Source organism: Flavobacterium muglaense (assembly GCF_014305155.1).
In the GTDB taxonomy this organism is placed as follows: domain Bacteria; phylum Bacteroidota; class Bacteroidia; order Flavobacteriales; family Flavobacteriaceae; genus Flavobacterium; species Flavobacterium muglaense.
In genome coordinates, this window is sequence record NZ_JACRUK010000007.1 from 1 (window position 1) to 57,671 (window position 57,671).

The 57,671-nt window shown below is 35.0% G+C and carries 53 protein-coding genes and 2 tRNA genes (1 of these 55 running past the window's edge); 31 read left to right on the forward strand and 24 right to left on the reverse strand.

Translation table 11 applies throughout. The annotated features are described in order from the left end of the window. The 3 genes from H8R24_RS04785 to H8R24_RS04795 form a co-directional block, all read right to left on the reverse strand. Nucleotides 1-865 (reverse strand): transposase (locus tag H8R24_RS04785; protein WP_187038199.1); only part of this gene is annotated, 865 nt, incomplete at its 3' end. 106 nt (nt 866-971) lie between these two features. Further along, nucleotides 972-1,766 carry a lytic transglycosylase domain-containing protein gene (locus tag H8R24_RS04790; protein ID WP_187017520.1) on the reverse strand — a complete coding sequence of 265 codons (795 nt, stop codon included), beginning with the start codon at nt 1,764-1,766 and terminating at the stop codon, nt 972-974. 36 nt (nt 1,767-1,802) lie between these two features. Then, complete coding sequence (locus H8R24_RS04795) at nt 1,803-2,477, reverse strand: lipase family protein (protein WP_187017519.1); 675 nt, start codon at nt 2,475-2,477, stop codon at nt 1,803-1,805. Between the two features lie 303 nt (nt 2,478-2,780). On the opposite strand from H8R24_RS04795, the gene H8R24_RS04800 reads away from it, so the two are divergent. Further along, entirely contained in the window at nt 2,781-3,065 is a 285-nt protein-coding gene (locus H8R24_RS04800) for a GNAT family N-acetyltransferase (RefSeq protein WP_187017524.1), read from the forward strand. Between the two features lie 70 nt (nt 3,066-3,135). On the opposite strand, the gene H8R24_RS04805 is transcribed toward H8R24_RS04800, so the two are convergent. From H8R24_RS04805 to H8R24_RS04820, 4 genes are all read right to left on the reverse strand, one after another. Continuing rightward, nucleotides 3,136-4,770: an ABC-F family ATP-binding cassette domain-containing protein gene (locus tag H8R24_RS04805; protein ID WP_187017518.1), complete on the reverse strand. Its 1,635-nt coding sequence runs from the start codon at nt 4,768-4,770 to the stop codon at nt 3,136-3,138. Nucleotides 4,771-4,939: 169 nt separating this feature from the next. Then, complete coding sequence (locus H8R24_RS04810; protein ID WP_187017517.1) at nt 4,940-6,403, reverse strand: alanine/glycine:cation symporter family protein; 1,464 nt, start codon at nt 6,401-6,403, stop codon at nt 4,940-4,942. Between the two features lie 271 nt (nt 6,404-6,674). Beyond that, nucleotides 6,675-7,850, reverse strand: a complete 1,176-nt coding sequence (locus H8R24_RS04815) for a GlmU family protein (protein WP_187017516.1) — start codon at nt 7,848-7,850, stop codon at nt 6,675-6,677. Nucleotides 7,851-7,998: 148 nt separating this feature from the next. Next, the gene (locus H8R24_RS04820) at nt 7,999-8,250 is read right to left on the reverse strand and encodes a type B 50S ribosomal protein L31 (protein WP_187017515.1); all 252 of its coding nucleotides are present in this window, start codon (nt 8,248-8,250) and stop codon (nt 7,999-8,001) included. A gap of 241 nt (nt 8,251-8,491) precedes the next feature. On the opposite strand from H8R24_RS04820, the gene H8R24_RS04825 reads away from it, so the two are divergent. The 5 genes from H8R24_RS04825 (at nt 8,492) to H8R24_RS04845 (ending at nt 14,500) form a co-directional block, all read left to right on the forward strand. Next, complete coding sequence (locus tag H8R24_RS04825) at nt 8,492-9,025, forward strand: DUF4199 domain-containing protein (protein ID WP_187017514.1); 534 nt, start codon at nt 8,492-8,494, stop codon at nt 9,023-9,025. An 8-nt stretch (nt 9,026-9,033) separates the two neighbouring features. Then, nucleotides 9,034-9,993: a glycosyltransferase family 2 protein gene (locus H8R24_RS04830; protein ID WP_187017513.1), complete on the forward strand. Its 960-nt coding sequence runs from the start codon at nt 9,034-9,036 to the stop codon at nt 9,991-9,993. A gap of 130 nt (nt 9,994-10,123) precedes the next feature. Further along, nucleotides 10,124-11,851, forward strand: a complete 1,728-nt coding sequence (locus H8R24_RS04835) for a phospho-sugar mutase (RefSeq protein ID WP_187017512.1) — start codon at nt 10,124-10,126, stop codon at nt 11,849-11,851. A 74-nt stretch (nt 11,852-11,925) separates the two neighbouring features. Then, nucleotides 11,926-13,752 carry an ABC transporter ATP-binding protein gene (locus H8R24_RS04840; protein ID WP_187017511.1) on the forward strand — a complete coding sequence of 609 codons (1,827 nt, stop codon included), beginning with the start codon at nt 11,926-11,928 and terminating at the stop codon, nt 13,750-13,752. Between the two features lie 46 nt (nt 13,753-13,798). Then, nucleotides 13,799-14,500 carry a hypothetical protein gene (locus H8R24_RS04845; RefSeq protein ID WP_187017510.1) on the forward strand — a complete coding sequence of 234 codons (702 nt, stop codon included), beginning with the start codon at nt 13,799-13,801 and terminating at the stop codon, nt 14,498-14,500. Nucleotides 14,501-14,592: 92 nt separating this feature from the next. On the opposite strand, the gene H8R24_RS04850 is transcribed toward H8R24_RS04845, so the two are convergent. The 3 genes from H8R24_RS04850 to H8R24_RS04860 all read right to left on the reverse strand — a co-directional run bounded on the left by H8R24_RS04850 (nt 14,593) and on the right by H8R24_RS04860 (nt 19,614). Continuing rightward, the gene (locus H8R24_RS04850; protein WP_187017509.1) at nt 14,593-15,318 is read right to left on the reverse strand and encodes a CREC-EF hand family protein; all 726 of its coding nucleotides are present in this window, start codon (nt 15,316-15,318) and stop codon (nt 14,593-14,595) included. Between the two features lie 117 nt (nt 15,319-15,435). Continuing rightward, nucleotides 15,436-17,904, reverse strand: a complete 2,469-nt coding sequence (locus H8R24_RS04855) for a TonB-dependent receptor (RefSeq protein ID WP_222617364.1) — start codon at nt 17,902-17,904, stop codon at nt 15,436-15,438. A gap of 12 nt (nt 17,905-17,916) precedes the next feature. Next, the gene (locus tag H8R24_RS04860; protein WP_225876769.1) at nt 17,917-19,614 is read right to left on the reverse strand and encodes a M23 family metallopeptidase; all 1,698 of its coding nucleotides are present in this window, start codon (nt 19,612-19,614) and stop codon (nt 17,917-17,919) included. Nucleotides 19,615-19,791: 177 nt separating this feature from the next. Here H8R24_RS04860 and H8R24_RS04865 point away from each other — a divergent pair, with 177 nt between their 5' ends. The 3 genes from H8R24_RS04865 (at nt 19,792) to rny (ending at nt 22,155) form a co-directional block, all read left to right on the forward strand. Beyond that, on the forward strand, nt 19,792-20,082 hold the full coding sequence (locus tag H8R24_RS04865) for a hypothetical protein (RefSeq protein ID WP_187017507.1): 291 nt from the start codon (nt 19,792-19,794) through the stop codon (nt 20,080-20,082). A 9-nt stretch (nt 20,083-20,091) separates the two neighbouring features. Continuing rightward, nucleotides 20,092-20,385 (forward strand): cell division protein ZapA, encoded by a 294-nt coding sequence (locus tag H8R24_RS04870; protein ID WP_187017506.1) that lies wholly within the window; start codon nt 20,092-20,094, stop codon nt 20,383-20,385. A 207-nt stretch (nt 20,386-20,592) separates the two neighbouring features. Beyond that, entirely contained in the window at nt 20,593-22,155 is a 1,563-nt protein-coding gene (rny, locus tag H8R24_RS04880; RefSeq protein ID WP_187017505.1) for a ribonuclease Y, read from the forward strand. Between the two features lie 110 nt (nt 22,156-22,265). Here rny and xerD read toward each other — a convergent pair whose 3' ends face one another. After that, nucleotides 22,266-23,162, reverse strand: coding sequence for a site-specific tyrosine recombinase XerD (gene xerD, locus H8R24_RS04885; protein ID WP_187017504.1), 897 nt, complete (start codon nt 23,160-23,162; stop codon nt 22,266-22,268). Between the two features lie 75 nt (nt 23,163-23,237). Next, the gene (locus tag H8R24_RS04890; protein WP_187017503.1) at nt 23,238-23,864 is read right to left on the reverse strand and encodes an OmpW family outer membrane protein; all 627 of its coding nucleotides are present in this window, start codon (nt 23,862-23,864) and stop codon (nt 23,238-23,240) included. Between the two features lie 386 nt (nt 23,865-24,250). On the opposite strand from H8R24_RS04890, the gene H8R24_RS04895 reads away from it, so the two are divergent. Together H8R24_RS04895 and aroQ are read left to right on the forward strand one after the other, a co-directional pair. Beyond that, nucleotides 24,251-24,817 carry a porin family protein gene (locus H8R24_RS04895; RefSeq protein ID WP_187017502.1) on the forward strand — a complete coding sequence of 189 codons (567 nt, stop codon included), beginning with the start codon at nt 24,251-24,253 and terminating at the stop codon, nt 24,815-24,817. 75 nt (nt 24,818-24,892) lie between these two features. Beyond that, complete coding sequence (aroQ, locus tag H8R24_RS04900) at nt 24,893-25,306, forward strand: type II 3-dehydroquinate dehydratase (RefSeq protein ID WP_187017501.1); 414 nt, start codon at nt 24,893-24,895, stop codon at nt 25,304-25,306. Nucleotides 25,307-25,313: 7 nt separating this feature from the next. Here aroQ and H8R24_RS04905 read toward each other — a convergent pair whose 3' ends face one another. From H8R24_RS04905 to H8R24_RS04920, 4 genes are all read right to left on the reverse strand, one after another. Then, nucleotides 25,314-26,189, reverse strand: a complete 876-nt coding sequence (locus H8R24_RS04905) for a cation diffusion facilitator family transporter (RefSeq protein WP_187017500.1) — start codon at nt 26,187-26,189, stop codon at nt 25,314-25,316. 94 nt (nt 26,190-26,283) lie between these two features. Further along, complete coding sequence (gene murA / locus H8R24_RS04910; protein WP_187017499.1) at nt 26,284-27,597, reverse strand: UDP-N-acetylglucosamine 1-carboxyvinyltransferase; 1,314 nt, start codon at nt 27,595-27,597, stop codon at nt 26,284-26,286. 84 nt (nt 27,598-27,681) lie between these two features. Continuing rightward, nucleotides 27,682-28,404, reverse strand: coding sequence for a DUF4290 domain-containing protein (locus H8R24_RS04915; protein ID WP_187017498.1), 723 nt, complete (start codon nt 28,402-28,404; stop codon nt 27,682-27,684). 80 nt (nt 28,405-28,484) lie between these two features. Beyond that, nucleotides 28,485-28,769 carry a DUF493 family protein gene (locus H8R24_RS04920; protein ID WP_187017497.1) on the reverse strand — a complete coding sequence of 95 codons (285 nt, stop codon included), beginning with the start codon at nt 28,767-28,769 and terminating at the stop codon, nt 28,485-28,487. Nucleotides 28,770-28,888: 119 nt separating this feature from the next. On the opposite strand from H8R24_RS04920, the gene H8R24_RS04925 reads away from it, so the two are divergent. From H8R24_RS04925 to H8R24_RS04945, 5 genes are all read left to right on the forward strand, one after another. Continuing rightward, the gene (locus H8R24_RS04925) at nt 28,889-29,458 is read left to right on the forward strand and encodes an AAA family ATPase (RefSeq protein WP_222617363.1); all 570 of its coding nucleotides are present in this window, start codon (nt 28,889-28,891) and stop codon (nt 29,456-29,458) included. A 59-nt stretch (nt 29,459-29,517) separates the two neighbouring features. Further along, nucleotides 29,518-31,413, forward strand: a complete 1,896-nt coding sequence (locus tag H8R24_RS04930; protein WP_187017496.1) for a RecQ family ATP-dependent DNA helicase — start codon at nt 29,518-29,520, stop codon at nt 31,411-31,413. Next, nucleotides 31,413-32,360, forward strand: coding sequence for a methionyl-tRNA formyltransferase (fmt, locus tag H8R24_RS04935; protein ID WP_187017495.1), 948 nt, complete (start codon nt 31,413-31,415; stop codon nt 32,358-32,360). The genes H8R24_RS04930 and fmt overlap by 1 nt, the downstream gene beginning before the upstream one ends. Before the next feature lie 178 nt (nt 32,361-32,538). Continuing rightward, nucleotides 32,539-32,811 (forward strand): HU family DNA-binding protein, encoded by a 273-nt coding sequence (locus tag H8R24_RS04940; RefSeq protein WP_026706853.1) that lies wholly within the window; start codon nt 32,539-32,541, stop codon nt 32,809-32,811. A gap of 130 nt (nt 32,812-32,941) precedes the next feature. Continuing rightward, nucleotides 32,942-33,502: a YqgE/AlgH family protein gene (locus H8R24_RS04945; protein ID WP_187017494.1), complete on the forward strand. Its 561-nt coding sequence runs from the start codon at nt 32,942-32,944 to the stop codon at nt 33,500-33,502. On the opposite strand, the gene H8R24_RS04950 is transcribed toward H8R24_RS04945, so the two are convergent. Further along, on the reverse strand, nt 33,499-34,338 hold the full coding sequence (locus H8R24_RS04950; protein WP_187017493.1) for an aminotransferase class IV: 840 nt from the start codon (nt 34,336-34,338) through the stop codon (nt 33,499-33,501). The genes H8R24_RS04945 and H8R24_RS04950 overlap by 4 nt on opposite strands. Nucleotides 34,339-34,392: 54 nt before the next feature. After that, nucleotides 34,393-34,785, reverse strand: coding sequence for an START-like domain-containing protein (locus tag H8R24_RS04955; protein ID WP_187017492.1), 393 nt, complete (start codon nt 34,783-34,785; stop codon nt 34,393-34,395). Nucleotides 34,786-34,939: 154 nt separating this feature from the next. Between H8R24_RS04955 and H8R24_RS04960 the strand changes: the two genes are divergently transcribed. The 3 genes from H8R24_RS04960 to H8R24_RS04970 all read left to right on the forward strand — a co-directional run bounded on the left by H8R24_RS04960 (nt 34,940) and on the right by H8R24_RS04970 (nt 41,430). Next, a tRNA-Met gene (locus H8R24_RS04960) sits at nt 34,940-35,013 on the forward strand. A 983-nt stretch (nt 35,014-35,996) separates the two neighbouring features. Further along, nucleotides 35,997-41,096 carry a LamG-like jellyroll fold domain-containing protein gene (locus H8R24_RS04965; protein WP_187017491.1) on the forward strand — a complete coding sequence of 1,700 codons (5,100 nt, stop codon included), beginning with the start codon at nt 35,997-35,999 and terminating at the stop codon, nt 41,094-41,096. 85 nt (nt 41,097-41,181) lie between these two features. Further along, on the forward strand, nt 41,182-41,430 hold the full coding sequence (locus H8R24_RS04970) for a hypothetical protein (protein WP_187017490.1): 249 nt from the start codon (nt 41,182-41,184) through the stop codon (nt 41,428-41,430). A gap of 76 nt (nt 41,431-41,506) precedes the next feature. Here H8R24_RS04970 and H8R24_RS04975 read toward each other — a convergent pair whose 3' ends face one another. Further along, nucleotides 41,507-41,959, reverse strand: coding sequence for a DUF4442 domain-containing protein (locus tag H8R24_RS04975; RefSeq protein WP_187017489.1), 453 nt, complete (start codon nt 41,957-41,959; stop codon nt 41,507-41,509). Nucleotides 41,960-42,155: 196 nt separating this feature from the next. Between H8R24_RS04975 and H8R24_RS04980 the strand changes: the two genes are divergently transcribed. From H8R24_RS04980 to H8R24_RS05000, 5 genes are all read left to right on the forward strand, one after another. Further along, complete coding sequence (locus H8R24_RS04980) at nt 42,156-42,611, forward strand: DUF4870 domain-containing protein (RefSeq protein WP_187017488.1); 456 nt, start codon at nt 42,156-42,158, stop codon at nt 42,609-42,611. 151 nt (nt 42,612-42,762) lie between these two features. Beyond that, nucleotides 42,763-43,092, forward strand: coding sequence for a PadR family transcriptional regulator (locus H8R24_RS04985; protein ID WP_007136354.1), 330 nt, complete (start codon nt 42,763-42,765; stop codon nt 43,090-43,092). 5 nt (nt 43,093-43,097) lie between these two features. After that, nucleotides 43,098-44,876 carry a PspC domain-containing protein gene (locus H8R24_RS04990; protein ID WP_187017487.1) on the forward strand — a complete coding sequence of 593 codons (1,779 nt, stop codon included), beginning with the start codon at nt 43,098-43,100 and terminating at the stop codon, nt 44,874-44,876. 2 nt (nt 44,877-44,878) lie between these two features. Beyond that, nucleotides 44,879-45,619, forward strand: a complete 741-nt coding sequence (locus tag H8R24_RS04995) for a head GIN domain-containing protein (RefSeq protein WP_187017486.1) — start codon at nt 44,879-44,881, stop codon at nt 45,617-45,619. Nucleotides 45,620-45,706: 87 nt separating this feature from the next. Then, nucleotides 45,707-46,540 carry a GIN domain-containing protein gene (locus H8R24_RS05000; protein ID WP_187017485.1) on the forward strand — a complete coding sequence of 278 codons (834 nt, stop codon included), beginning with the start codon at nt 45,707-45,709 and terminating at the stop codon, nt 46,538-46,540. Between the two features lie 89 nt (nt 46,541-46,629). Here H8R24_RS05000 and trxB read toward each other — a convergent pair whose 3' ends face one another. Continuing rightward, nucleotides 46,630-47,577 (reverse strand): thioredoxin-disulfide reductase, encoded by a 948-nt coding sequence (trxB, locus tag H8R24_RS05005; RefSeq protein ID WP_187017484.1) that lies wholly within the window; start codon nt 47,575-47,577, stop codon nt 46,630-46,632. 158 nt (nt 47,578-47,735) lie between these two features. On the opposite strand from trxB, the gene H8R24_RS05010 reads away from it, so the two are divergent. The 7 genes from H8R24_RS05010 to H8R24_RS05040 all read left to right on the forward strand — a co-directional run bounded on the left by H8R24_RS05010 (nt 47,736) and on the right by H8R24_RS05040 (nt 53,509). Further along, nucleotides 47,736-47,810, forward strand: a tRNA-Pro gene (locus H8R24_RS05010). A 364-nt stretch (nt 47,811-48,174) separates the two neighbouring features. After that, nucleotides 48,175-48,942, forward strand: coding sequence for a ParA family protein (locus H8R24_RS05015; RefSeq protein ID WP_187017483.1), 768 nt, complete (start codon nt 48,175-48,177; stop codon nt 48,940-48,942). 4 nt (nt 48,943-48,946) lie between these two features. Beyond that, entirely contained in the window at nt 48,947-49,846 is a 900-nt protein-coding gene (locus H8R24_RS05020; protein ID WP_187017482.1) for a ParB/RepB/Spo0J family partition protein, read from the forward strand. Then, a complete protein-coding gene (locus H8R24_RS05025) occupies nt 49,846-50,406 on the forward strand; it encodes a DUF5683 domain-containing protein (RefSeq protein ID WP_187017481.1) in 561 nt (186 codons plus the stop codon). The genes H8R24_RS05020 and H8R24_RS05025 overlap by 1 nt, the downstream gene beginning before the upstream one ends. Nucleotides 50,407-50,467: 61 nt before the next feature. Next, nucleotides 50,468-51,169, forward strand: coding sequence for a 4-hydroxy-tetrahydrodipicolinate reductase (gene dapB / locus H8R24_RS05030; RefSeq protein ID WP_187017480.1), 702 nt, complete (start codon nt 50,468-50,470; stop codon nt 51,167-51,169). A gap of 66 nt (nt 51,170-51,235) precedes the next feature. Next, nucleotides 51,236-52,810 (forward strand): signal peptidase I, encoded by a 1,575-nt coding sequence (gene lepB, locus H8R24_RS05035; RefSeq protein ID WP_187017479.1) that lies wholly within the window; start codon nt 51,236-51,238, stop codon nt 52,808-52,810. Nucleotides 52,811-52,882: 72 nt separating this feature from the next. Continuing rightward, nucleotides 52,883-53,509, forward strand: coding sequence for a WbqC family protein (locus H8R24_RS05040; protein WP_187017478.1), 627 nt, complete (start codon nt 52,883-52,885; stop codon nt 53,507-53,509). A 9-nt stretch (nt 53,510-53,518) separates the two neighbouring features. On the opposite strand, the gene H8R24_RS05045 is transcribed toward H8R24_RS05040, so the two are convergent. The 4 genes from H8R24_RS05045 to mutL form a co-directional block, all read right to left on the reverse strand. Beyond that, the gene (locus H8R24_RS05045; protein WP_187017477.1) at nt 53,519-54,562 is read right to left on the reverse strand and encodes an endonuclease/exonuclease/phosphatase family protein; all 1,044 of its coding nucleotides are present in this window, start codon (nt 54,560-54,562) and stop codon (nt 53,519-53,521) included. Nucleotides 54,563-54,644: 82 nt separating this feature from the next. Beyond that, on the reverse strand, nt 54,645-55,517 hold the full coding sequence (locus H8R24_RS05050) for a rhomboid family intramembrane serine protease (protein ID WP_187017476.1): 873 nt from the start codon (nt 55,515-55,517) through the stop codon (nt 54,645-54,647). A gap of 34 nt (nt 55,518-55,551) precedes the next feature. Further along, on the reverse strand, nt 55,552-56,301 hold the full coding sequence (locus H8R24_RS05055; protein ID WP_187017475.1) for a rhomboid family intramembrane serine protease: 750 nt from the start codon (nt 56,299-56,301) through the stop codon (nt 55,552-55,554). Then, nucleotides 56,298-57,671: the 3' portion of a DNA mismatch repair endonuclease MutL gene (gene mutL / locus H8R24_RS05060; protein WP_187017474.1), read on the reverse strand. Its footprint extends 477 nt past the window's final position; 1,374 of the gene's 1,851 nt are visible here — the last part of the coding sequence; the start codon falls outside the window, past its right edge; it ends in the stop codon at nt 56,298-56,300. Before mutL ends, H8R24_RS05055 begins: the two co-directional genes overlap by 4 nt.

Below are 57,671 nucleotides of genomic sequence, written 5' to 3' on the forward strand. Positions count from 1 at the left end.
CCAATTGCTGTCTGTGCAATTCTTTTATGACCAACAGATATTTGTATTCCTTCTTGTCAAAACAACATAGTGACAACTGATTGTCTTCCAGTATTTTATCAATGCTTTTGATGTTTCTTTTTAAATAATTGAGCTGTTGTTTGATGCCGTTTTGTATTTGTTTAAAACTATTCTTCTTGCTTTTGGATAAATTCAACCATTTTTTTCTTGCCTCTCTGCGGTAAGTTCTTGGTTTGGGCAGCCTTAGTGACAAACATAGTCTATCAATCAACTTTTCTGATTTTTCACGACTATCGTTTAATAAACTCAAATCGGTAGGAAATTTGATATGGGCATCTGCAATGGTTGCATCCATCTGCAACTTTCCTTTGTTTGTCGGTTCGTGACTGGAGTCATTGTGCGAAAAATTATCTTCGTCGGTATTTTTTCGTTCCTCTTTGGTCTTGTCTTTTTCGTTTAAATTCAACGCTTGGGCTATTATTACTTGGTTCATTTTGTCAAAATCTCCATTGCATAAACGCTTTCTGATATGTACAAAGAGACTCGGATCAAATACTGCTTCTGAACTGAAATGGTCAAAACCAAGAAAAAACTGCATATATGGATTTTCCTTGATTGCATCTATGGTGCCTCTATCATCTTTAGCCTCTATATGCTTGATTATCAAAGCACCGATTATGATTCGGGCATCAATACCTTTGGCACCCATTGTTGAACTGAAATTCTGACTATAAACCTCTGCAAGTCTGTCCCAATCAAGGAGTTTTGCCATTTTTACCCATCTATTATTAGGGTCTAATTTGCTCTGGAATTCGGTTTTAAAATCAAAAATTTCCAACTGGTTTTGTGCCGTATAATTGAACATAACTGCAAGCTTTTTTCTTTAAAAATAAAGAATTCTTTGCATTTAAACAAGAAAAAGTAGCTCTAAATACCTCTGTTTTATTGGATTTGCAATTTTTCAGCAAGCCCTAATTAATCCCTTGCGCTTTCGCAAAAGCAACTAAGTCCGTAACTGTACTATCTACTTCGACTTTCTTTGAAGGCAACAACTGATACAAATCGGCGGTAGGTAATTCAAAACCAAATTTCTTCGGGTTCTTCATAATTTCCTTCAATGCAAGGATCCTAAACACATAGCGCGACGTTTCCTCGGTGAGCAATAAATCATAGTAATTACTTTCGCTTTGAATATCCATCTGCTTATTCACACCACCCATTCCCCCGTTATAAGAAGCAGCCGCAAGTGTCCAAGAACCAAACTTGCCTTTGGCACTTAAAAAATAACTACAAGCTCCTTCGGTGGCCTTTATTAAATCATATCGTTCATCTACTCCATCGGTCACTTCCATGCCGCGTTCCTTTGCCGTTTCGGGCATAAATTGCCAAACACCACGAGCACCAGCTGGTGAAACCACATTCACCAAGCCGCTTTCAATCACAGCAAGGTACTTAAAATCATCTGGAATCCCGTTTCTTTTCAAGATGGGTTCTATAATAGGAAAAACACGATTGGCCCGTTTTATAGCTAGAATAGTAGACGAATGCAAATTAATATTTACTATTAACTCTCGATCCAATCTTTCTTTCACATCTGCTATTTGCAAAGGTACTTCCTCGTTCGCAAAGTTCGCAACAACCGGAAAATAACTCACCGATTCCGTTGTTTCTACTTTATCTTTTATTTCATCTGTAGTCGCAAAAATAAAAAAACCACTCACAACTACTAAACCAACTACAATCCCAATTTTACTATATCCTTTCATCTTCCCTTTTTCCTTAACTTCTTTGAGCGTGCAAAATTAACCTTTAAAATCAAAGGAATCCATAATTATAGCAGGCAAATTTTTATTAAGCCATTTGTATTTATTCAAAATCATAACATGAGTACCGCCCTGCACCACCGTGCAACCTTTAATATATTTGATTGGAAAAACGTCATCGGCATCGCCATGAATATGAATTACCTTTTCATCAGCTATGGTTCTATCCCATAGTATAACTTTCTCAACAGCCCATTGTAAATAACCAATATCGCGTACCGATAAGAACTTCTCATACAATTTTAGCCTTTGATTGATTTTTTCACCAAAAGAAAACTTAGCGAGATTCTCTAAATTCAAAATCAAATTCATCGGAATCAACTTGTAAGCCTTAGTTGTTTTGGCCACCTTCATTCGTCTAGGAAGTTCCAAATTGCTTTTGACACTAGATATAATTATAACTTTTCTAGGCTCTAAAAAACGAGCCATCTCCTGTACTAAAATACCCCCAAATGAAACACCTACTAAAACAGGACTTTCGTGCGTAACTTTGGTTGCCATGCGCTTAGCATAATTAGCCAAAGATTCGTTTTCCAACGGAAGCTCCCACTCTAGTAAAACCATTTCGAAATCTTCCTCAGGCAAGGCGATACGCTCAAAGATAAGAGGACTTGCCGCTAAACCGGGCATAAAATACACAGGGATCTTACTCATAATTATGAATCATTATTTCACAGCATTCAACATTAGCACTGAATTGGGTATAAAATTAATTTTTTTATTCTACTTAAAATAGTTCCTGTAGTTTAATTAGTAATAAATTATGAGCCTCAACTAGTACTAAAACAACTAAGCAGTTCCCTTTAAAAATGATTTGATATTGAAAATCAAATCGATACCTTTGTAAGGAGCAGCATTGACAATTATAAAAAACCATATCAATTAGCAGTCAAAACTGTTTTTTAGATGTTTTTTAATATAAAAATGCCCTCCCAAAAAACACCACACCAAGACATCATGGAAATCAAAGACAACACTTTTGCCAGACAATTTGAAACCACTACCAAAGAAGGTTTAGTTTCAGTAGAATATTCCTTTCAAGAAAGAAAAATTTTCTTAACTAAGATAAATACACCCGAAGAATATGAAAACGAAGCATTTATTTCCCTCTTTTTAAGCGAAATCATGGCGATCGCGATAGAGCAAAAACTAAAAGTCGTACCAATACTACCCAAAATAGTGGTTTTCTTTAAAAAAAACCCAGAATACAAAGAATTACTTCCGCCCGGAATTAGACTTTAATCATCATTCAAAAAGCCCCCAACAAGCAATTGCAAGTTGAGGGCTTTTTTATATTGATGAAATAGCGGTCTTATTTTTCTATCTCTCTCATGCTTTCCATTTTCTTGTTAGCCAAGAAACCAGTAATATCTTCAAAATGCTCTACGACACGTTTGTTTCCAAATTCAAAAACCTTAGTAGCTAAACCATCTAGGAAATCTCTATCATGAGAAACCAAGATCAAAGTCCCTTCAAAATCACGAAGTGCTTCTTTAATAATATCTTTCGTTTTCATATCCAAGTGATTGGAAGGCTCATCCAGAATCAATAAATTTACTGGCTCTAGCAATAATTTAATCATTGCTAAACGTGTTTTCTCTCCACCTGAAAGCACTTTCACTTTTTTGGTCACATCATCTCCGTGAAACATAAAAGCCCCTAAAATATCTTTAATTTTTGTACGAACATCACCAACAGCAATATCATCAATCGTTTCAAAAATAGTAGCATTTTCATTTAAAAGCGCCGCTTGATTTTGTGCAAAATAACCAATTTGAGAATTGTGACCAATCTCCAAACTTCCGCTATCAATTCCTATCTCCTTCATGATGGCTTTAATCATCGTCGACTTCCCCTCACCATTCTTCCCTACAAACGCAACCTTTTGACCTCTTTCGATCACAATATTAGCATCCTTGAAAACCACATGATCCCCGTATGATTTACATAAATCCTTTACAATCACCGGATATTGCCCTGAACGAACCGCTGCAGGAAACTTTAATTTCAAGGCTGATGTATCTACTTCATCAACTTGAACAATAACTAATTTCTCCAACATCTTAACACGAGATTGCACGGCATCTGTTTTAGAAAAAGTTCCTTTAAAACGATCAATAAAAGTTCTATTATCAGCAATCATACGTTGTTGTTCATCGTATGCTTTTTGTTGGTGCATGCGACGGTCTTTTCTCAGTTCTAAGTAATGAGAATATTTGGCTTTATAATCATAAATACGCCCCATTGTTACTTCAATAGTACGGTTTGTGATATTATCTACAAATGCTCTATCGTGCGAAATTACCACAACAGCTTTCGCCGAATTAATCAAGAAATCCTCTAACCACTGAATACTTTCAATATCCATATGATTGGTAGGCTCATCTAGCAAAATTAAATCTGGCTTTTGCAAAAGAATTTTGGCCAGCTCAATTCGCATTCTCCAACCTCCAGAAAACTCTGAAGTTTGTCGTGTAAAATCTTCTCTTTCGAAACCTAAACCAGTTAAGATTTTTTCAACCTCCGCTTCATAATTCACCTCTTCGATCGCATAAAATTTCTCGCTCAAGTCCGAAACTCTTTCGATTAATTTCATGTAAGCATCACTTTCATAATCAGTACGAATGGTTAACTGCTCATTGATTTCGTCAATCTCCGCTTTCATACCAAAAATTTCACCAAACGCTTTTGAAGTTTCCTCCATAACAGTAGCACCGTCAGTAGTCAATAAATGCTGTGGCAAATAAGCAACAACAGCCTCTTTTGGTGCCGAAATATTCCCAGTAGATGGTTTACTTTGACCTGCAATTATTTTAAGAAGCGTAGATTTACCCGCTCCATTTTTACCCATAAGGGCAATTTTATCATTCTCATTTATAGCAAAAGAAACATCGCTAAAAAGCGTAGTACCACCAAACTGTACTGAAATATCGTTAACTGTAATCATTGTAATATAGATTTCTAGATTCGGTTGCTCAAAAAAACTGAAAACCGAGTTATTTTTTAAAAGTGCAAAGATAGTTTAAATAACTAATTGGTTTATTATAAAATGAAAGCTTCTAGAAACAGAATTATTCCCTGCCGCTAGAAGCTTTATACCAATACAACTTAAGTTGTTATTCCTTATTTTCTTTGTTTATGGTATTCCAAATATGGGCATTTTTAACCCCAATATCTTCTGGATTAAACATCGGATCTTTTCCTTCTTTCTTTTGTCTTTCGTAATCTTTCAGTGCTAGAAGTGCTGGTTTTTGCAAAAGCAAAATAGCAATAATATTGAACCAAGCCATTAATCCTACACCCAAATCACCAATATCCCAAGCCAGTTTTGCTTGATTGATAGACCCATACATGATCACTAACATCATTACAATTTTTAGAATATGATTGTAAATAGGTGAACTTAAGTTTCTGGTTAGATAAGAAATATTCGTTTCGGCAATATAATAGTAAGCCAATATAGTTGTAAAGGCAAAGAAAAATAACGCTACAGCTACAAAGTACGAACCAAAACCAGGAAAAACACTATCCATGGCGCTTTGCGTAAAACCAGGACCTACAGATACATTTGAAGCTCCATTATATAAAAATTCTGATGCATTTCCAGTTCCGAAAGCTGGATTTTGCACATTGTACTTCCCGGTAATTAACAACATAAACCCTGTTGCAGAACACACTAATAAAGTATCAATATAAACCGAAAATGATTGTACTAATCCTTGCTTGGTAGGATGCGTCACATTTGCGGCAGCAGCAATATGAGGCGCAGTTCCTTGACCCGCTTCATTTGAATAAATTCCTCTTTTAACTCCCCATTGAATAGCTAAACCAAAAACAGCTCCAAAACCAGCCTCCATATTAAAAGCACTTTTAAAAACTAATGAAATCACCCCTGGAAGCTGATCAAAGTCGATTGCAATGATTACTAAAACGATCAAGATATACCCGATAGCCATGATAGGCACCACAAACTCGGTGAACTTTGCAATTCTTTTTACCCCACCAAAAACGATAGCACCAAAAATAACAGCCACCAATATTCCCGAAACCCAAGTATCTAATTGAAAAGCATTTTGTATCCCATCAGCAACTGAGTTTGCTTGCACTCCAGGCAATAACAATCCTGCTGAAATAACCGAAACTACGGCAAATAGAATTCCGAACCATTTGACCCCTAAACCTCTTTCTATATAAAAAGCAGGACCTCCACGGAACTGCCCTAGGTGTTTCTCTTTGTAAATTTGTGCTAATGTTGCCTCGACAAATGCGGTACTTGCCCCAAAAAAGGCCACCATCCACATCCAGAACAAAGCTCCTGGACCACCAAATGCAATTGCAGTAGCTACTCCGGCAATATTACCTGTACCTACTCTACCTGCTAAAGACATTGACAAAGCTTGAAAAGAAGACACTCCCGATTCAGAACTTTTACCATCAAATAATAAACGAAACATTTCTTTAATATGTCGCACTTGTAAAAAACGAGTTCGAATCGAAAAATAAAGTCCCGTACCCAAACACAAAACAATTAAAGCATTACTCCACACAATATCATTTAACAAGCCAATAATCTCTTCCATATATTTATTTTAAATTAATAATTATCAAAAAATCAGCAAAAACAGTTCTTTACTTCATTTTTTTATAAAATTATAACATATCAAAACAAAAAGCTAACTAAAAGCCATAAAAAACAACCAAACACCTTTTAAAACCTAAAAAATCAACAGTATACAAAATACCTCTAATTTACAGATAGACCATTATTTTAACAGCTTTTCCAACATAAAAAAAAGGCCTTATCTATTCAGACAAGGCCCATTCTTATATATTTATCTATTTTCTAACAGATTATTCTTTTCGCCATTTCTTAGTGACTTCAAAAACATGCTCCAGTATAGCCGCTTCTGTTTCATCAAATTCTACATTGCGCCTACTCATTACTAAACGAGCCGTTTCAAACGCTTTTTTAGTAATATAAGTCGTAAAACCTGAAGCACCACCCCAAGAAAAACTTGGAACAAAATTGCGAGGAAAACCGCTACCAAAAATATTAGCACTTACACCAATAACAGTTCCTGTATTAAACATGGTGTTGATACCGCATTTACTATGATCTCCCATAATCAAACCGCAAAACTGCAAACCTGTTTTAGCAAAACCTTCGGTTTCATAACTCCACAACTTTACCTCTTCATAATTATTTTTCAGATTCGAATTATTACTATCTGCTCCAATATTGCACCATTCTCCTAAAACCGAATTACCTAAAAACCCATCATGGCCTTTGTTTGAATTACTAAACAGAACCGAATTATTGATTTCTCCTCCTACTTTTGAGTTGGGCCCTACAGTTGTAGCTCCATAAATTTTAGCAGCCATCTTAACGGCAGCACCTTCACACAAAGCAAAAGGCCCACGAATTACGGAACCTTCCATGATTTCGGCATTTTTACCTATATAAATAGGCCCAGTAGACGCGTTAAGAGTTACAAACTCTAACTTTGCACCTTCTTCAATAAACACATTCTCGGGTGCAATTACGTTTACACTTTTCGGAATTGGTTGTGATTTTCTATCTTCCGTTAAGAATTCGAAATCTTCACGAATTGAGGCATCATTCTTAGAGAAAATATCCCAAGTATTCATCACCGTCAAACAATCCCCTTCATATTCCAGCACTTCATACGAATCAAAATCTACTTCTTCTTGATTTTCTAAGGTATAAAAAGCAATAACATCTTCCCCTTTAAAAATAGCCTGATTAGGTTCCATATTATAAATCATCTCAACCAAAACTGGATTCGGAATAAAAGACGCATTGATCATTACATTCTCCTCCAATTCTACCATAGGATATTTTTGAGACAAATATTCTTCGGTTAATGTAGTAGTGGTAGATCCCAAATGCATTTCCCATTTTTGACGAATGGTCATAATCCCGATCAGGATATCAGCAACAGGACGTGTAAAAGTTAATGGTAATAATGCATTACGAGCAGGCCCGTCAAAAAGTATGTAGTTCATTGTATAAAGTTTCAAAGTTACAAAGAGCCAAAGTTACAAAGTTTTTATTTGTTTCGTCAACAAGTTTACTCCTTATCCACTCCATTTAAAGCAATAAAAAAAGCCTTCCGATATGGAAGGCTTTACTATAATTGAAAACAGGTTAAAATTATTTAACGTGTTTAGCGTATTTAGTTTTGAACTTGTCAATACGTCCTGCAGTATCGATAAGTTTGTTTTTACCTGTGTAAAAAGGGTGAGAAGTTCTAGAGATCTCTAATTTTACAACTGGGTATTCAACACCATCAACTGTAATTGTCTCTTTTGTATCTGCTGTAGATTTAGTGATAAAAACTTCTTCATTCGACATGTCTTTAAACGCAACTAATCTGTAATTCTCTGGGTGTACACCTTTTTTCATCTTGTAATTCTTTTTTATTTGTTTGGCTATAATTCCTTTTGAAGCTTTCTGTTTAACGAGAAAGGTATAAATTCATTATAACTTTTTGTTTTAATCTGTTATTTTGAGTGTGCAAATTTACAATTATTTTTCAATAAACAATTCATTGCTCACTTTTTTTTATCAAATAGTAAAAAATGTTTTATACCTTCGATTATATTGGGAATTACTATATTTGTACATTAATTTAAAACCAACAAAAATGATAAATGAAATTATTAAGAAAAATGGATTAAGTTTTGGTCTAATAACTGGACTAGCTTCAATAGTATTTACAACTGCGTTGTACGTTATTGACTTAAAATTATTTGTATCTGGATGGGTTGCTTTTGCTAGTTTGGCTATTAGGTTAGTAATAGGTATTGTTTTGCTAAGTAAGACCAAAAAAGAACTAAATGGAATCTTTTCATACAAAGAAGCCTTTACAACTTATTTCATCTCTGCCGTAATTGGAGTTTTTATTTCTGTATTTTTCAATATTATTTTGTTCAATTATGTTGATCCAGCTGCCAAAGACACGATTCGTGACTTATCTGCAAAGTTTTTAATTGAAACATTAAGCAAGTTCAACACACCGGCTTCAGCAATAAACGAAGCGGTTAGTAAATTAAAAGAAACAGATCAATTTTCACCACTAGAACTACTTAAGGGATCTATTTTTAGTGTTTTAGGTTACGCCATATTAGGATTAATATTAGCTGCATTTTTTAAAGGCTCAGCTTCATCAAGAGAATAACAAAATAAATGAATTTATCAATACTAATACCACTTCTTAATGAAGAGGAGTCACTTCAAGAATTATATACTTGGATTATAAAAGTGATGCAAGCTAATAATTACAGTTACGAAGTTATCTTTCTTGACGATGGAAGTACGGACAAATCTTGGTCAATAATTGAACAATTTGCTCAAGAAAATCCACATATTAAAGGAGTACGTTTCATGAGAAACTTTGGTAAATCACAGGCCTTACACGCTGGATTTGCAAAGGCTCAAGGTGATGTTATTATCACTATGGATGCTGATTTACAAGATAGCCCAGAAGAAATTCCGGGCTTATATAATATGGTAACCAATGAAAATTATGATTTGGTTTCTGGATGGAAGAAAAAGCGTTACGACTCTGTGGTGGCTAAAAATATTCCGTCAAAATTATTTAACTGGGCCGCTCGAAAAACATCGGGGGTTGCATTGAATGATTTTAATTGTGGCTTGAAGGCTTATAAAAATATAGTTGTAAAAAACGTAGAAGTTTCGGGCGAAATGCACCGTTACATTCCGGTTCTTGCTAAGAATGCTGGTTTTGGAAAAATAGGCGAAAAAGTAGTACAACACCAAGCTAGAAAATACGGCGAAACTAAATTTGGTATGGAGCGTTTTGTCAATGGCTTTCTAGATTTAATTACGATTTGGTTTTTATCTCGTTTTGGCAAAAGACCGATGCACTTGTTTGGCGCCATGGGTTCTTTGATGTTCATGATTGGGTTTGTACTTGCTGGCTATATTGGTTTTTCAAAATTGTACCATATGTACAACAACATGAGGTATAACCTAGTGACTGATAATCCTTGGTTTTTTATTGCGTTGACTACAATGGTTTTAGGAACTCAGTTGTTTTTGGCTGGTTTTCTAGGCGAAATTGTTTTGCGAACGAAGAACAATGAAGAGCGTTATAAAATTGCGAACGAAGTTAATTTAAAATAAGCCCTAGCCCTGATAGCAGTGGAAATCCTTTATGTTTTTTCTTTAAAAACATAAAGATTGCAACGGATAGCAGGAAATAGCTCCTAATAATAAAGGGAGTACTTTAAAACTTAAACTAAAAACATATAAAATGGATATCAAACAAAACATTTTGGATGCTGTAAATGAATGGTTAACACCTACATTTGATAACGCTACACAGGAAGCTATTAAGGCAATGATTGCTTCATCGCCAAAGGAACTTGAGGAAAGTTTTTATAAAAATCTTGAATTTGGAACCGGTGGAATGCGCGGTGTCATGGGCGTGGGAAACAATCGCATCAATAAATACACCCTTGGAAAAAGCACGCAAGGCCTTTCTAATTATTTAAAGACAGCGTTTCCTAACCAACCTTTGAAAGCGGTAATTGCTTATGACTGTCGTCAAAACAGTGATACGCTTGCTAAAACGGTGGCAGATGTATTTTCGGCCAATGGTATTGAAGTATTTTTGTTTTCGGAATTAAGACCTACTCCAGAATTATCATTTGCGGTTAAACATTTGGGTTGCCAATGTGGAATTGTACTTACAGCCTCACATAATCCGCCGGAATACAACGGATACAAAGTGTACTGGCAAGACGGTGGGCAAATTGTTCCGCCGGAAGACACTGGAATCATCAATGTTATTGAAGGGTTAAATTACAGCGAAATTAAGTTTGATGCCAATGAAGATTTAATTCACTATATTGATACAGACGTAGACAAGGCATTTATAAAATCGTCTATTGAAAACGCGAGTTTCAACACACCAACAGCGGCAAAAGAAGCCTTAAATATTGTATTTACTTCTTTGCACGGAACTTCGATCACACTTGTTCCTGATACGCTAGCACAAGCTGGATACACCCATGTGAATATTGTAGAAGAGCAACGCGTACCAAACGGGAATTTCCCCACTGTAAAATCGCCAAATCCTGAGGAGCCAGAAGCACTAGCAATGGCGCTAGCACTGGCAGACAAAACAAATTCGGACATCGTGATAGGTACAGATCCAGATTGTGACCGTCTAGGAGTTGCCGTTAGAAATAACGAAGGGCAAATGACGTTGCTAAACGGAAACCAAACAATGATTTTGATGACTGCTTTCCTATTAGAACAATGGAAAAAAGCGGGTAAAATAAATGGAAAACAATTTGTAGGATCTACGATTGTATCTACACCAATGATGATGGAGCTAGCTACAAATTACGAGGTAGAGTGCAAAGTGGGCTTGACTGGTTTTAAATGGATTGCCAAAATGATCAAAGACTTCCCAGAACTTGATTTTATAGGCGGTGGCGAAGAGAGCTTTGGCTTCATGGTGGGTGATGCTGTTCGTGATAAAGATGCTGTTGCAGCTACTTTATTGATATGCGAAGTTGCCGCTCAAGCAAAAGCCAATGGAAGCACTGTTTACAAAGAATTACTTAAACTTTATGTAGACCACGGTTTTTATAAAGAATATTTAGTATCGTTGACTAAAAAAGGAATGGAAGGAATTCAAGAAATCAACCAAATGATGATTGATTTACGTGAAAATCCATTGAAAGAAATCAACGGACAAAGAGTAATTATGGTAGAAGATTATCAATCATCAAAAGCCAAAAACTTACTTGACAATACCGAAACTACAATGGCGATCCCAAAATCGAATGTATTGATTTACTATACAGAAGACGGGTCAAAAATATGTGCAAGACCCAGTGGAACAGAACCCAAAATTAAATTCTACATCAGTGTAAACACTACGCTAGACGCTGTAGAAGATTTTGATGCTGCAGAAGCAGAATTAGATCAAAAAATAAAAAACATCATTGCTTCAATGCAATTGACATAATAATCACCAATTAAGTTTATAGTCCCAACATCTTCGACCCAGGAAGGTGTTGGGCTTTACTAATAAATACCCTCATGAATAATTTTAAAAGAATATTCTCATTCATAATTCCTTATAAAAAATATGCGTATCTCAACATATTTTTCAATGTTTTATACGCGCTGTTCAGCACACTTTCTTTCATGTCATTGATCCCAATGATGCAAGTATTGTTTGACCAAACTAAAAGAAATTCAATTGAACCAAAATATACGGGAATCTGGGAATTTAAAACATTTGCCGAGGATTATTTAAGCTATTACATCACAACGACGACAGACACTTATGGCGTAGGACACACTTTATCCATCATGGTCGCTGTCATTATTTCAATATTTTTACTAAAAAACCTAAGCGATTATTTAGCATTGTTTTTCATCACATTTCTAAGAAACGGTATCTTAAGAGACATGCGAAATGCTATGTATAAGAAAACAATTGACTTGCCTTTGGCCTTTTTCTCAGAAAAAAGAAAAGGAGACGTAATTGCTAGAATATCTGCCGATGTAAATGAAGTTCAAACTTCGTTTTTATCTATTTTAGAACTTGCTGTAAAAGAACCGTTAACTATTGTATTTACCATAATTGCAATGCTTACCATCAGTGTAAAACTGACTTTATTTGTATTTATTTTCATCCCCGTTTCTGGTTATGTAATTTCCCTTATTGGTAAACAATTAAAAAAACAATCTACTAAAGCGCAAGAAGAACAAGGTATCTTTTTATCTACTATCGAAGAAACTCTTGGCGGCTTAAAGGTGGTAAAAGGATACAATTCCGAAGCTTATTTCAATCGCATATTTACCGAATCAACAGAACGTTTTTTTAAACTATCCAACAACATAGGCAACCGACAAAATCTAGCTTCACCGATGAGTGAATTCATGGGTATTATGATAATTGCTATTTTATTGTGGTACGGAGGAAGTATGGTTTTACTTGAAAAAACTTTAAATGGTGCTGCTTTTATTGCTTACATGGGATTAGCTTACAACATCTTGACACCAGCAAAATCCATTTCGAAAGCATCTTATAGTGTAAAAAGAGGAAATGCTGCAGCAGAACGAGTACTTGAGATTCTAGACCAACAAAACCCAATTGTATCTAAAGAAAATGCAATCCAAAAAGAAACATTTGATTCTAGTATTGCCATTAACAACATCAACTTTAAATACGAAGATGAAATTGTATTAAAAGATTTTTCGTTGCAAATAAAAAAGGGACAAACAGTTGCCCTTGTAGGACAGTCAGGAAGCGGTAAAAGTACTATTGCTAATTTACTAACTCGTTTTTATGATGTACACGATGGAACTATTGCTATTGACAACACTAACATCAAGGACATGAATCTTCAATCCTTACGTGGTTTAATGGGACTCGTTACGCAAGATAGCATCTTATTCAATGACACGATCAAAGCGAATATAGCATTAGGAAAACAAGACGCGACAGATGACGAGATCATCGAAGCGCTTAAAATTGCCAATGCGTATGAGTTTGTCAAAGATTTACCAAAAGGCATATACACAAACATTGGAGACAGTGGAAACAAGCTTTCTGGTGGACAAAAACAACGTTTATCTATTGCGAGAGCGGTATTAAAAAACCCTCCAATTATGATTTTGGATGAAGCAACATCAGCATTAGATACCGAAAGTGAAAAGTTTGTACAAGTAGCATTAGAAAATATGATGCAAAACCGTACATCGATTGTTATTGCACACCGACTTTCGACCATTCAAAAAGCCGATTTAATTGTAGTAATGCAAAAAGGAAAAATTGTAGAGCAAGGAAAACACGAAGCCCTAATTGCCTTGAATGGCATGTATAATAAATTAGTAAGCATGCAGTCATTTGAATAAATAAACTGCATGCTTACAAACAAATAAGTAAATACGCTAGATAAAAATGTACCACACCAACTCAAATATCACTCTTACCGAAGATCTAGATACTGTTGTTTGGAAGTATTTAGACCTATCTAAGTTTTTAGACTTGTTGATGTCTAGAAAACTATTCATGTCGAGATCTGATAAATTTGAAGATCAATACGAAGGCACTTTTAGCGAGCCTACTTTTGAAGAAATAAAAAGACTATCCAAGGATAATCCTGATTTCTTGAAATTCTACAAAACGCATCGTGAAAAAGTAGCGATTAGCAGCTGGCATATTAATGAATACGAATCATTTGCCATGTGGCAAATTTTTACGCAAAACAGCGAAGGACTTGCAATACAATCAACCATTGGAAGACTACAGCAAGCACTTGCTCCTGAAAATAATTACAAACAGTATATAGGCGAGGTAAATTACATTGATTACAAAAAAGAGTACATTCCGTTTGACGATATGTTTTTCCCTTTTCTGTTTAAACGAAAAAGTTTTCAGTATGAGCGTGAAGTACGTATCATTACTGATGTTGCAGATAGTACAATAACCCTCAACGATGGATTAAAGATAAACATAGACATCAACCAATTGATCGAAAAAATCTACATCCACCCGAAGTCTGAAAACTGGTATAAAAACTTAGTGATTCAACTTGTAAAGCAACTCGATTTTAACTTTACCATAGAAAAGTCAGATCTTGAAAGCGATATTTTAATATAATCGCGCTTATTATATAATTGCTATAGAACGGATGCAATTAATCCTCAATCCTTAATCTAAAACAATTGAATTTGTTACGCTATTGCAAATTCCTAAATAGGTTGGTAGGTAGCTACTTTCCACTCACCATTAGCTAGGTTAACATAATTATAGTGCACCACATCATTTTTGTCAAATCGCCCGTTTTTATTGGTATCTTCAACAGTTCTAAAATACAAACGGCTTTTAGACTCAATTAAATTCCAATCGATCAATTCTTGATAATCGGCTGAAATTTTGGTAAACCCTTTTCCGCTAATATCACTTAAATACAACGATTTAATATCACTCGTATCCAATTTTCCATCACGGTTTGTATCCACATCATACATGGTATAGACCATAATTTGTTTTTTGGTTCTGTCAGAAACTGCTTGTAAATAAGTAGCAGTCAAAATCAAAGCAGGTTTATCAGTCAAAGTATGAATCGAATCTGAATCGGTTTTTTGAAATTTCAAATTTTGTAAATAACCTGTGATCTCATTATCTCCATAATTTGAAATTGTAAAACTTAAGTCTATTACACTAGACGAACCATACCTCGAAGACCTAGAACCTCTCTCATATACTCTTAAATCACCCACAGGATGAATCAAATAATCCGTCCCCTCCATTTGTATTGGCAAATCAGCAAGTGACACCTGCGTAGAATCAACTATAGTAGTTTGTTTCCCTTTAGCAGTAGAATCATAAATCACTTTTGGCTTTTCCACCTCCTCTTTACAACTTGTTACAAGTAAAAACGAAATTCCTAGTATTGCTATATGTATTTTTCTCATGATCATGTACTATTAAAATAAAACCAAATGTAATGAATTTTAAAAAAGCTTCTTTTAAATACAACTAAATTATATGACAAAATTGTGTGAAACCTTCATTTCTAAAATTCATTTTTTTTACAATTTAGCACTTAATTTTATATTAAATACCCTTGTAGTCATGTAATTTGGAATTGCATATTCATTTTTAGAATACACATCACGAACCCAAGTATTTGTAATTGCATTTTGATTGTTAAATAAATTAAATATTTCCAAACCTACTGACAGTTCTTTAAAATACCCTAACCAGTTGTTGTATTTTTTAGTCGTATTGGAATCAATAAAAACTTTAGAAAAACCAACATCAACACGGCGGTAGTCTTTCAAACGGTTTTGATATAAGTAAGGATCAGCATAGGATGGAGAACCTCCTGGCAAGCCCGTATTATAAACCAAGTTCAAGTACAACTTAACAGATGGAATATTAGGCATATAATCCTGAAAAAGCATTCCAAATTTAAGCCTTTGATCTGTAGGTCGCGCGATATACCCTTTATCCTGACTGTTTTCTTCGGTTTTTAAATATCCAAAACTCAACCAAGATTCTGTTCCTGCAACAAATTCCCCGTTCAATCTCAAATCTAATCCTTGGGCATAGGCTTTCGCCAAATTAGTCGCCGCGTATCTAATTCTCACATTTTCGATTGTATATGTATTCACATTCGATAAGGACTTATAATACATTTCTGAAACCAACTTAAACGGACGATCCCACATTTTAAAACTATAATCATTCCCGACAACAAAATGAATCGATTTTTGCGCCTGTACATTGGGATGTACCAAACCGTCAGCATCACGAAGTTCCCTATAAAAAGGCGGCTGCTGATACAAACCACCCGAAACTCTAAAAACCATATCCTTTTCCCAAGCCGGTTTTAATGCTAATTGCGCCCTTGGACTAACTGTAAATTGCGAGTTTCCTTTTTCTGTTGCACCATCTACTACCCAACTTTGCATACGAGCACCTGCGTTCATCCATAACTCTGCCTGACCTAGGTAGGTTTTTCGACTCCATTGCCCATAGGCCGAAAAACGATTGATGGTATTAAAATTAGTTGCACGTACATTTTGATAAGGTGTAAGTGGGCCTGAATAGGTTGTATACGGTTCGTCTTTATTGAGTACATTTAAAATAGGCGGATTAATTGCAAATCCCGCCGAATCGATTACTTCCCATTCCACGACCCTATCACGTATGGATTCACGAGTGTATTTCACACCCCATTCCAACTGACTTTTCTTCCAATCGTAAAACCCCTTAATTTCTGTATTAACAATGAGAGCATCGAGATCATTCCTAGCATGATTGAGCTGTGAGCCAATTCCTTCTGAATAAGAAACTGTTCCAAAGGAATCCGAACCCACCGTAGGATCAACTGCATCCAAGCGATACTGAGCAAAAATATCAAAATACTCTTGTTCTAAAGTATGAAAGATCGAACCTATAAACTTAAAAGTCAACTTCTCACTTGCTTTATAAGTCGTTTTGAAGGCTCCAAAATAGGTGTCATAACGATCCTTTTCCTGACCTTCATAATATACATTTAAAACCATGGGGTTGTCACCTGTCCCAAAACGGGTTTGACGTGTCAAAGGTTGATAATCATATTTATTTTGAGAAATATTCCCTAAAAAACTCCAATGCCATTTGGCAGAAGCCTGATAATTAATATTAGTTTGAACATCCGCAAACTGTGGTTTATAGTTTGTTTGAGTATCTTGACTATTTACCAACAAACTATTATTGCGATACCGAACACCCGTAATGGCAGACCATTTTTTATTTGTAGAAACTGCATCCACAGCCAGGCTTCCGCCAAGAAAACTAGCTTCAAATGCCGCAGCAAACTGCGTAGGTTTGCGGTAGGTAATATCTAAAACCGATGAAAGTTTATCGCCAAACTTAGCCTGAAAACCACCTGCTGAAAATTCTACATTTTGAACCAAATCAGTATTTGTAAAACTCAAGCCTTCTTGCTGCCCTGAACGAATCAGGAATGGGCGGTAAATTTCGATTTCGTTGACATACACTAAGTTTTCATCATAATTCCCACCTCGCACGGCATATTGTGTACTCAATTCATTATTAGAATTAACGCCTGGAAGTGATTTTAACACGGATTCAATACCAGCATTTGCACCCGGTATTTTTCGAATCATTTCTGGATCGATTACCGTAATTCCTTGCACTTGTTTTTTATTGTTTGTAGTAACAATAATTTCCCCCATTTGTTCTTGTTGGTCATTCATAACCAAGTTAAACTCTTGGCTTTCGTTCTCTTTCAGATTTACAAAAAGAGTTGCTTTCTTTAAGGAAATATGAGTAAAAACAATCGTTTCCTTTTGATTCGCTGGAATTTTTATTTGATAAAAACCCGTTGCGTTAGACTGCGTTCGCACTCCACTACAAGAAATATTTACGTTACCAACAGCTTTATTATTAGCATCAAGAATAACTCCTCTCACACTTGCAAATTGAGCAAAAGAAGTATTTGATATCCAAAATAGTATAAAAACAAAAAATATTTTTTTGACGCTCAAGATGTGTAGGTATTATTTTTGACTTCTAAAAAAATGAGTTTCAAAGGTAGTTGAATTTCCAACATTATCAGCCACCACAACTTTTAAATCATTAGCCCCTTCATTGACTTGATTATCCTTAAAAGTATAGGTGATTTTTCTTGTTTTATTATCGTATTCAAATAATACCCAAGCCCCATTTAAATACCCATTATAGCTTTTTATACCCGAACCATAATCTGCAATAGCTAGTTGAATTGTTTTTTGACTACTAATCCATTTCCCTTCAATCGAACTCACAATAGCAACTGAAGGAGCCGTAGTGTCCGTTTTTAATAAATACTTCCCTAATGATCTTGTCTTGGTCGAATATAGATTACCCTTTACAGCAGTTGTATTATAACCAGACCTTCCTCTAGAATCAATATCAGCAATATAAACCTTACTCTTGTCAGCATCCGCATATTGATCACTTTCAATAGAAACTGTAAAACTAGAAAATACAGGAACACTATCATCCTGAAGGTATAGAACGCCATCTTTCACATTAAAATTCATTTCAAAATCCTCAAAGAAAGTCCCAGCAGGAAAAAACACAGTCATATTATCTTTCGCAAAAATATTATCCTTGTTTACTTTTACAAAATAATTAGAAACAACAGTTTCCTTATCTACAATAGCGGCTGCTCCATCATAACTAATAGGAACAGATACGATGCTTTTATTCCCAAAAAAATCAGACACTTCAATGCGACAAACCGATGTCAAATTTGGCGCTACCGTAATCACACCATGTGATTGATCTGTTTTTATGATGCTTAAATCATAAGGATTAACCATGAATAGTTTTTGAACTCGTTGCGATGTTTTTTTATACTTTGGATAATCTATCAAAGCATTGATATAGCGCATTTCATCAAAAGAATAGGTGTCAAACTGATATCCAAAATTAGGTTTCCCGTTGAGATAGGATTGCACGCAATACACCCCATTTTTATTAAAAGAGACATTATCATAATCATCTGCAGTAATCCCAAAGCCAATTTTACCACTAGCCACCACTTTATTTGCTAAGTAGCTACCGTCTTTTTGCAAAGACAAATTAAGCAACAAAGGTCTTTTGGATTGATTCGCCACAGATTTACCATCCAGAGGATAAACATATAAAGCTGAAATCAACGGTTTCTTAGTATCCTTAATACCCGAATCAAAGCCAAACAATAAAGGATTTATTATTTTCTCGGTTTTGCTGTCGCGAAATTCAAAATGCAAATGAGGACCTTCAGAAGAACCTGTATTTCCAGATAGTGCAATAGTTTGCCCTTTCTTTACTTGAAGCACATTGGGTTTTAAAAACAATTCAATTTCAAAAGCTTGATCCTTATAGTGCGCTTGATCCACGTAAGCACCTACTTCACCCACCGCTTGCTGCAAATGACAGTAAACAGAGGTATATCCATTAGGATGCGTAATGTAAATAGCTTTTCCGTTTCCAAAAGTTGAAATTTTAATACGAGAAACATAACCTTCTGCCACAGCATGTACCTCTAAGCCTTCGCGCTGTAACGTCTTAAAATCAAAGCCCGCGTGAAAATGGTTGGGTCTCAATTCGCCAAAATTTCCAGACAACTGCATTGGAACATCCAAAGGCTGACCAAAATAGTCTTTTGGATACTCATTTTGCCCCAAAACAACCCCCGAAACTAGTAGAAAACAATATAAAAATCTCATGATATACATTTTTGCTAAGATAAAAAAAGTAATTGCAACTGCTTTATAAAAAAACACAAATCGCAATCAATTGTAGTACAACATATTCATTATTTTAAAATAAAAAAACAAATAAACTATTGTAATAATAAAAACTAATACTAAATTTGTAATATTAAGTAATGAATAGGATATATAATGAGTGTAATTGCAGAAATAATTGATACTCTTGAAAAAAAACTCGATAGACTGATTACAAAAATAAAAAGTGTAGAGAAAGAAAATCAAGAATTACAGGTCGATTTAACAAAAGCTGCACATATTATCCAAACTCAGTCCGCTGAGATTGAAGCGTTAAAATCGCAATATGAAACACTTAAAATTGCCAACTCATTACTGGGCAGTGACGATAATAAGAGAGATACAAAGCTTAAAATAAATTCATTAATTCGCGAAATTGATTATTGCATAGCACAGCTAGCAGACTAAAAATAAGATATGGACGAAAAGCTGAAAATAAAAATATCAATTGCAGACCGAGTGTATCCGTTAACGGTAGACTTGTCTCAAGAAGAAGGATTGAGAAGTGCTTCGAAAAAAATTGATATCATGATGAAGCAATTTGAAGAAAATTATGCCGTACGCGATAAGCAAGATGTTTTGGCCATGTGCGCCTTACAGTTTGCTTCTCAAGTAGAACAAAAACAAATTGATAATGCAATCAATGGTGACGAGACCATTGAAAGAATTAAAAAAATCAATGCGCTTTTAGACCAATATCTCGATAATTAAACGTTCTTTACAACAACTAAGATACTGCCTACATTAGTTCACATTTGGTAAACTCAACACTAACAATTTAGAATGAGCAAATCATCGTTACTATAGCAAGCCAATTCAGTTTGGAAGCTTGAACAACGAGTTAGCTCAAAACTTGTCTTTTCGAGTTTATGCAATCAGCCTAATGTAGGCTTTTTTATATATAAATTTTAAACAAACATGGACATAATAACGATCGTCATTTCAGGAATTATAGGTATTGCATTAGGTTTTGGTATAGCCAAAATAATAGAGAAAAGCAATATTTCAAATCTAATAAAAAACGCTAAAAAAGAAGCTTCGTCTATCTTAAAAGACGCTAATCTAGAAGCCGAAAACATAAAAAAAGATAAAATTCTACAAGCCAAAGAGAAGTTTATCGAATTAAAATCGGAACACGAACAAGTAATTTTGTCTCGTGATAAAAAAGTAGCCGAAGTAGAAAAAAGAATTCGCGACAAAGAATCTCAAATCTCTAACGAACTATCGAAAGCTAAAAAAGTAAATGATGAATTTGAGGCTAAATCAAATGAATTTGCGGCTAAGATTGATGTTTTAGATAAAAGACAATCTGAAGTTGATAAACTACACAAAAGTCAATTACAACAATTAGAAGTAATCTCTGGCTTATCTGCCGAAGATGCTAAAAATCAATTGATCGAAGGACTAAAGGCAGAAGCAAAAACAAACGCAATGTCTCATATTCAAGACACGATTGAAGAGGCTAAATTAACCGCACAACAAGAAGCGAAAAAAATAATCATCAACACGATACAAAGAGTTGGTACAGAAGAAGCAGTAGAAAACTGTGTATCTGTTTTCAACATTGAATCAGATGACGTAAAAGGAAGAATCATTGGTCGTGAAGGTAGAAACATTCGTGCACTAGAAGCTGCAACTGGAGTAGAAATCATTGTTGACGATACACCAGAAGCAATTATCCTTTCTTGTTTTGACCCAGTACGTAGAGAGATTGCTCGTTTAGCCTTACACAAATTAGTAACGGATGGACGTATTCACCCAGCACGTATTGAAGAGGTCGTTGCTAAAACTACCAAACAAATTGACGATGAAATTATCGAAGTAGGTAAACGTACCGTTATTGATTTAGGAATTCACGGTTTACACCCAGAATTAATCAAAGTAGTAGGACGTATGAAATACCGCTCATCTTATGGTCAAAATTTATTACAACACTCTCGCGAAGTATCTAAACTTTGTGGAATCATGGCTGCCGAACTAGGATTGAACGTAAAACTAGCTAAAAGAGCCGGTTTACTTCACGATATAGGTAAAGTACCAGATGCCGAAAGTGACTTACCTCACGCATTATTAGGAATGCAATGGGCAGAGAAGTATGGTGAAAAAGAAGAAGTTTGTAATGCCATTGGAGCGCATCACGACGAAATTGAAATGAAATCTTTATTATCTCCTATCATCCAAGTATGTGATGCAATATCAGGCGCAAGACCAGGTGCAAGACGTCAAGTATTAGACTCTTATATCCAACGTTTAAAAGATCTTGAAGCAGTAGCTTACGGCTTTAACGGAGTGAAAAATGCATACGCGATCCAAGCAGGTAGAGAACTACGTGTTATTGTAGAAAGCGAAAAAGTTTCTGATGATAATGCAGCAAATTTATCTTTTGAAATTTCTCAAAAAATACAAACAGAAATGACTTATCCAGGTCAAGTAAAAGTAACTGTAATTAGAGAAACAAGAGCGGTAAACATCGCTAAGTAATCCTTTTAAACAGAAACCAGGAACACTAAGAAAACAGAGATCAAACAAAAAAATCGCACCTTATACGTGCGATTTTTTTATTTGATCTATTTCATTCACCTTACAAACAACTACTTTCTAGGATGAAAATTATTAATTACTTCGGTTAGGAATGATCGATCGAGATGCAGATAAATTTCTGTTGTTGTAATTGACTCATGCCCCAACATTAATTGAATCGAACGTAAATCGGCACCATTTTCTAATAAGTGTGTGGCAAATGAATGTCGAAAAGTATGCGGACTTATTTTTTTGGTTAGTTCGATTTTCACCGCCAGATCTTTAATAATAGTAAAAATCATCGCGCGCGTCAATTGACTCCCTCTCCTATTAAGGAACAAGATATCATTGTGTCCTTTTTTCACATTCACATGTACTCTAACGGTGTCTTTATAAATTTCGATATACTTACGACACAAATCACCAACAGGCACAAAACGCTGCTTATTTCCCTTGCCGGTAACCTTGATAAAACCTTCTTCAAAAAATAAATCGGAAATCTTTAACGACACCAGTTCAGACACCCGAAGTCCACAACCATATAACGTTTCCAGCATGGCACGATTGCGTTCCCCTTCATTAGTGGCTAGATCAATCGCACCAATTAGAGCATCTATTTCTGTAATTGCTAAGGTATCTGGTAACTTTCTTCCAGTTTTTGGAGATTCTATCAATTCCAGCGGATTGTCATTGCGGTAGTCTTCAAAAATTAAATAACCAAAAAAACTCTTTAAGCCCGAAATAATTCTCGCCTGTGATCGCGCATTGACTTGAGTCGCAATAGCATAAATAAACTGTTGAAGCGTTTCCTCGTTTATTTTTATAGGAGAAACTTCGATACCATTCGTTACCAAATACAAACACAAACGCTCAATATCAAAAGAGTAATTCTCAATTGTATTTTTAGACAGACCGCGTTCTATTTTCAAGTACGACTGATAACTCTTTATATAGGAATCCCAATTCATACTACAAAGTAACGGTATTTAAACTCCAAAAAAAACCTCCCAAAGTGGGAGGTTTCATTAATTATTGTGATTTAATTAGAATATATAACCTACTCCAAAACTTCCTGTAGCAAAAGGATTAGCAACATTTCCATTCAAATCAAAACCAAAACTTGAAGAGCTTTTACCTCCGTCAACTTTTGCAGTACTGTAGCTAAGTATATCTCTTAGTGCAAAATTCAACACAATCTTTTTAGTTACAAAGTAGTTAATTCCAAGACCTAAACCTGCTCCTAATCCAGTAGCCTTAACATCCGCTGGACTTAAACCTTCCTTAGTACTACCGTAATTAACTCCCGCTTCAGCATAAGTTTTAAATCTTTGACCTAAGTCTAAGAAATAGTAACGACCAAACACACCTGCACCGAAAGATGAACTTTTACTCAATGTAGTTCCATTAAATTCAGATTTACTACTTCCAACACTAACCTGAACACCAACTGCAAGATTCTCAGCTACAAAGTAACTAATTTTTGGAGAAAATGAAACCGAATTCATTTTAACTTCAGTATTCTTGTTATTAGTAGAATTAAAACCTAAATTACCTTCTACAAAGATATCACTATCTGAAAAGCTAAAACTTTTATCCGATTTACTCCCATCTTGAGCATTAGCAAATCCAAAAGCAAATACAGCCGCAACTGTTAAAATAATCTTTTTCATTTTTTTTATTTTTTATTTAAAATCTGGCGCAAACTTAGTAAAAAACTTATAAAAATAAATTTAATTTTCCTGAAAAATAAATAAAAAAAGCAGAAATTACCTTATAATTTTAGACGCTAAGGATCTAAACAGCAATTCATTAATAAGGAAAAATCTCACTGTATTTAGTGACATTAAATAATTTTAGCTAATGTGTAAATTAACAAATAAAAACTTACTTTTATAGCAATTCATATCGATTAAAAACCTACTTTTCTCATACTATAAACACACAATAGTTCTCTTAAACACCTTAAAATATTAAAACAAAACATTACAATTACACAATATTATTCGAACTAAAAAGTTTTATATTGCAGCAACAAAAAACAATTAAAATTAACAGTATGAAAAAATCAATTTTAATCACAGCAGCATTAATTGCTATTTCATTTAGTACTCAAGCACAATCGGTTAGACTTGGAATTAAAGGTGGGATCAATTATGCTAATCAAACTGGAACAGATATAACTATAACATCTGGAAACTACAAAACAGCTGAAGCTATCACTAGCTACCATGCTGGACTTGTTGCAGAAGTAAAACTAACTGATAAATTTGCAATTCAACCAGAGCTTTTATACTCTACACAAGGTGCCACTTACAAAAACGCAGTTGAAGAATTTAAAAATGAATTGGGATATGTTTCTATTCCGCTTTTGGCAAAAATATACCTAACTAATAGCATCAGTCTAGAATTGGGACCGCAAGCATCGTTTTTATTGAGTGAGAAAAACAAATTTGACTACAAACAGTCCGAAACATTTGAGTTTTCAGCTGTTGGTGGATTAGGTCTAAACATCACTAAAAACTTATTTGTACAAGCACGATACGGACTAGGATTAACAGAAGCATCCAAAGATGCAAAAACAACCAACTCTGTTGTGCAAGTTTCGGCCGGAATTATGTTTTAAGAAAATATCCAAACTAATTTACCCAAAACCGTTCTATTATTGAACGGTTTTTTTATTTTTACAAAAATATCTTTTATGAAAATCAGCATTATCAACGGACCTAACCTTAACTTATTAGGAAAACGCGAACCAGAAGTGTACGGAAGTTTAACATTTGAAGATTATTTTGCTGATTTACAAAAGAAATTTCCAACCATAGCATTCACCTACTATCAAAGCAATGTAGAAGGAGAACTAATCAATAAAATTCAAGAATTTGGCTTCACCTATGACGGGATCATATTAAACGCTGGAGCCTACACTCATACTTCAATAGGAATAGGAGATGCTATAAAAGCCATCACAACACCAGTTGTAGAGGTACATATTTCCAATACTTTTTCACGCGAAAGTTTTAGACATCAATCCTATATTTCAGGAAACGCCAAAGGAGTAATACTTGGCTTTGGTCTAAAAAGCTACGAACTTGCAGTACAGTCTTTTTTATAAAAAAACACTAATCTTGATAACCTGGCTCAACATGAATCAAAACATGACCCAGTTCAGGAATTTCAGTTTGTAAACTATCTTTTAACTTATGTGCTAAGTCGTGCCCTTCTTTCACTGAGATGGTTGCATCTACTATAGCGTGCAGATCTACGTGGTATTTCATTCCTGCTTTTCGAATAAAACATTTTTCAGTATCGATAATTCCTTCGACATGAGCCGAAACTTTTCTAATTTCCACCACCAAATCATCGTAAACATGTTCGTCCATGATTTCACCCAGTGCAGGTCTAAAAATAAGGTAACTATTGTATAAAATAAAAACTGACGCAAAAAGTGCTGCCCAATCATCGGCTGCTTCATAGCCTTTACCTAAAAACAAGGCTATCGAAATCCCAACAAAAGCAGCAACCGAAGTAATTGCATCAGATCGATGGTGCCAAGCATCTGCCTTTAAAGAAGAACTATTGGTTTCGACACTTCTTTTCATGACGAGACGAAACGAATATTCTTTCCAAATAATAATCGCTCCCAGCACAAATAAAGTCCAAGGTTTAGGCAAATCATGTGGTGTTTGAATATTTCTAATACTCTCATAGGCAATTACAGTTGCCGAAGTAATCAAGAATCCAACTACAAGAAAAGTAAAAAGCGGTTCGGCTCGACCATGACCGTACGGATGGTTTTTATCTGCAGGTTTATTCGAATATTTGATTCCGAACAACACTAAGAACGAAGCAAAAATATCCGTTGTTGATTCAATCGCATCAGCAATCAAAGCATACGAATTTCCAAAAAATCCAGCCAGTCCCTTAACAACCGCTAAACAAGTATTTCCAATGATACTAAAATAAGTAGCTTTTATTGCTTTCTCTTCGTGTGACATTTGATGTAGATAAGTAAAAAAAATCGTTTAAATAAATCTCTCTGTAAAAACTAAAAGATTTATCTAAACGATTTAAAAGTATGATGTATATTTTTTATTCTACTCGAACAATATTTGCTCCAATAGCTCTCAATCGTTCGTCGATTCTTTCATATCCACGGTCAATTTGCTCTATGTTTTGAATAGTACTAGTCCCTTTTCCAGAAAGTGCGGCAATCAATAAAGAGATTCCTGCGCGAATATCTGGTGAAGACATTGTAGTTGCTTTCAATTGTGATTTAAAGTCATGGCCCATAACAACTGCTCTATGCGGATCGCATAACATGATTTTGGCACCCATGTCAATCAATTTATCAACGAAGAACAAACGGCTTTCAAACATTTTTTGATGAATTAACACATCCCCTTTTGCTTGCGTTGCAACAACCAAGACAATACTCAACAAATCTGGAGTAAAACCTGGCCAAGGTGCATCGGCAATAGTTAGGATAGAACCATCAATATCTGTTTTGATTTCATATCCATCTTCATGCGAAGGAATATAAATATCATCTCCTCTGCGTTCTAAAGTGATTCCTAATTTTCTAAAAGTATTAGGAATTACTCCTAGGTTGTCCCAACTTACATTTTTTATTGTGATCTCACTTCTGGTCATAGCAGCTAGTCCTATCCAGCTACCTATTTCGATCATATCTGGTAAAATTCTGTGTTCGCAACCACCTAAAGATTCTACTCCTTCGATAGTCAATAAATTAGAACCTATACCTGTAATGTTAGCTCCCATAGAATTCAACATTTTACAAAGTTGTTGCAAGTAAGGCTCACATGCAGCATTGTAAACGGTAGTTCTACCTTTGGCTAAAACAGCAGCCATAACAATATTTGCAGTTCCTGTTACTGATGCTTCATCAAGTAACATATCAGCACCTACTAAACCATCAGTAGCTTCGACACCATAAAAATGATCTTCTCTATTGTAACGGAATTTAGCACCTAGATTGATGAAACCTTCAAAGTGCGTATCTAATCTTCTACGACCAATTTTATCTCCTCCTGGCTTAGGAATATATCCTTTACCAAAACGAGCTAGTAACGGCCCTACGATCATGATTGAACCACGTAAAGATCCACCTTCTTTTTTAAACGCTTCAGTTTCAAGGTAGCCTACATTTACTTCATCAGCTTGAAAAGTGTAAGAACCTGAACCATTTTTTTGAATTTTAACTCCTAGGTTTCCTAAAAGCGTAATCAATTTATTAATATCAATAATATCAGGAATATTGTTTATCACCACTTTTTCGGGAGTTAACAAAACAGCACACAAAATTTGTAATGCTTCATTTTTTGCCCCTTGCGGAGTAATCTCTCCTTTTAAACGTATGCCTCCTTCAATTTTAAAAATTCCCATATGGTATTGTTATTAATTTTATAAATAATTTAGATATTTTCTACTTTGGTTACACAATTTGAACCAAAATTATTTTTCAATATCTTATTTCTGATTGTTATTGTTTTTTGTGTACGATTTAGCCTTCCCTATTTTTGCATTTTTATTGCTTTGAATCTTAGGCGGACTAGAAGGTGTGATTTTATTAGAAATACGTTTATTGGTGCGCAACAAATCGGTTGTATTAATCAGTTCTTCTGTACTTTGAAGCATATTCAACTTCCCATCTGACAGTTCGTACAAATGTTCAAAAATCACATCGTCTTTCACTGTATCTTTATTCCAGCTCAAATATGATTTTTTCATGTGATTGGCAATTACTTTCACCAATGCATTTTTCATTTCGCCCTCTTCCCATTTATTAGCAACATCAATCATATACTTGATATTATTACCGTAATACCTGTATTTAGGAAAGTTTTGCGGATAATTTAACACATCCGGTTTTAATTGTAAAACTTCACGAGAAGGAATTGGGTACGGCGATTCTACATCCAATTTAAAATCGGACATGATAAAAAGCTGATCCCATAATTTATGTTGAAAATCCAAAACATCACGCAGGTGAGGATTCAAACTCCCCATTACTTGAATGATATATTTTGCTGCTTTATTGCGCTCTTCTACATCAACGATAGCGGTAGCTTGATCAATAAGTTTTTGCAAATGACGACCATATTCTGGAATAATCAAATGCACTCTTTCGGCATTGTATTCTAAGTGATGCACAACATCATTGGCATTTTCCTTTTTGTACTTTGAATTCATATTGATTTTTTTGAGGCTTTTCAAAATAACAATCTAATCACAAACAAAAACTGCTTGTCCTTATAATTGTTATTTGTTATTTATAATGAAACGATACCTTTGATAGTAGAGACTTCTTGGTATTTATCAATAATTTCTTGAGAATCTTTAACCTCTACACTTACTGAAATACTCGTATACTTAGCAGTCTTAGATTTTGTGGTTTTAATAACGGCACCCATAGAATCAAAAGCCAACTCTACACGTTTCACATTATCATTTTCGGTAGGCACAATAAATTTAAACAAGTACAAACTAGGCCAAGTATTACTTGAATCCAACTCGGTTTTTAATCTATCGTAAAATTCTTGGGTCTTATTATCCATTTTATAATTAAAATTAAAGCAAAGATACGGTTTCAAATGTAAATTATGAATTCTCAATAATTAATTTTTATCAAAAACTACAATTTTAATGATACTGATTTTTTCAAATTCCAATAAGTTTGAGTAAGTTTGCGCCTTATTTCCAAAAAGTGCAAAAAGAAATCATCGTAATAATAGGAGGTCCTGGAACAGGAAAAAGTACATTAATAGACGGATTAATAGCAAAAGGTTTTTGTTGTTATCCTGAAATTTCGCGCGAAGTGACACTCGAGGCAAAAAAACAAGGAATCGAACAATTGTTTCTTGAAAAGCCGCTTTTATTTAGTGAACTGCTACTTGAGGGTAGAAAAAAACAATTTGAAAACGCGCAAAACGAACCACATAACATTGTATTCATTGATCGCGGCATTCCTGATGTATTAGCGTACATGCACTACATTGGCGACAGCTACCCTGCTTCATTTGATAGTATTTGCAAAGAACATGTGTACACAAAAATTTTCATTCTCCCACCTTGGGAAGAAATTTATGTAAGTGATGATGCGCGATATGAAAACTACGAACAAGCCAAGTTAATTCAAAATCATCTTATTGAAACCTACCAAGGGTACGGCTACAACTTGATTGAAGTACCAAAGGACACTGTAGATCAAAGAATTCTTTTTATATTAGACAAAATTTCTAATTAGTTCATAATTTGATTTCAAAATTATGAATTGTTATTTTTAATATTCAAAATTCATAATTGATGTCTGAAGCATTACAAATTCTTCAAAAATACTGGAAGCACGATAGCTTCCGTCCTTTGCAGCAAGAAATAATTGACTCTGTTTTAAGCGGTCAAGACACCTTTGCCCTTATGCCCACTGGTGGAGGAAAATCCATTTGTTTCCAGATTCCGACAATGGCAAAAAAAGGCATTTGTTTGGTCATTTCGCCACTAGTTGCTTTGATGAAAGACCAAGTGGCAAATTTGCAAAAAAAAGACATCAAAGCAATCGCTTTAACTGGCGGAATCAAATCAGATGAAATGATTAATTTGCTTGACAATTGCCAGTTTGGCAATTATAAATTCCTGTACTTATCTCCCGAGCGCTTGCAATCCGATTGGATTTTAGATCGTATAAAAAGCTTGCCCATCAACTTAATTGCAATAGACGAGGCGCATTGTGTATCACAATGGGGGCACGATTTTCGACCAGCCTATTTAAAAATATCAAGTTTAAAAACGCATTTCCCTACCGTCCCTTTTTTAGCCTTAACCGCAACAGCAACACCCAAAGCCAAAGACGATATTATAACTGAATTAGGATTACAGAATCCTCAATTATTTCAAAAATCATTTGCCCGAAAAAACATTGCCTACATGGTGTTTGAAACCGATGATAAGCTTTTTAAAATCGAACAAATATTAAAAAAGAACCAGCAGTCTTCTATTATATACGTTCGAAACCGCAAATCCTGCTTAGACATCGCTGCGCAGTTACGTTCTTTAGGCTTTACCGCTACTTTTTATCATGGAGGACTTTCGTCCAAAGAAAAAGATAAAAACATGCAATTATGGATGCAAGACGAAGCGCAGGTAATTGTAGCGACAAACGCATTTGGGATGGGAATTGACAAATCTAATGTCAAAACAGTAATCCACATTCAGCTTCCAGACAACTTAGAAAACTATTACCAAGAAGCAGGAAGATCCGGTCGTAATGGAGAAAAAGCTTTTGCCGTATTACTTACAAACCCTTCGGACATCGCACAAACCGAAAATCAATTTCTTTCCATATTACCAGATAAAGCCTTTCTAAATGCTGTTTATAAAAAGCTATGCACCTATTTTCAAATTGCATATGGCGAAGGAATTAATGAACAGTATTCCTTTAACCTCAATTTGTTTTGCTTAAAATATCAATTTCCAGTTTTAAAAACATACAATGCCATGCAGTTTTTAGACAGGCAAGGCATTATAAGCTTATCACAAGAGTTTTCAGAAAAAATAAGCCTTCAATTTACCATTCCGTCCAAAGAAGTAATACGCTACACAAGCTTAAACCCAAATGACGAGGAAATAATCCTGACTATATTGCGCACTTATCCTGGTATATATGAAATGCAAACTGCTTTCAACCTTCCTTTAATTGCTAAAAAATCACATCATACCGAAGCTCAAGTGCACGCAGTTTTACAAAAATTGAAAGAAAAAGACATTATTGATTATCATGCTAAAAACAATGATTCGACTCTGATTTTTAATGAAATAAGAGAAGACGAAAGAACTATTAGCCGAGTGGCTAAATACCTAGAAAATCAAAACACGCTTAAAAAAGAGCAATTTAAGTCGGTTATAAAATACATCAAGGAAGATAAAACCTGCAAGAGTAATTTAATTCTCAATTATTTTGGAGAAAAAACTACTACTAACTGCGGTATTTGCTCCTATTGCATTACTATAAAAAGCAAAAAAACAAATTTTGCTGCTCTCAAAAACGAAATCATCGCATTACTCACAATCGAAGAATTAAACTCAAGAGAAATCCAAAACAGAATCAATACTAAGTCAGACGATGTTATCTTTGTCATACAAGAATTATTAGAAAGCGAAAACATCATCTTGAAATCAAATAATAAATACACTATCAAATCATAATGGAAAAATTACGAATCGTATTTATGGGAACCCCAGAATTTGCAGTTGGGATATTAGACACCATAATCAAAAACAATTATACAGTAGTTGGAGTAATTACTGCTGCAGATAAACCCGCAGGTCGCGGACAGAAACTAAAATATTCAGCCGTAAAAGAATATGCCGTAACAAACAACCTACCTTTATTACAACCCACCAATTTAAAAGACGAAAGTTTTCTAGCAGAATTAAAAGAGCTCAATGCTAATTTACAAATTGTAGTTGCTTTTAGAATGTTGCCAAAAGTAGTTTGGGAAATACCTCAACTAGGAACCTTTAACCTGCACGCTTCCCTCCTACCTAATTACCGTGGTGCGGCACCAATAAACTGGGCTATAATCAACGGTGAGACAAAAACAGGAGTAACCACCTTTTTCATTGATGACAAGATCGATACCGGCGCCATGATTATGAGCAACGAGGTCAATATTGAGCCCGAAGAGAGCGCAGGCCAACTACACGATCGATTAATGCACCTAGGAAGCCACACCGTTGTAGAGACCTTAGCATTGATCGAAAATGGAAATGTAAGCACTACAATACAAGAAGAAACGGCAGAAATAAAAACAGCTTATAAACTGAATAAAGAAAACTGCAAAATTGACTGGACAAAATCAGCACTAGAAATCAATAACTTAATACGCGGATTGAGCCCGTATCCGTCTGCTTGGTGTTTCTTTTCGGACAAAGGAGAGGAATGGAGTGTCAAAATTTACCAAACTAAAATCATCAACGAAGCACATGATTATAGCATTGGAAAATTGATTTGTACCAAAAAAGAAATGAAGATCGCAGTTAAAAACGGATTTATTCAAGTACTAGACTTACAATTTCCAGGCAAAAGAAAGATGACTGCAGCCGAATTCCTTAACGGAATTACATTTTCGGAAGAGGCGAAAGCGCATTAAGACTACTAAAAACGGGATATTTGTAAAATCCACCATCAAAAAGCCTTGTTTTATGAACAAAAAAAATAAGTTATTAACAAATTGTGCTAAAATCAGCCGAAACGCTTGCAGGGTAGGGATTTCCTGCTAAATTTGTGTATTAACATTTTTTTTAACCAACAATTAATAAAACATTATTATGAACAAATCAGAATTAATCGATGCTATCGCTGCTGACGCAGGAATTACAAAAGCAGCTGCAAAATTAGCTTTAGAGTCATTTTTAGGGAACGTAGGTGAAACATTGAAAAAAGGTGGTAGAGTTTCTCTAGTAGGTTTTGGATCATGGTCAGTTTCAGCTAGAGCTGCAAGAGATGGTAGAAACCCACAAACTGGAAAAACTATCCAAATCGCTGCGAAGAATGTTGTAAAATTCAAAGCAGGAGCTGAATTAGAAGGTGCAGTAAACTAAATAATACAGTTTTTAGACCTTATATAATTAAAAAACCTTCCTCTCGGAAGGTTTTTTTTTTGAATTTATGTAATATAATTTGCTTGTTTTTAAATATTATTCTTAAATTTAATAAAAAATTACAGTAAATATGATTTCAGAAAAATTAGCAAAAGGACAACTTCTTATCTCAGAGCCTTCTATAATTGGAGACTTATCATTTAACAGATCTGTAATTTTATTAGCAGATCACAATAAAAATGGCTCCGTAGGATTTATTATCAATAAACCATTGAAATACACTATCAATGATTTAATTCCAGAGATTAGTGCCAAATTTAAAATCTACAATGGAGGGCCTGTTGAACAAGACAACCTGTACTTCATTCACAATATCCCGGAATTAATACCGAACAGTATTGAAATTTCAAACGGTATTTACTGGGGCGGAGATTTTGAATCTACAAAGGACCTCATCAACAACGGACGTATAAGCAAAGAAAACATTCGTTTTTTTCTAGGCTACACAGGATGGGATGAAAATCAATTAGAATCAGAAATGAATGCTAATTCATGGATTGTTGCCCCTAATAGCTATAAAAACAAAATTATAGGAAAATCAACAACCCATTTTTGGAAAGAGCAAATTATCGAATTAGGAGGAGAATATTTGATCTGGTCAAATGCTCCCGAAAATCCATATTTGAATTAAGTAGCAGCTACTACTTCGTTGAGTTTTTGCAATAAAATAGTAGCGTAGTGAATTGTAAATTCTTTCTTTCTATATTTTGTAATTGGCTGAATCCCTTTAATCACATTGGTGACAAACAATTCATCGGCTTTTTGTAGATCGAACGGAGAGATTACCTCTTCTACAACTACTAGGCCTTCTACTTTTTTCGCCAATTCTAAGACCTGCTTACGCATTACTCCGTTCAAACAACCCTCAGATACCGGCGGACTAATTAACTTATTCCCTACCACCATAAATAGATTTCCTTGAATTGCTTCCACAACGTTTTTGGCATCATTTAGCAATAAACAATTATCTAATCCATTCTCTGAAGCATAGATACTAGCAGTAGTATTTAAAATCCTATTTGTGGTTTTAATAGACGATAACAATTGTTTTGTGATATAAAAATCTTTGTACAAATCAACTTCGTATGTTTCTTTTTCAAAAGAATACAAAACCTGATCAATTGCCGTAGCGTGAATTAAATACGAAACATCATTGGTTTGTGGCAAATAATAGCCCCCATCGTTTCTATATACCGTAATTCTAGCACGAGAAGAGCTCGATAAGTTGTTATTTGCTACCAAAGATAGTATTTGCTCTTCGAAATATTCCATTGTGAAATTCATAGGAATTTCCATTCTCACTACACGCATTGAGGCCATTAATCTAAAGTAGTGATCCTCTAAAAATAAGATTTTAGCATTCACTATTTTGACTGTTTCAAAAACAGCATCACCGTATAAAAAAGCTCTATTTTGCGTCAATACATTTGCATCTTGAGATACAATAGTTCCATTAAAATTAATCATAAAAAAACCCTGAATTTTGTTCAGGGCAAAGGTAAGTTATAAAATACAATTTTACTATACAGATCCAATTAGATGTTTCAAGTCGGAGATTTGATTTTCCCATAATTGAGACGCTTCTTCAACCTCATCTTCTTCGGCAAAATCCACAACCATTAAAGAAACATCCTTAGTAAGCTCATCTACTAATATATGCAATTCAAAAAAGTACTCGGTGTCTTTATTATTCCCATCGACCCATTTGAATTTAACCTTTTCTCCTGACTTTTTAGAAGCAAGTCGAGCTTTTTCTTCTGAGTCATTCCAAATAAAAGTAAAAAACTCACCACGAGAATTCACATTATCTGCAAACCATTCTGACAATCCCGACGGAGTCGAAATGTACTGATACAATAATTGCGGCGAGGAGTTGATTGGGAACTCGATTTCGTAACGTACTTTTTGATCCATGAGCTACTTTTAATTTTTTTCGAATATATAGAATATATGCTCATAAAAAAAACGTTTTGAAAAATATTTTTTTTTCTTTCAAATATACTTGCATGCTTTAATATTATTTTTATCTTTGCACCCGCAATCAGGGATGGTTGTTCAATAAGCCTTTGGCGAGGTAGCTCAGTCGGTTAGAGCGCAGGATTCATAACCCTGAGGTCACGAGTTCAAATCTCGTTCTCGCTACAAAAACAAACCCTTAATCATCAATTGATTAAGGGTTTTTTATTGGAATTAAAACTGCTTGCAATACAATCAAATGTAACTACAAATCCTTTAGCAAACAATACAAGCCATCCTATGTACCTTTATCTATTGTAACACCTTTAGGCATAGGACCAATAAATCAGTGTTTTTAGTTTCGCATATAACGAAGCTGACTCTATTACACAAGCAGATGCTGTTATTGCTGCTTTCGAATAAATTGGCAAAAACCATTGCAGTGTTTATCATAACTAACATTAATCATAGCATTGAAATCACTTAAATTTACAGTAGTCATCTTATCATTTTTTTGCTTTCTCAAGTAAAGCTTTGTTTGACATTCCGCTAACCAAAAAAAACATTTGTATTTGATAATGTACCACTTACTTTAGCTTTACCTAGAATATTAAAATTCTTTTTTTGGTAATTCAACTGTAGTCAGACTGCCTTTTGCATTACCCATCACTGAAGCAATCCCTCTAGAACTTGTTATCAAAATTGAAGTAGACAGCACTACAAACATCATATTTTTTTGATACAACTATTTTTTTATTTTATACTTAAGGATTTTCTGTACCTCCCCGTTTATTTTAGTAGTTTCTGAACTCCACTATTTTTTAACTATTAAAACAGTTGCTTTATACTTCAATCCTAAATCCCTTAAAAACTACAACCCTTAGGTAAAACCGAAAAAAAATAAAAAATAAAACTTAAAAATCAGACCTACAAATCAGACCTACAAATCAAACATCTTGTCAAAAACAGGTACTAGTCTGAACAACAATATTTGCAAAATAAAAAGACATATTTTACTTACTTAAAATAAAAATAAATGTATTTTGTCGATTTTATATGTTTTTTATCGGCTTAATTAGGTGTTTTTCATACTTTTATCACTCCTAAATATAATAAATATTAGAATACGAAGTACATCAGATTCGTATTTACCTAAATAAAATCAAAATATGGAGAACTTTACTTTAAAAAAAAACACCCTTCTTATTTCATTTGCTTTCCTACTTATCAGCGTGTTTACAACTGCACAAACGACTACAACTTATAATTCATCAAGCACCTATACTGTACCTATAGGAGTTACTAGTATTACAGTTGAAGTCTGGGGCGGCGGTGGAAAAGGAGGAACCCGAACTACAAACGGCGGTGGCGCTGGTGGTGGCGGAGGCGCATATGCGAGAAAGAAAATTACTGTAACAGCAGGTTCAACGTACACGGTGCGAGTTGGCACTGGTAGTACAACTGCAACTGCAGCAGGCGGTGATTCATGGTTTAACAACGCTACTACCATTCTTGCCAAAGGAGGAAATAGTGTTCTTGACAACGGTACAACTGGAGCTACTGGCGGTACAGCTGCATCTTGCATAGGCGACTTTGTTTTATCAGGAGGACAAGGATCAGATGCAATTAGCGCTAAATCAGGCGGTGGTGGTGGATCATCGGCGGGGAATACTTTGGCCGGTGTTAACTCCACCAATGCATCTGGAGCTATTGCCCCAACAAACGGTGGAAATGGTGGAAACGCTAAATCAATAGGTAATGGTACTGGAACAGTGGGAACAGCGCCAGGTGGCGGAGGTGGTGGTGCTTTCAAAATATCAGGATCCACAACCTATGCAGGAGGAAATGGAGCAAGCGGAAGAGTGGTAATCACATCTGGCGCACAAGAAATTGACATACTAGGAAACGACATAAGTATTGCTACTGGAGACACCTCTCCTAGCGGACTTGATGGAACCGACTTTAACACAATCGACATTAGTTCGGGGGTGATTTACAAAAATTTTACAATTTCAAATTTAGGATCCAATAACCTTACGATCTCCTCGATAACTGTAACAGGTGCTACCGATTTTACAATAACAAGCGCACCTACTCTCCCAGCAACTATAGGAGGTAGAGATAATAGCATCTTCACAATAACTTTCAACCCTACCTCTATTGGAACCAAAACAGCCACCATTACTATTGCTAACAATGATAGTAATGAAAGCAGCTATACTTTTACCGTTAAAGGAGAAGGAATCCAAACATTTTATGATAGTGATGGAGACGGGATTTACGATAACATTGATATCGATGATGATAATGACGGAATAGTAGACGTCGTTGAAGAGAGCAATTGTCGAGGCGTAAATGGCTACAATGTGAACTATAAGTTTTTGAATGAAACCTTTGGAACAGGAAGTAGAACGACCATAAACACCACCTATGCTGCAACAACTTCCTATTTATACGAAAATGCTGGTGACTTGAATGACGGAGAATACACCGTGGGATCAAGTGCTCAAATCGCTTCATGGGCCTCTACTTATTGGTACCAAGGAACAGATCATACCGGCGATACAAATGGCAGAATGGCAATGTTTAATGCCGATTATACTCCAGGAGTTTTTTACACTGCTTTAATCACAGGGGCATTATCAAACATTCCAATTACCTATAGTTTTTGGGTATTAAATTTAGACCGATCAGATGCTCCCGGAATTGCGACTAGACTAAGACCTAACATTAGAGTCGAATTTAGAGATCTAAATGATAATTTAATTACCTCGATCAGTACAGGAGAAATTGCACCAACAAATACAGCAAATGCAACTGGAGATTGGTACAACTTTAAAGCCGACTTAGTGCTTAATGTAAGTGCATTCAAAGTGATTTTTATTAATAACGAAACAGGCGGCCAAGGAAATGACCTAGCGATTGATGACATTGTGATTACACAAACCTTATGCGACAGAGACAGTGATGGAATTGCTGATTTATTTGACTTAGACTCAGACAACGACGGAATTGAAGACATTATAGAAGTAGGTTTAGGGAATTTAAGCAACGGAAAAGGAAAAATAAGCGTTCCTTGGGTAGACGCTAATGGTAATGGACTTCATGATAGCGCCGAATCGATTATGACAGCTACTTTATTAGACTCAGATGGAGATGGAATACCCAATTATATTGATCTTGATAGCGATAACGACAGCATTTTTGACATTGACGAATCAGGGGCTGGTAATATTCACGCTACTGATTCAGGATTTGTAAATGGTGATGGGGACATCAATGGTGATGGTGTGGGAGATGGCCCTGAAACAGAAACTTTTAGAAACAAAGACACGAATGGAGATGGTATTACAGAAGGTTTTGGCGATGGGATTCTAGATATATTTGACTACGGAACAGGAATGAACCAATACGGAAACTTAGACCAAGGAACTGCTACCGCAAATCCAGCAACAACCTATCTAAGAGATACTGATGGCGATGGAATTCCTGATTATTTAGATCTAAAATCAAACGGAACAACTTGGGACATTGCACCAAACTTACTATTGTACGATTATAAAATACTTGACGCCAATAATGACGGAATTATTGATGGAACAGCAGATATTGACAAAGATGGAATATTGGATCTATTTGACACAAACACAGCTCAATTTGGATCACCTAGAGACATTCACACCAAACTATTCCTGGACTTTGATGGCAGAAACGACTATGCACAAAGCACTGCAATTCTTGGAGGATTATCTAATGCTACTTTGATGGCTTGGATTGATCTAAATGCTGCTTTCTCTGGGGATGCCGTTATTGTAGGTCAAAATAAATTTCAATTGCGAATCAATTCCTCTAGAAAACTGGAAGCAACCGTGAATGGATCAAAACTAACTTTTACTACCGCAGTACTGCCTTTCACCAGCTCAACACTGAGCACATCGCAATGGTATCATGTAGCGGCTGTATTTGATGGGTCGAATGCTGTATTAAAATTATATTTAAACGGTACAATGGTAGCTTCAAAATCAGTGGCTAGTGCGATCACATCCGATACTTCCTTATTAACTATAGGTAGAGATCCAGCAACAGTAGGCCCTACTGGTACTAATTATTTTAAAGGAAAAATTGACGAACTGCGTGTGTTTAATGTGGCCCTTACTGACTCGCAATTGCAAAGAATGGTGTACCAAGAAATCCAAGACTCAGGCTCAGGAATTGGAGGCGTAACTGTTCCCAAAAACATAGCCACAGCTCCAGCTAATTTACCATTTACTAATCTGTTGCGTTACTATAGAATGGATGTTTACAAAGACGATATCATTGACGACCTAACTACTCCAACGGTTGACATCACTGGAACAAAAATATACAATCATAAAATCATTGCATCACAACAAGCACCTATGCCTTTCTTGACTGAAAGAGTGGGAAGCTTTTCGGTAGCAGTTGATAGTCCTACTAAAGAAATTAGAGGGATTGACATCATGGAAAACGACTGGTCTATCGTAAAAGTGCAACACGACATTACAGAGACCGCTAACAATATTGATTTGGGAATGCTGGTAAATACAGGAGTTACCATCAATATGACTAACAATACTAAATTGCAAAATGACTGGTATTTAAAACTAGATGGAAAAGTAGACTTAGTAGGCAAATCTCAACTAGTGCAAACTACAGAAAGTGATCTAGACGTAACGAGTGCCGGCGCTATAGAAAGAGACCAACAAGGACAATCCAATAAATTCAATTACAACTACTGGTCATCACCAGTAAGTCCGGTTAATACATTAGTAAACAATAAAGATTACACGATCAATAGCGTCATGAAAGACGGGACAACAACTACGCCACAAAACATCAATTGGATAGGTGGTTATGATGGAAACCCTAGCGCGCCTATAAGCCTTGCTAGGTTTTGGATCTACAAATTTGATAATTATGCCAATGCTTACGCCAATTGGGTTGCCGTAAATGAAAACGGGACAATTCGTGTGGGACAAGGTTATACATTAAAAGGAAGTGGAGCAGCAACCGCAACTCAAAACTACACCTTTGTAGGAAAACCAAATAATGGAACCATTGCAACAAACAGCATCAGTACAGACCAACTGTTGCTAGCCGGAAATCCATACCCATCAGCCCTAGATGCTGATCAATTTTTAACAGACAACTTAGGCGTTACAGATGGAACTTTGTACTTCTGGGAGCATTACGACACGAACAATACTCATGTATTAAGAGACTATCAAGGAGGTTATGCTATTCGTAATTTAGTGGGAGGAATTCCAGCGACCTCCGTTGGCGTAGAATTTGTAAGCGGTCTAGGATCAAGTAGTAAGGGAGCTCCCAACCAATTTGTACCAGTAGGCCAAAGTTTTTTCCTTAATGGAAATGCGAGCGCTGGTGGTACAATTGTTTATAAAAACAGTCAAAGAGGTTTTCATAAAGAAGATGAAGCCACGGTTTCTAATGTTTTATTCAAAGCGGCCGCAACTAAAAAAGAAGCCTATTGGAATAACAACAACAACGATGCGTTACCCAAAAACACTTATCAAAAAATTCGTTTGGGTTACCAATATAAAACAGATCATCACCGTCAAGTGCTACTGGGTTTTATGGATGACAAAGCAACATCCGAAATGGATTATGGGTATGACGGACTCAACTTTGATGACTATCCTAGTGATATGTATTTTCTAAATGGAGCCAATAAACTTGTGATTCAAGGCGAAGGCTATTTTAACATAGGAGCTTCGTACACTATAGGGGTAAAAAATGATAGTCCGGGTAAAGTACGTTTTATGATCGATCAGTTAGAAAATTTTGATACCAATCAAAAAATATTCATTTACGACAACAATGACGATAGTTACCACGACATACGCTCAGCATCTTATGAGATAGAGCTTCTAGCAGGTGAGTTTAACAATCGATTTTCATTGCGATTTAAGGACAATACTGTTGCAACAACTCCAGACACTACTACCACTCCTGACCGTGATAATGATGGTGACCGTGACGAACGCATTAAAGTCCATTTTTTACAAAAAAGAAACTTGATACAAATAAGCAACAGCACCACAAACGTAACGATCGAAAAAGTAGTGCTTTATAATTTATATGGTCAAATAGTGCAATCTTGGAAGATTGAAAATCAAAAAGAAGAGTTGATACAACTGAACGTAAAAAGAGCCTGCACAGGACTGTACTTTATTAAGGTTCTAACCTCAAAAGGGCCATTATTCAAAAAAGTAATGATCAAACAATAAGTAAAAAAGCCTTAAAAAAAATCCAAGCACTATTCATTTTCTTTTTATATTTGAGGTACAAAATGAATACTAAAACAATTACATAATGAAAAAAATAATCACTTTACTAGCTATTGCATTATTCACAATTAATAGCAACGCACAGCAAGCAACTGCGGCTAAACAAGAGAAATCTAAAAAAGAAGCTTGCTCAATGTCACACGACGGAGACAGTAAAAAAATGACTGCAGAAGAAGTTGCTACTTGCAAAGAAAAGTGCAAAGCAGAAGGTAAAAAATGCGATGCTAAAGCTACTAAGAAAGAAGACAAAAAATGTTGCGCTAAAAAAGCATAACACACCATTTACAAAAGAAGCCTCTAAAAATAAATTTAGAGGCTTCTTTTTCATTAACTAGTAAACAACTTTATTCTTATTTTAATTTTACGCTCCACTCAAAGTCCATTTCTGAGACTTGAACTCCTTGCTCATTTGTTCCTATCGATTTCATCCAGAAGGTTTGCCCCTCACCTGTTGCAATAGTTTCCTTAATTGCTTGGGCAATTAAATGACCATCTTTACATTCAAATGTGATTCTTCCAGTTGCTTTTTTACTAAAATTACTTTTATTATTGGCAACCAACATCGAAATTTTTTTTCCGCTTTTTTGAATTTGATCAATAACCATAGCACCCGTTGATAGCTCGGCAGCCATTGCTTGTACTGCAAAATACATGGAGTTAAACGGATTTTGATTCATCCAGCGGTGTTTTACCGATACTTTACAACTTGTCTCCTCTATTGCCTTTACTCGTACTCCGCATAAAAATGCCGATGGCAATTTGAAAAATAGAAATTTATTAAGTTTAGATGGCGTAAGGTTCATATTTGTTGATTTTTTTGCTAAGATACAAAAATATACTATGCGTACATAATAAATTTATATGTTAATATTGTGTTAATATTTACTACTATGCGTTACATAATACTGTCTTTTAACCATATATTTGCATAAGAAATTACTAGGTAAGTCAATCAAACGTAATTTTGGAATTTCAATCATCAATCAAAATCAAATTAAAATGGACACAATCACCCACAAGAATGCAGCAACGTTTATACACTTAAGCACATTGTCACAATATTTTATTCCGTTTGGGAATTATATTTTTCCAATACTAGTGTGGTCAACAAAAAAAGACGAATCGGACTTTGTAGATTACAATGGAAAGCAAGTGCTTAATTTTCAACTGAGTTTATTATTGTATTCCTTAGTACTAATTGCGATTGCAGTACCTGTTTTTATCATCACTATTTTTAACAACGTTCCATTTGATGCTATTGTACACGACGACAACTTTGTACTTAATAATTTTAATTTTGATGCCAATATGGGCTTACTAACAATAGGAATCATGGCTGTACTGATATTTGGAGTTTTAAAAATATCAGAGTTTTTCTTGATCATTTACGGAGCGATAAAAACATCAAACGGAGAGAAATTTAAATACCCTATAACAATACCATTTATCAAGTAACGAGACTAGCCCTGATGGAAGCGGCATCCTTTTACTGGCTTCTTTGGCCAGGAAAAGATATAGCGGACAGCAGGAAATAGCTTCAAATAAAAATCATCATCAATCATCAATCAAAAAATGAACTGTTTAATCCAAAAACAAAAATGAAATTATGAATATTGAAAACACAAAAGCACAGATGCGTAAAGGTGTTCTCGAATTTTGCATCTTATCTGTTTTAAAAGAAAAAGATGCATATACGTCGGAAATATTAGACACTTTAAAAAACGCCAAGTTACTCGTAGTTGAGGGTACTATTTACCCACTACTAACCCGATTAAAAAACGACGGCTTACTGAGCTATCGTTGGGAAGAATCGACATCAGGACCACCAAGAAAATATTATGGGCTAACTGAAATAGGTCAAACATTTTTAAACGAACTCAATGGCACTTGGACCGAACTCTCTGATGCTGTAAATCTAATCACAAACCAAAAATAAAAGTCATGAACAAAACTGTAAATATAAACCTAGGCGGAATGTTCTTTCATATAGATGAAGATGCATACCAAAAACTGAACCGTTATTTTGATGCTATCAAGCGTTCTTTGTCGAACTCATCTGGTCAAGACGAAATTATTAAAGACATTGAAATGCGTGTTTCGGAATTATTGAATGAGAAACAAAAAAGCAACAAACATGTTGTAGGCATAAAAGAAGTTGACGAAGTAATTGCGGTAATGGGTCAACCAGAAGATTATATTATTGAAGAAGACAATACGAATAACTACAACTCGTACCAATCCTTTAATGACAACACTACTAGACGATCTAAAAAATTATACAGAGACAAAGACAAAGGAATGATAGGTGGCGTTGCAGCTGGACTAGGCCACTATTTTGGGATTGACCCTGTGTGGATTAGAGTGGTATTAGTACTACTGGTTTGGGGTGCTGGAACAGGAATTCTTGCTTATATCATTCTATGGATTGTGATGCCTGAGGCAGTGACCACATCAGAGAAATTGGAGATGACGGGAGAGCCCGTTAACATTTCGAACATCGAAAAAAAAGTTCGAGAAGAATTTGAAAATGTATCAGAAAAGATCAAAAATGCTGATTACGACAAATATGGCAACCAAATAAAATCGGGTGCTGAGAAAATAGGGAATTCGTTTGGCGATTTTATCCTTTCCGTCTTTAAGGTTTTTGCTAAGTTTTTAGGGATTATATTAATCATCACCGGACTTAGTACATTAATCGGGTTATTAATTGGAGTATTTACTTTGGGTTCATCATCATTGATTGACTTGCCGTGGTCTAGTTTTGTTGAAGCAGGAAATTTTACGGATTATCCTATTTGGTCTTTTGGTTTACTAATGTTCTTTGCAGTAGGGATTCCGTTCTTTTTCTTAACACTTTTGGGCTTTAAGTTATTGTCTCCCAACATGAAATCCATAGGAAATATTGCTAAATCGACTTTAATAGCCGTTTGGATCATTGCAGTTGCCCTAGCAATCTCAATTGGTATAAAACAAGCTTCAGCATTTGCCATTGACGGACGCGTAGTACATAAGGAAAACATTGTTTTACAACCTACCGATACATTAATGATCAAATTTATACACAATGATTATTATGCCAAAAACATAAACGATAGGGATGATTTTAAAATCACGCAAGACTCTACAGATGCGGATGTCATCTATTCGAATGAAGTACGTTTTAAAATTGAAAAAACAGATGAAAAAGTAGCTTACATTCAGATCGAAAAAGAAGCAAAAGGAAAAACATTAGCCGAAGCTAAGAAAAGAGCTAAAGCAATAAAATACGGTTATAAAATGGTAGGCAATCAGCTGATACTGGACAATTACCTTTTGACAGATTTGAAAAACAAGTACAGAGATCAAGAAATTGAAATTACGTTATACTTGCCTGAAGGAATTGTATTCAAAGTAGATTCATCTGTAAGACACTATGACAATTCAGACAACAACTACTTTAACCTGCACCATAGCTCGGACAGCTATTTATACAAAGTATTTGAATCTAAAATTAAATGTATGGATTGCCCAGCTGATGAAGAAGAATACAATGATATTGAAAATGGAGATGATTACGATTATGAATCAGACTATGACAGCGACGACGAACAAAACAATAACGGATCTGTAACCATCAATAAAAACGGAATTTCTATTACCACTGACAGTATAAAAAACACTAAAAGCGATATTAAAGAATTGAAAATAAACAAAGACGGTATCATTATTAAAACCAACTAATCATGTTAAAAATCATAACTTATACTACCAAATTTATAGTTGTTACACTAACAGCACTATTATTCGCCTCTTGTCAATACTCCATTGGTGATAAATCCATAACAGGAAGCGGAAATGTAACAACGGAAAACCGAAAACTAGAACGCAGCTTTACAAGTATCGAAGTGAGCAACGCTATAGACGTTGTTATAGAACAAAGCGACAAAACAACCGTAATTGTAGAAGCAGATGACAACATACAAAACAGCATTATAACAAAGGTAGAAAACGGAGTGCTTGAAATTTCAAGTGACTACAATTCCTATGTGAATGTTAAGTCGAAAAAAGTAATTGTAAAAATGCCTATTATTGATGAGTTGCAAGCCTCAAGCGCTGCTTCCATTCAAAGTTCAAATACCTTAAAAGGTCAAAAAATTCATTTACGCTCCTCAAGCGCTGCGACTATAGATATAAAAGCAGCTTATGATAATATTTCGGCTCGTTCTAGTAGCGCTAGCTCTATAACCCTAAAAGGAATGTCATTAACCCTTGACGCCACAGCATCTAGTGCCAGCACCATTAAAGCCAATGAATTATTGACTAATGATATTACTGCTAAATCATCTAGTGCATCATCAATATACACGCATCCGATAGTGAGTTTAAAAGCAAGGGCATCTAGCGGAAGTGAAATAAAGTACAATATTAAACCGCATTCTATAGAAAGAAAAGCCTCGTCTGGCGCAAGCATAGCACTAGAATAACGGTACTAGCCCGCATTATTACTAAAATCATCCATCAAAAGTGGATGGTTTTTTTTATATTTGTACAAACGATAATTCACATACAACATGAAAAAACACTTCCCTATACTCCTACTCTTATTAGTAACTACAGCAACATTTGCACAAAGCAGAGAAAAAACCAAAGGTTCAAAAAACGTTACAACCTTGTTGCGCAACATAGGTGCTTTTAAAACCATTGAAATTGATGACAACATAGAAGCTTTTCTTGAAGTTGGAGACATTGCTGGAATAAAAATAGAAGCCGATGGCAATTTACACGATATAATTTCGACGGATGTGGTGGACAATGTTTTAAACATTCATACTTTAAAAGACATTACTCGATTTAAAAAACTGCAAGTGCGCATCACTTATACTAAAGATTTAAATCTAGTAAGCCTAAAAAACGAAGCTACCGTAAATGCTATTCAGCAAATACAACTGGACTCTATTGCGTTTAAATCGTATGGCGATTCCAAATTATTTTTGAATATTAATTCAAAACATTTTCGTTTAGAATCGAATGACAAATCAAAAGTAGAGCTTAATTTAACATCCGATAAAGCCAAGTTGATCTTGAGTCAAAACGCTACTTTGAAGGCATTAGTAAAAACGACAGATCTAACGGCCGATTTGTATCAAAAAACAGATGCTAAAATTGAAGGAACTGCTACTAATGGAGTATTGAGAACAGATAGTGACTCTAAATTAAATGCTTCTAAACTAACCATCAAAAACATTAAACTAGTAACCGAAGGAAGCTCGGAAGCAGCAGTAAATGCCGAAACAACTATTACGATAACAGCCTCAGGAAAATCAGAAATTGATCTTTACGGAGATCCTGCTATTGAGATGAAAAAATTTGCAGACGAAGCAAAACTAATTAAAAAAGTAAAATAAGCATTAAATAGCTTAGCTAGTACTTCATAAAAAAGTCCCGATTTTAAATAAAAATCGGGACTTTTTAGTTTTATAGCAATTAACTACAATTATTCTTTAGCAGCCAAATATCTTTCGGCATCTAGCGCAGCCATACATCCAGTACCCGCAGCAGTAATTGCTTGACGGTACACATGATCTGCAGCATCACCAGCCACAAATACCCCTGCTACATTGGTTGTAGCGGTACCAGGAGTATTAACAATATAACCCGTTTCATCCAAAGTGATATACTCTTTAAAAATATCCGTATTAGGTTTATGACCAATAGCTACAAAGAAACCAGTAGCTTCAATATCAAAAGTTTCACCAGTAGTTTTATTCAACGCTCTTACAGCCGTTACCACTTGCTCATCACCCAATACTTCCACCGTGTCATGGTTCATTAAAATAGTAATATTCTCTGTTTTGCGTACGCGTTCTTCCATGATTTTTGAAGCACGGAATTTTTCGCTACGCACTAGCATCGTCACTTTTTTGCATAATTTAGACAAATAGTGTGCTTCCTCACAAGCAGAATCACCAGCTCCTACAATTACCACTTCTTGATTGCGGTAGAAAAAGCCATCACAAACAGCACAAGCCGAAACTCCACCACCCATTTTCAAATAGTGTTGCTCAGAAGGCAATCCTAAATATTTAGCCGAGGCACCCGTCGAAATAATAACTGTTTCGCAGTGCAATTCGATTGTATCATTAATCCATACTTTGTGGACGTCTCCAGAGAAATCTACTTTGGTAGCCCATCCGTCACGAACATCAGTACCAAAACGTTCTGCTTGGGCTTGCAACCCAACCATCATTTCTGGTCCAGTAATTCCTACTGGATTTCCTGGCCAGTTCTCCACTTCGTTTGTAGTCGTCAATTGACCACCTGGTTGCATTCCTTGGTACACTACAGGATTCATATTCGCCCTTGCTGCATATATTGCTGCAGTATATCCTGCAGGACCTGAACCTATAATTAGGCATTTTATTTTTTCGATTGTATCAGACATAATCTTATTTTATTACATTTTTGAAGGTACAAATGTAGTTTTTTAATGAAAAATACACACATAAAAACATCAATTTTAGCTATTTGAAAATAATCACATTCTATTTGCAATTATTAGTTGCAGAACTAAAAATATGTTTTATATTTGCACTCGAATTACGGGGTGTAGCGTAGCTCGGTTATCGCGCCTGCTTTGGGAGCAGGAGGCCGCAGGTTCGAATCCTGCCACCCCGACAAAAGTCTTTTCATTTATTTGAAAAGACTTTTTTTTTGGCTTTATGACAAGCAAACTATAAATCACTGCTATATCTGTTGCAAAGTAATTTTAGCGTAACAAAATCTAAAAAACAAATTCATTGACAGAAAAACAATTCTACACCAAGCCAGATAAGAATTTGACAAAAAAGTCAAAACAAATATCAATTTCACTGTAAAAACAGCCAAAAATCAACCTCAAAAACACAAAAATACAAAAAGGTAAAATCTAAAAAAAACAAGTTCAAAGCACAGCTAATCAAGCTTTAACAAATGTTAACAAAATAGATTTTTAGAAACCATAATAAATTGTATTTTTACGGTTCAAAATTTATACAAACAAATGGGCAAAATCATTGCGATTGCTAATCAAAAAGGAGGAGTTGGAAAGACTACAACATCAGTAAATCTTGCCGCTTCCTTAGGAGTTTTAGAAAAAAAAGTACTTATTATTGACGCTGACCCGCAGGCAAATGCTAGTTCAGGTTTAGGTATTGATGTGGATAGTGTAGAAATTGGCACCTACCAAATTCTAGAACACAGCAACACACCAAAAGAAGCTATTATAAAATGTACTGCTCCAAATGTAGATATAATACCAGCACATATTGACCTTGTGGCTATTGAAATCGAATTAGTCGACAAAGAGAACAGGGAATATATGCTTAAAAAAGCATTGGAAGAAATCAAGGAAGAGTACGACTACATCATTATTGATTGTGCGCCTTCATTAGGTTTATTAACGCTAAACGCCTTAACTGCGTCAGATTCTGTAATTATCCCTATTCAATGCGAATATTTTGCACTTGAAGGACTTGGAAAGCTATTGAATACCATTAAAAGTATCCAAAAAATTCACAATCCAGATTTAGATATCGAAGGACTGCTATTGACCATGTACGATTCTAGATTACGATTATCAAATCAAGTGGTAGAAGAGGTTCAAAAGCATTTTAACGATATGGTATTTGATACTATCATCCAGCGAAATGTAAAATTGAGTGAAGCACCAAGTTTTGGCGAAAGCATCATAAACTACGACGCTACAAGTAAAGGAGCTATAAACTACTTACACTTGGCTCAAGAAATTATAAAGAAAAACAGTAAATAGTTGTATGGCAAAGGCAATAAAGAAACAAGCATTAGGAAGAGGATTATCAGCATTATTAAAGGATCCGGAAAACGATATAAAATCAGTTGACGATAAAAATGCAGATAAAGTTGTAGGGAATATTATTGAGCTTGAAATTGATGCGATAGAAATTAATCCTTTTCAACCTAGAAGCAACTTCAATGAGGAATCATTGCGAGAATTAGCCACTTCGATCAAGGAATTAGGAGTAATCCAACCTATTACTGTACGTAAATTAGACTACAATAAATACCAATTAATCTCTGGAGAGCGTCGTTTACGCGCTTCGACTTTAGTAGGCCTTACTACCGTACCTGCTTATATTCGAATTGCAAACGATAATGAATCACTGGTAATGGCATTAGTTGAAAACATTCAACGTCATGACTTAGATCCTATCGAGATTGCGCTTTCATACCAACGATTGATTGATGAAATTCAATTAACACAGGAACAAATGAGTGACCGTGTTGGTAAAAAGCGATCAACTATTGCCAATTATTTAAGACTTTTAAAACTAGACCCGATTATCCAAACAGGAATTCGCGACGGTTTCATTAGTATGGGGCATGGACGTGCCATCATCAATATTGAAGATCTTGACATACAAACTGATATTTATCAAAAAATTGTAATTCAAAATCTTTCGGTACGAGAAACAGAAGCATTGGTCAAAAAATACCATGAAAGTTTAAGACCTAAGCCTGCAACCCCAATTAAAGCTACTTCTTTCGAGGTAGATGAAGCGCAAAAAAAGGCGTTTTTCACTTATTTTGGAAACAAAGTAGACATCAAAGTTGCTGGAAATGGTAAAGGAAAAATAACAATTCCGTTTCAATCTGAAGACGATTTAAACAGAATGATCGATTTAATAAAAGGATAGTGTATAAAGGTATTTCCATAGTAATTCTTTTTCTATTTTTAACAAATGCATCTGTTTTTGCACAAGCAAAAAAAGATGCATTTGTTACAGTAAAAGACACTTTAAAACCAAACAATATTGATCCGCTTACGCCTGCCAAGGCTGCATTCTACTCGGCTATTTTACCGGGTTTAGGACAAGCGTACAATAAAAAATACTGGAAAATTCCACTAGTATACGGAGCAATTGGAACGAGTCTTTATTTTTATATTGATAGTAATAAAAAATACCATCAATACAGAGACGCTTACAAACGTAGACTTGAAGGGTATACAGATGACAATTATTCCTACCTTGATGATTCTCGATTAATTACAGGCCAAAAATTCTACCAAAGAAATAGAGACTTATCTGCTTTATTTGTAGTAGCCTTTTATGCCTTAAACATCATTGACGCTAATGTTGACGCAGCATTATTACAGTTCAACGTAGACGAAAACTTATCATTAAAACCTACAGTTTACCCAAATGATGTAACATTTAGACCAAATGTAGGTCTAACTATTAATTACAATTTTTAGAGGATCCATACACTTACTAGATACTCTACTCTTTTTTAATTTATAAAAAAATCAAAAACAAATGAAAATTGCGCTATTAGGATATGGTAAAATGGGTCAAGTAATTGAGCGAATTGCTCTAGAAAGAGGCCACGAAATTGTTTTAAAAAAAGACGAACACAATACTTACGAAGGCTTATCAAATGCTGATGTAGCAATAGACTTTAGTATCCCAACTGCAGCTGTAAACAATATTTCAATTTGTTTTCAATCTAATGTACCAGTAATCTCAGGAACAACAGGTTGGCTGGAGCATTATGATGAGATGGTCGCTTTGTGCAAAGAAAAAAACGGAGCCTTTATATCCAGTTCAAACTTTAGTCTTGGGGTTAATATTTTCTTTGAACTAAACGAATATTTAGCCAAAATGATGTCTAAACTAGACAGCTATAGTATTGACATGGAAGAAATTCACCATACTCAAAAACTAGATGCACCAAGCGGAACTGCTATTTCATTAGCCAAAGGCGTAATTGAAAACAGTCAATATACTAATTGGACATTAAATAAACCAAATACAAACGAAATTCATATCGAAGCCAAAAGAATCGGTACTGTTCCTGGAACGCATACCGTTGCTTACAACTCTGTTGTAGACAGCATCGAAATAAAACATACCGCACACAGCAGAGAGGGTTTTGCACTTGGAGCTGTTATTGCCGCTGAATGGATCGTAGGGAAACAAGGCGTTTTTTCTATGAAAGACGTATTAGATTTAAAATAAAAAAAATATCGATTTAAGGTTACGGTAACACAACACTTTAAATCTTACAATTAAAATAATAAAATTATGACACTATATCATTGGTTTGTGTTCTTCTTATTCATCCAAATTGTCCACTTTGTAGGAACATGGAAGTTTTATGAAGCTGCTGGAAGAAAACGTTGGGAAGCTGCAATACCCGTTTATAACGCCATCATTTTAATGAAAATAATCGGTAGACCAAGTTGGTGGACTGTATTGCTTTTCATTCCTATTATTAATCTAATCATCTTTCCTGTAATCTGGGTAGAAACATTAAGAAGCTTTGGCAAACGATCTACTTTAGATACTTTTCTAGTTATCATAACCTGCGGACTGTACCTCTATTACATCAATTATACAGCCAAGCTAAGCTACATTGCAGATAAAAACGAACGCTCAGAAAACAAAACAACAAGCACAGTAAGCTCATTACTTTTTGCCATCGTTGTAGCTACAATAGTCCACACCTATTTTATACAACCGTTTACCATCCCTACTTCATCTTTAGAAAAATCTCTTTTAATAGGCGATTTCCTTTTTGTAAGTAAGGTCAATTATGGAGCTCGCGTCCCTATGACTACCGTAGCATTGCCTATGGTTCATGACTCAATTCCGCTTACCAAGAAAAAATCATACTTGAACTGGCCTCAATTGCCTTATTTAAGACTACCAGGCATCGAGGACATCAAGCGTACGGACATCGTGGTATTTAACTGGCCGGTTGATACAGTTCATTATTTCTTTGAACCAAAAGGAAGACCAGGCGTTTTTAAACCTATTGACAAAAAATCAAACTACGTAAAACGTTGCGTAGGAATTCCTGGAGATAGCTTATCAGTAAAAGACGGTATCGTGTACATCAATGGTAAAGTATTGCAATTACCAGAACGTGCTAAACCGCAATTCTCATATACTGTTGTAATGGATGGTAAAACACCTATTGATTTTGAATACCTATTAAAGGATATGAATATCACAGATCAGGTGTACATAAAAAACGAACAATCAAAAGATACTTTACTATTTAGAGCTTTAACAGCTGCTGGGGCCGAAAGACTGAAAAACGTTCCCGGAATAATAGCAGTAACTAGAGAAATAGCAAAAACACCAGAGGCAGGTATATTCCCGCACAACACAAACTGGAATCAAGACAACCTTGGGCCAATATACATTCCGCAACAAGGAAAAACAGTAGCACTAAACGCTAAATCGTTACCGTTTTACGAGCGCATCATCACTGATTATGAAACAGCAGACAATGGAGATAAAAATGATTTAAAGGTGACTGGTAATGAAATTCGCCTAAACGGACAAGTTGTAACGAGCTACACTTTTAAGCAAAACTATTACTGGATGATGGGAGACAATCGTCACAACTCTGAAGATAGTAGATATTGGGGATACGTACCCGAAAACCATATTGTAGGTAAACCAATATTCATTTGGATGAGTTGGGATACTAATGGAAAAGGAATGAATAAAATTCGTTGGGATAGAGTTTTCACCACCGTTAGTGGTGAAGGACAACCACAATCATACTTTAAGTACTTCTTGATCTTCTTGGCCGTATTCTTTGCTGGAGAATATTTTTGGAAAAAAAGAAAAGAAAACAAAGCATAAATAAAAAATTTTAAAGTCTAAGGTTTAAAGTCACCAACCACTTTAAACCTTACACTTTAAATACAATAACGAATGACTACCCTACTTCACCCTACTTATTTTCCATCGATTAGTCACTTTGCAGCCATGCTTCAAGCAGATGATCTATGCTTTGAAATAGAAGATAATTTCCAGAAGCAAACCAATAGAAACCGAACGTACATCTACAGTCCGAATGGAATTCAAATGCTTAATATTCCTATCAAACATTCAAAAACAAACCATCAAAAGACAAAGGAAATACAACTCGATACGGATTTTGATTGGCAAAAACAACATTACAAATCACTAGAAGCAGCTTATCGTAGTTCGCCTTTTTTTGAATACTTTCAAGATGATATTCGATTCATTTTTGAAAAAAAATACACCTATTTACTCGATTTAAACTGGGATACCTTAGAGGTAATAAAACAATGTTTACGTCTTCAACTAGACTTTTCTACAACTACCGAGTACTTTCACGAAGCAGATCAAAATACGATTACCGATTTCAGACACTTAGTTGATGGTAAAAAAGACCCGTCACAGTTTGAAAAATACACACAAGTATTTGATGATAAATTTGGATATATCAACAACCTAAGCGTACTCGATTTATTATTTAATGAAGGGAAGTTCGCAATTGACTATTTAAAAAATCAACTGTTACAACCGCAATAACAACTAAGATTAAAGCGCAAGCTTTACCATTACAGGATAATGATCTGAATTATCAAAATCTGAAAAGCTTTCGAATTTTTTTACTGTCATTTTTTCATCAGCGAATATGTAATCTATTCTCGCAGGATAATACTTGAACTTATAGGTTTGTCCAAAGCCAGTACCAGCTTCCTCAAAACTATCTTTTAGCGTCCCCTTAATATTGCGATACACATAAGAAAAAGCACTATTATTCATGTCTCCGCAAATAATGACAGGATATTCACATTCCTTTTTATGCTTTTGCAAAATCTCTGCTTGCTGCTGTTGCTGTTTAAAGGCTTTACTCATTCTAATGAGCATCATTTGTGATTTGTTTTGATTAATCACATTTATATTCTCCGATATCTCATCAACATCTGGCGTAATCTTAATGGATTGCAGGTGCATATTATAAACCCGAATAATGTCCTTTCCTTTCTTAATATCTGCATAAACGACCGCATTATTAGAGTTAGGAAATACAATATCACCTTGATTGATTATTGGAAATTTAGAAAATATCGCCTGACCTGTTTTAATCTTGTTCCCTTCCATAAAAATATACTTATAGCGGTATACTTTTAAATCAATATTAGCCGAAGTGGAATACTCTTGAATACACAATATATCAGGATTTTTATCATTGATAAAGGACACGATATCACCCGCCACATCATCTTTATCGATCCATTTAAATAAATTAAACAACCGCACATTATAGCTCATTACAATAAAATCTTTTTCATCCTCTGGATATTCCTTAGCCGAGAATTTATAAAACTTATTAATAAAAGTAATTCCCATTAGAAGAACTAGGCCAGACAGAATCATTCGTTTTTTAAAAAGCAATCCCCAATAGACAAAAAACAAACCATTGAGTATAAAGAACAAAGGCATTACAAGCGTTAGTACCGAAAGAATAGGAAATAGCTTAGGAGCTAAAAAAGGGAGCACGTAGGCCACAAATGTAACAACCGTAAGAACAATGTTTAAAAAAAACATCCCTTTATTGAACCATGAAAGGTTTTTCATATTCGTTTATTCAAATTAATTATTGCAGTTACTTTTAAACGTTAGGCATCATAACTTAGTTACCAAAACCACTATAAAAGTACTATTTCCCAGCTTTAAACAAAAATTCTTTTTCGTCCTTTGTCAAACTATCATATCCCGATTGACTAATTTTATCCAAAATCTCATCAATTTGCTGTTGATTTCTATCTTTTGTAATAATTTTAGAGACTGGTTTTGAAACTGGTTTTCCTGCTTTTGTATAATTTTTATGTACTTTTTTGAAAGGCGTTTTAGAAGACTTACCAAATAAATTAGTGAAAAAATCAATAATCGTGCTCATAGCCACGCTTAAATCGGTGCCATTTTGCAGTAATTTTACATATAGAAACCCTAAAAATGCTCCCGCTAAATGCGAAATATGACCACCCATATTTTCGATTCTAAACTGCATTAAATCCAAGATTAGAATAACAGCAGTAATATGCCATAGCTTTACATTACCCATTAGCAACAAACGCACATTCATCAATGGCTGATAAGTGGTAACTGCTACTAAAATTGCCATTATAGCAGCTGATGCACCTACAATTGAAGCTGTTAAATTTAGAAAATAATACCCACCAACAAAGCAAATACCCGCAAATACAGCACTTAAAAAATAGAGCCCTAAATATTGTTTTTGAGTAAAAAAAGTTAAAAACAAACGGCTTGAAAAATGCAACACCATCATATTAAAAACAAGGTGCCAAAAACCGTCATGAAAAAACGCATAAGTTAAAAACGTCCACGGTTTAACTAGAAAATCCACAGGATTAGTAGACAAAGCTACCAAACTCGGAAAGTCAAAACCACCTAATTTATAATTATAAAAAAGGACTAATGAAACCAAGAAACACCCCACATTCCAATAAATCAATCTATTGGCAATCCCTCCTACTTTGTATTGTAATTTTATATCGTCTAGAATATTCATTTATCGTATTTAGATTTTATTTCGATCATTTAAACTAATTCCAACGATTTCCGTTGAACTGATTTTTTTTCCAATACCACATAATCAAAAATCCAAATAACGCGCCACCAACATGAGCAAAATGAGCTATTCCAGGTCCTCCGCTTCCAAAAATGGATTGTCCAGAAACTCCCAAATACAAATCAATCAATACCAATCCAGGCACAAAATACTTCGCTTTAATTGGGATAGGAATAAACATCAAAGACAACTCGGCATTCGGAAACATATATGCAAATGCTACAATGATACCATAGATCGCCCCAGATGCTCCCACGACAGTACCCATGTAGGCACTTATAAAATTCTGAAAACCGGGACTATTTAAAATTGGAACGATCTCATTGCTTCCTTTTCCATTTAATACAGCCAAAACTTCGGTTTTTGAAAAACCTTGTTCTATCAGTGTATTCATTCCTTCATTAAAAAAGTAATAATTAATTCCTGTATGCAACAAGGCAGCACCTAAACCACAAGAAATGTAGAAAAACAAAAACTTTTTTCCACCCCAAAAATGCTCTAAAGCAGATCCAAAGGAGTACAAGGCAAACATATTGAAAAAGATGTGCATCAATCCACCGTGCATAAACATATGCGTGATAGGTTGCCAGAACTGAAAATTACTATTCTCAGGAAAATACATCGCTAACATTTGATAGGCCGCATCTCCAACTATTTGTGTTCCTATAAAAAACAGAACATTAATTATAATTAACTGTTTTACCGTTTCGGTTACATTTCTCATATTGCAAATTTTTTATCTAGATCTTCCACACGCATAGTGATGAAAGTTGGTTTTTGAAAAGGAGACACATTAGGATCTTTGCATGCAAAAAGTCCGTTTACTAAATTCTCCTGTTCTTTTATTGAAAGCGTTGTTCCTGTTTTCACGGCTAAACTTTTAGCCATCGACTTAGCTATCGTATCATTTTGACTAAAGCTACTTTCAGGAATTCCGTCTTGCAAATCACTCAATAATTGCTCTAATACCATCGAAACTTCGCTTTCGGTAATATTCACCGGAATACCCGAAATCACTACATGATCAGTATTTCCATCTTCGAAAACAAAACCTGTATTAACAAGTGACAGCTTCAAATCTTCGATAAGCTCCATTTCACCCGAAGAGAAAAACAAGTCTAACGGAAACAACAATTGCTGACTTGATGCTTGCTGCACCGTCATATTAGTCAAAAACTGCTCATACAACACCCTTTGATGTGCACGTTGCTGATCAACAATAACCATTCCTGATTTAATTGGTGACACTATGTATTTTTTATGAATTTGATACGAATTATGAACCGCTTGCTCTACTTCTTCGTCATTAAACAAAGAGCCTGTCACTTCATCGGTTTCAAATGAAAAATCGGCATTACTCGTAAAAACATCTGTATCTTGCTTTAGACCTACGTACAAGCTTTCCCAATTAGCAGTTGGCTCCGGTTTTTTATAACTTGAATAATGTTTATTTACCTTATCATCAGAGAACGGATTAAAACTACGATCCACTTGTATCGTGGGAGTTTCCCCTTCTAAATCTTTATAACTATAAGGCGTATCTAGATTAGCGTCACGATCAAAATCCAAAATTGGCGCTACATTAAACTGCCCCAAACTATGCTTGATAGTTGCTCTTAAAATAGCATATAAAGCATGCTCATCATCAAACTTTATTTCAGTCTTAGTAGGGTGAATATTAATATCAATGGTATTAGGTGGTACGTTTAAGTACAAAAAATAACTGGGTTGTGCTCCATCTTTTAAAATTCCATCATAAGCCGCCATAACTGCATGGTGCAAATAACCACTTTTAATAAAACGATCATTGACAAAGAAAAACTGCTCTCCTCTATTTTTTTTGGCAAACTCAGGTTTACTAACAAATCCTTCGATCGTTACGATTTCGGTACCTTCTTGAACAGGAACCAGTTTTTCGTTCATTTTTCCCGAAAAAATAGTGACAATACGCTGACGCAAACTCGACATAGGTAAGTTGAACATCTCGCTACCATTATGATAAAACGTAAAATAAATATTAGGATGTGCCAATGCTACACGTTGAAACTCATCAATAATATGGCGGTACTCGACCGTATCTGATTTCAAAAAATT

Coding starts and splice junctions, on each gene's coding strand:
- H8R24_RS04825 (WP_187017514.1), top strand. CDS start 8,492: ATGATAAATGAAATTATTAAGAAAAATGGATTAAGTTTTGGTCTAATA.
- H8R24_RS04945 (WP_187017494.1), top strand. CDS start 32,942: ATGATTTCAGAAAAATTAGCAAAAGGACAACTTCTTATCTCAGAGCCT.
- H8R24_RS05055 (WP_187017475.1), bottom strand. CDS start 56,301: ATGAGAAATGTAACCGAAACGGTAAAACAGTTAATTATAATTAATGTT.
- H8R24_RS04995 (WP_187017486.1), top strand. CDS start 44,879: ATGTTAAAAATCATAACTTATACTACCAAATTTATAGTTGTTACACTA.
- H8R24_RS04970 (WP_187017490.1), top strand. CDS start 41,182: ATGAAAAAAATAATCACTTTACTAGCTATTGCATTATTCACAATTAAT.
- H8R24_RS04830 (WP_187017513.1), top strand. CDS start 9,034: ATGAATTTATCAATACTAATACCACTTCTTAATGAAGAGGAGTCACTT.
- murA (WP_187017499.1), bottom strand. CDS start 27,597: ATGGGAATTTTTAAAATTGAAGGAGGCATACGTTTAAAAGGAGAGATT.
- H8R24_RS04835 (WP_187017512.1), top strand. CDS start 10,124: ATGGATATCAAACAAAACATTTTGGATGCTGTAAATGAATGGTTAACA.
- H8R24_RS04860 (WP_225876769.1), bottom strand. CDS start 19,614: ATGAGATTTTTATATTGTTTTCTACTAGTTTCGGGGGTTGTTTTGGGG.
- H8R24_RS04965 (WP_187017491.1), top strand. CDS start 35,997: ATGGAGAACTTTACTTTAAAAAAAAACACCCTTCTTATTTCATTTGCT.
- H8R24_RS04840 (WP_187017511.1), top strand. CDS start 11,926: ATGAATAATTTTAAAAGAATATTCTCATTCATAATTCCTTATAAAAAA.
- H8R24_RS05045 (WP_187017477.1), bottom strand. CDS start 54,562: ATGAAAAACCTTTCATGGTTCAATAAAGGGATGTTTTTTTTAAACATT.
- H8R24_RS04955 (WP_187017492.1), bottom strand. CDS start 34,785: ATGGATCAAAAAGTACGTTACGAAATCGAGTTCCCAATCAACTCCTCG.
- H8R24_RS04795 (WP_187017519.1), bottom strand. CDS start 2,477: ATGAGTAAGATCCCTGTGTATTTTATGCCCGGTTTAGCGGCAAGTCCT.
- H8R24_RS04850 (WP_187017509.1), bottom strand. CDS start 15,318: ATGAGAAAAATACATATAGCAATACTAGGAATTTCGTTTTTACTTGTA.
- H8R24_RS04990 (WP_187017487.1), top strand. CDS start 43,098: ATGAACAAAACTGTAAATATAAACCTAGGCGGAATGTTCTTTCATATA.
- H8R24_RS04905 (WP_187017500.1), bottom strand. CDS start 26,189: ATGTCACACGAAGAGAAAGCAATAAAAGCTACTTATTTTAGTATCATT.
- H8R24_RS04940 (WP_026706853.1), top strand. CDS start 32,539: ATGAACAAATCAGAATTAATCGATGCTATCGCTGCTGACGCAGGAATT.
- rny (WP_187017505.1), top strand. CDS start 20,593: ATGGACATAATAACGATCGTCATTTCAGGAATTATAGGTATTGCATTA.
- H8R24_RS04805 (WP_187017518.1), bottom strand. CDS start 4,770: ATGATTACAGTTAACGATATTTCAGTACAGTTTGGTGGTACTACGCTT.
- H8R24_RS04820 (WP_187017515.1), bottom strand. CDS start 8,250: ATGAAAAAAGGTGTACACCCAGAGAATTACAGATTAGTTGCGTTTAAA.
- H8R24_RS04800 (WP_187017524.1), top strand. CDS start 2,781: ATGGAAATCAAAGACAACACTTTTGCCAGACAATTTGAAACCACTACC.
- H8R24_RS04930 (WP_187017496.1), top strand. CDS start 29,518: ATGTCTGAAGCATTACAAATTCTTCAAAAATACTGGAAGCACGATAGC.
- H8R24_RS04815 (WP_187017516.1), bottom strand. CDS start 7,850: ATGAACTACATACTTTTTGACGGGCCTGCTCGTAATGCATTATTACCA.
- H8R24_RS04790 (WP_187017520.1), bottom strand. CDS start 1,766: ATGAAAGGATATAGTAAAATTGGGATTGTAGTTGGTTTAGTAGTTGTG.
- xerD (WP_187017504.1), bottom strand. CDS start 23,162: ATGAATTGGGATTCCTATATAAAGAGTTATCAGTCGTACTTGAAAATA.
- lepB (WP_187017479.1), top strand. CDS start 51,236: ATGACACTATATCATTGGTTTGTGTTCTTCTTATTCATCCAAATTGTC.
- H8R24_RS05000 (WP_187017485.1), top strand. CDS start 45,707: ATGAAAAAACACTTCCCTATACTCCTACTCTTATTAGTAACTACAGCA.
- H8R24_RS04915 (WP_187017498.1), bottom strand. CDS start 28,404: ATGAATTCAAAGTACAAAAAGGAAAATGCCAATGATGTTGTGCATCAC.
- dapB (WP_187017480.1), top strand. CDS start 50,468: ATGAAAATTGCGCTATTAGGATATGGTAAAATGGGTCAAGTAATTGAG.
- H8R24_RS04895 (WP_187017502.1), top strand. CDS start 24,251: ATGAAAAAATCAATTTTAATCACAGCAGCATTAATTGCTATTTCATTT.
- aroQ (WP_187017501.1), top strand. CDS start 24,893: ATGAAAATCAGCATTATCAACGGACCTAACCTTAACTTATTAGGAAAA.
- H8R24_RS04845 (WP_187017510.1), top strand. CDS start 13,799: ATGTACCACACCAACTCAAATATCACTCTTACCGAAGATCTAGATACT.
- H8R24_RS04950 (WP_187017493.1), bottom strand. CDS start 34,338: ATGATTAATTTTAATGGAACTATTGTATCTCAAGATGCAAATGTATTG.
- H8R24_RS05050 (WP_187017476.1), bottom strand. CDS start 55,517: ATGAATATTCTAGACGATATAAAATTACAATACAAAGTAGGAGGGATT.
- H8R24_RS04810 (WP_187017517.1), bottom strand. CDS start 6,403: ATGGAAGAGATTATTGGCTTGTTAAATGATATTGTGTGGAGTAATGCT.
- H8R24_RS05015 (WP_187017483.1), top strand. CDS start 48,175: ATGGGCAAAATCATTGCGATTGCTAATCAAAAAGGAGGAGTTGGAAAG.
- H8R24_RS04920 (WP_187017497.1), bottom strand. CDS start 28,769: ATGGATAATAAGACCCAAGAATTTTACGATAGATTAAAAACCGAGTTG.
- H8R24_RS04985 (WP_007136354.1), top strand. CDS start 42,763: ATGAATATTGAAAACACAAAAGCACAGATGCGTAAAGGTGTTCTCGAA.
- H8R24_RS04890 (WP_187017503.1), bottom strand. CDS start 23,864: ATGAAAAAGATTATTTTAACAGTTGCGGCTGTATTTGCTTTTGGATTT.
- H8R24_RS04865 (WP_187017507.1), top strand. CDS start 19,792: ATGAGTGTAATTGCAGAAATAATTGATACTCTTGAAAAAAAACTCGAT.
- H8R24_RS05020 (WP_187017482.1), top strand. CDS start 48,947: ATGGCAAAGGCAATAAAGAAACAAGCATTAGGAAGAGGATTATCAGCA.
- H8R24_RS04975 (WP_187017489.1), bottom strand. CDS start 41,959: ATGAACCTTACGCCATCTAAACTTAATAAATTTCTATTTTTCAAATTG.
- H8R24_RS04870 (WP_187017506.1), top strand. CDS start 20,092: ATGGACGAAAAGCTGAAAATAAAAATATCAATTGCAGACCGAGTGTAT.
- fmt (WP_187017495.1), top strand. CDS start 31,413: ATGGAAAAATTACGAATCGTATTTATGGGAACCCCAGAATTTGCAGTT.
- trxB (WP_187017484.1), bottom strand. CDS start 47,577: ATGTCTGATACAATCGAAAAAATAAAATGCCTAATTATAGGTTCAGGT.
- H8R24_RS04980 (WP_187017488.1), top strand. CDS start 42,156: ATGGACACAATCACCCACAAGAATGCAGCAACGTTTATACACTTAAGC.
- H8R24_RS05040 (WP_187017478.1), top strand. CDS start 52,883: ATGACTACCCTACTTCACCCTACTTATTTTCCATCGATTAGTCACTTT.